A 52,948-nucleotide genomic window follows, 5' to 3' on the forward strand; every position below is an offset into this window, starting at 1 on the left:
GCGATGTGCGAGGCGGTCCGGGAAGCGTTGCGCAACACCGTGAAGCACTCCGGGACCAAGCAGGTCGTGCTGCGCGTGGAGGAACGCGACGGCGGGATCGCGGTGGTCGCGCGGGACCAGGGCCAGGGCTTCGACGTCCAGGACCGCCCGCCCGGCTTCGGCATCACCCAGTCCATCATGGCGCGGCTGGCCGAGGTCGGCGGCCGCGGCACGGTCGACTCGCAGCCCGGCCGCGGCACCCGCGTCACCCTGTGGGTGCCCAGCTAGGCGTCCCGCGACAACGGTCCTGCACTGCGGAACAAGACCGCCGGCCGCCGCGCGGCGCACGATGCCGGGGCATCGGTGCCACAGCGGAGGAGACGTCCATGGCCGGATCGGAAGCGGGCGCCCTGCGCCGGGACGCCCTCGGCACGCCGGGGGTGGTGTTCCTCGTGCTGGCCGCGGTCGCCCCGCTCACCGGCATCATCGTCGTGGCCTCGCTCGGGATCGCCCTCGGCGACGGCGGCGGCATGCCCGGCGCGTTCCTGCTCGCCGCGGTGATCCTGGTGCTCTTCGGCGTCGGCTACGCCCAGATGAGCAAGGTCGTCGTCGGCGCGGGCGGGTTCTACGGCTACGTCACGCGCGGGCTGGGCCGCCCGCTCGGCCTGGTCGCGGCGCTCGTCGCGCTCCTGGGCTACAACTGCTTCGTGGCCGGCGCGGTCGGCACGAGCGGGTTCTTCACCGCCAACGTCGTCGAGCAGGTCTTCGGGTGGCACACGCCGTGGCCGCTGTGGAGCCTCGTGTCGGCCGTCGCGGTGTTCGCGCTCGGGCGGCGCGGGGTCGACGTCAGCGCGAAGGTGCTCGGGGTGTCGCTGGTGCTCGAGGTGTCGATCCTGCTCGTGCTCGACGTCGCGATCGCCGTCCGGACCGGCCTGGACGTCCACGCCTTCCACCCCGGCGTGGTGTTCTCCGGCTCGGCCGGGATCGCCTTCCTGTTCGCCTTCAACGCTTTCGTCGGGTTCGAGGCGACCGGCCTGTTCAGCGAGGAGGCCCGCGACCCGCACCGGACGATCTCCCGCGCGACCTACACCGCGATCGTGCTGATCGGCGTCTTCGCCGCGGTCACGACGTGGGCGGTCGTCAGCGCGACCGGCGTCGAGCAGGCCGGGCAGGCCGCGCGGGACCACCTCTCGGCGGGCGACCTCGTGTTCTCCATCAGCGGCACCTACCTGGGCCCGGTCCTCACCGACGTGATGATGCTGCTGCTGGTCGTCAGCCTGTTCGCCGCGCTGCTGGCCCTGCACAACTCCGCGACGCGGTACCTGTTCGCGCTCGGCCGCGCTCGCGTGCTGCCCGCCGTCCTCGGCCGGACCAACCCCGGGAACGGCGCGCCGTACGTGGCCAGCGGCACGCAGATCCTCTTCGCCACGGCGATCGCGGCGGCCTACGCCCTGGCCGGGCTGGACCCGCTGGCCGACCTCACCGCCAGCATGACCGGCATCGGCACGCTCGGCATCATCACGCTGCAGGCCATGGCCGGGATCGCCGTGGTCGCCTTCTTCCGCCGCCGGCGCGACCCCCGCCTCTGGCGCACGGCGGTGGCACCCGCGCTCGGCGGCCTCGGCCTGATCGCCGTGACGACCCTGGCGATCCTCAACTTCCCCACCCTCGCCGGCTCCGACGCGCCGGCGATCGCCCTGCTGCCGTGGCTGCTGGCGGTGGCCCTGGTCGCCGGCTTGGCCCTGGCGGCCTGGCTGCGACGCCGGCGACCGGACGTCTACGCGGGCCTGGCCGACCTCGACGGCTGACCCGGCAGGGTGTTGGCCGGATCCCGGCGCTATCTGGCATTCCAGCCACTCCCGGTGTCGCGGCCGGGCCGATAACTTCGGCTCGTCCCCGCACGACTGAGGAGTTCCGTGTCGAAGTTCCTGCTCTCGGTGCACGTCCTGGCGGCGATCCTGGCCGTCGGCCCGGTCGCCGTCGCGGCCAGCATGTTCCCCGCGGCCGTGCGCCGCGTCGCCGCCGGTGGCGATCTCACCACGGTGACCGTGCTGCACCGAATCTGCCGCGTCTACGCCTACGTCGCCATCGCCGTGCCGGTGTTCGGGCTCGGCGTCGCCGGCACCATGCACGTCATGGGCGACCCGTGGCTGATCGTGTCCATCGGGCTGACCGCGGTCGCGGCCGCCGTGCTGGCGTTCGTGGTGCTGCCCGGCCAGCGGCGTCAGCTGGCCGCACCCACGCCGGGCACGGTGAGCCGGCTGGGCATGACGACCGGCGTGTTCAACCCGCTCTGGGCCGCGGTCACCGTGCTGATGATCGTCCGGCCCGGCTCGTCGACCGGCGCCTGACTCAGGCCGGCACCCGCACCGCGACGAAGTCCGGCCGGTGCCGCAGCACGAACCCGAGCGACCGGTAGAGCCGGATCGCCGAGGTGTTGCGCGCGGCCGCGTGCATCATCGGCGTCTCACCCCGCTCGCGGATGCCGAACGCGACCGCGTGCACGAGCCGCGTCCCCAGGCCCTGCCCGCGGAACGCCGGGTCGGTGCAGACGGCGCTGATCTCGGTGTAGCCGGGCGGGTGCAGCCGCTCCCCGGCCATCGCCACGAGCGCGCCCTCGCGCCGGATCCCGAGGTAGGTGCCGAGCTCGACGGTCCGCTTCCGGAACGGCCCGGGCTGCGTCCGCGCGACGAGGTCGAGCATCTCCGGCACGTCCGCGGGCCCCAGCCGCACGGCTTCCGGGTCCTCGGCGGCCGCGACCCCCTCGTCGACGAGCTGCACCCCCGGGAGCGCCTCGATCACCTCCCACCCGGCCGGCGGCCGGGCGAAGGTGGAGGCGACGACCACAGTCGCCCCGGGCCCGCCCAGCGTCGCGACGTCGCGCCAGTCCTGCTCACCAGGGTCGTCGGGCAGCCCCAGGAAGGGCGCGACGTCTTCCGGGTATCGCAGCACGCGCCCTTGCCGTTCGGCGAAGCGGGCGTGCGGCCCGGCCAGCGACGTCCACGTCGGGTTGTCCAGCGGAGAAGACATGCGCTACCTCGGGGGTTCCGGCTCGGGGTGATCACCCGCCAGGATGCGTCGAAAACCCCGCCGCGCGCCGCCGCTCCCACATCGTGAGCGCGTGCTCAGCCGACCGTGGTCAGCTCGTCGTCCGAGAGCACCTGGCCGCCGTCCGACACCACGAGCCTGCCGCCGCCGACCTGGTAGCTGTACTGGCCGTTCACCGCGACGAAGCCGTCGCCCGAGGGCTCGGCCGGCAGCGTGATGTGGGTGTCGTCCGACGCCCCCTGCCCGCGGGCCTGGCCGTCGTAGAAGATCCGGCCGTCGGGGGTCTTGCAGACCGTGACGACGGACTTGACCGTCTCCCCCACGAGCAGCGCCGTGCCCGCGCCGCCGGGCAAGTACCGGGCGGCGTCACCCGGGCACGGCTTCCCGGCCGGGGCCGACGACGTCGACGGTGGGGCCGACGTAGAGGACGGAGCGGACAGGGCGGGCGGGGCGAGCGGGGTGACGCCGTTCGCGGTCGTGACGACCGTCTTGGTCGTCGGCAACGCGGGTGTCGTGTACTGCGGGAACGGCCCGGACGCGGCCGGCGACGGCTTCGGGCGCCCAGCGAACAGCAGGACGCCGGTCACCGCGACGGCGGCGACCACCATCAGGGTGAGCAGCACCCACAGCGCCCGCGCGCGGGCCCGGCCGGGGGCCAGGCTCGCGCAGGTGCCGCACCGCTGCGCGGCGGCGTCGTTGACCGCGCCGCACTGCGCGCACGTCCAGGGGGAACCCGCCATCGGGCCTCCTTCGGCCCCGGCGCAGTCTCGGGCACGCCGGTCCTCCATCGTCACCGACGACGGCGCCGGCTGCAACGCCCCGGATCGGGCTAGTGCCCGATGTTCACCATCCACGGGATGCCGAACTTGTCGATGCAGCAACCGAATTCGTCGGCCCACGCCTGCTTTTCGAACGGAACCGTCACGGTGCCGCCCGCGCTCAGCTTGTCCCAGTAGGTCCGCAGGTCGTCGGCGTCGTCCCCGCTGAGGCTGACGGTGATGTTCGTGCCCGGGTGGTATTCCATCCCTTCGGGGGTGTCGGACGCCATCAGCGTGTAGCCGCCGTCGGTGTCCAGCTGGGCGTGCATGACCTTCTCCGCCTCCGGCCCGTCAGGGGCACCGAATGACCCGAACGTGTGCACGGTGAGCTTGCCCCCGAACACCGTCTCGTAGAACTCCATGGCCTGGCGGGCGTTGTCCTCGAAGCTCAGGTACGGGTTCAGGCGAGAAGCCATGGCGCTCTCCTTCGATCGGCCGGAGCAGCATCCTCGCAGAAGCCTGTGACCACGCCAAACGCGAAATTTTCAGACGACGAAGCGGCGGTGCGCGTGCGGTTCCAACGGGAGCGAGCCGTGCAGCGCGGCCCGGGCACGCAGCTCCAGCGCGCGGTCCAGGGTGCCCGTCCCGGGCGCCGCCGCGGCGCGGAAAGTGCCGCGCCCGAACAGGTACACCAGCTGCAGCCGCCCGTCCCGGCGGCCGTCCGGGTCGGCGAATTCGACGCTCGCGAAGCGCAGCGCGCCGCCGTAACCGGCCCGCGCCAGCCGGTCGGCGACGTCCACCAGGTCACCGGTCAGCACGCGCAGGTCGCGGTTGCGGCGCCAGCAGCGGACCGTCGAGCGGCCGTAGAGGTCCTGGGTCACCAGCGGGTGCACCGGCAGCTTGGCCGACGTCGCGGCGAGCAGCTCGGCCTCGGTGCGGTTCAGCGCGTCCCCGTCCACCTTGAAGCTCAGCGTGCCGCCGCCGGTCGGGACCAGGCCGAGCGCGCCGCGCACCCGCGGAGCGGCCGCGGCGAGGCTGTAGAGGGACTGCAGGTTCGGGCGGGAAGTCCAGCAGCGGACGAGTTTGCTGTCCAGCAGGGTCACGGGCGGGGTGTCCATTCTCCGGTCGAGATGACCGCCGGGCCGGGCACGCTGGCAGTGTCCACAGTGGACGTCAAGTGCGGGGTCGCGGGGTCGGAAAGGACAGCATGCCCCCCGGTCCGGCGATTCCGGTCCGGAACCGGCCGATCACGCGGCGAACGGCGCCGGGGTGCCGCCGAACGGTCGACCCCACAGTGGTTCAGCCGATCAGCGGTACCCTTTCACGGGGCCGCGATGACGACCTTCCCGAAGTTCCCCCGGCCCGCGAAGTGCCGGAACGCTGCGTCGGCGTCCCCGAACGGGTGAACGCTGTCGATGACCGGTCCGATCGGGCGGACGGCGAGCCGCCGCACGAGGTCCTCGGTGTCCTCGCGGCTGCCGACCCAGGTCTTCCGGACGGTCGCGCCACTGCGGAACAGGTCCATGAAGCCGATCGGCGCCCCGCCCGCGCCGACGAACCCGACGAGCGCGATCTCGGCGTGGTGCGTCCCGGCCGCGACGAGCGACTGCGCGAACGTGCCGGGCCCGCCCACCTCGACGATCCGGTCCGCGCCGCGGCCACCGGTCGCGTCGAGCACAGCCTGGCCCCACCCGGGCGTCCCGGCGTAGTCGATCACCGTGTCCGCCCCGAGTTCGGTCAGCTTGGCCGTCTTCTCCGCGCTCGACGTCGTCGCGATCACGCGCGCGCCGTGCGCCTTCGCCAGCTGCAGGGCGAACAGCGAGACACCGCCGGTGCCGAGGGTGAGCACGACGTCTTCCGGCCCCAGCGGCGTGCCGCCGTGGAGCGCCGTCCAGGCCGTGACGGCGGCGCACGGCAGCGTCGCGCCCTGCTCGTAGGTGAGCGGCTCCGGCAGCGCGACGAGCGCGTTTTCGGAGACGGCGCGGTACTCCGCGAGCCAGCCGTCCTGGGCGTTCCCGTACCCCCGCAGGGTTTCCGCGGCCGGGAGGCGGCCGCCGATCCAGTTCGCGTGGAAGGTGGTGATCACCCGGTCGCCGACCGCGAAGCGCGTGACACCCTCGCCGACCGCGGCGATCTCGCCGGCGCCGTCGGACACCGGGATCAGGTTCCCGGGCCCGTTGGTGAAGTGGTCGCCGTTCAGGATGAGCAGGTCGCGGTAGTTCAGCGACGTCGCCCGGACCCGGACCAGCACTTCGCCGCGTTGCGGCTCGGGCACGGGTTCTTCCAGCTGGACCAGGCTTCCGGCCGGACCGGGACGGTAGACGAGCACGTGGGCTCTCCTTCATGTTAACCAATCGGCTAACATCGACCATGGCACACGATCCCGCGAACCCGCAACCACGAGGGATACTCGGTCCATGGCCAGCCGCACCGCGACACCGCTCGAGCACCCGGCGCTCGAGGACGTCTCGTTCGGCGAGGCCCTCGATGCCCTGCGCGACCCGCACCGGCTGACCATGATCGCCACGCTCGCCCGCACACCCGGCCAGTCGTGCGGCGCGATCATGCCGCCGGTCAGCAAGCCCGCGGCGTCGCGGCACTTCAAGATCCTCCGCGCGGCCGGCCTGCTGAAGCAGTGGGACAGCGGCACGCAACGGCTGAACGCGCTGCGGCGCGAGGAGTTCGACGCGCGGTTCCCCGGCCTGCTCGACCTGGCCCTCGCCGAGGCCGCCCGCCTCCCCGGCTGATCCGGACCTTCCCCCCGCTTTCTCGCCAACCGGACATTGAGCATTGCTAATAGTTCTGAGTCAGAGCTACTTTGGGGCCATGACCGAACTCGCCGAACGGCTCCTGGGCACCGTCCAGGGCATCCGCCGGGTGGTGCGCCGCCGGGTCCGGGCCGACGTCCCCGGCTTTCCCCTGCCCGGCGCGCAGGTCGAGGTGCTGCGTGTGGTCGCCGACCACCCCGGCGTCGGCGTCGCGGCGGCCGCGCGCGAGCTGCACCTGGCGGCCAACTCGGTCAGCACCCTGGTCAACCAGCTCGTCGAAGCCGGGCTGCTGCGCCGCGAACCCGACCCCCTCGACCGGCGCGCGACCCGGCTGGAGCTCACCGCCGCGGCCACCGACCGGATGGCCGCCTGGCGCCGCGCCCGGACCGGCCTGGTCGCCGACGCCCTCACCGGACTGTCCGAAGAGGACAAAGCTGTCATCGAACAAGCCTTGCCGGCCCTCGAAAAGCTTATGGGCATCCTGAAGGAGCGGCCGTGACCGAACCCGCGGTGCGGTGCACCGACCTCACCCACTCCTTCGGCGCGACGCGCGCGGTGGACGGCGTCGACCTGGAGATCCACCCCGGCGAGGTGTTCGGCCTGCTCGGCCCGAACGGCGCCGGCAAGACCACCACGCTGCGGATGATCACCACGCTGCTGCCCACCGGGCCCGGCCGGATCACGGTGTGCGGTCTCGACGTCGCCCGCCGGAAAATGGCCGTGCGGCGGCTGATCGGCTACGTCCCGCAGCAGCTGTCCGCCGACGGCGCGCTGACCGGCCGCGAGAACGTCGCCCTGTTCGCCCGGCTCTTCGACGTCCCCCGCGCCCAGCGCGCCGAGGAGGTCGGGCGCGCGCTGGACCTGGTCGGCCTGACCGGCGACGCCGACCGCACGGCCAAGGGCTACTCCGGCGGCATGATCCGCCGCCTCGAGCTGGCCCAGGCCCTGGTCAGCTCCCCGCGGCTGCTCATCCTCGACGAGCCGACGATCGGGCTCGACCCGGTCGCCCGCTCGGCGGTGTGGGAGCGGATCGCGCAGATCCGGGCCGAGACCGGGATGACCGTGCTCGTCACCACGCACTACATGGACGAGGCCGAGCAGTACTGCGACCGCGTCGCGCTGATGCACACCGGCAAGATCCGCGCGCTGGGCACCCCCGCCGAGCTCGAGGCCGACCTCGGCCCCGAGTCCACTTTGGACGACGTGTTCCGCGCGGTCACCGGCGACCGGCTCGCGAGCGAAGAAGGAGGGATCCGCAGTGTCCGTGCCACTCGCCGCACCGCCCGCCGTCTCGGCTGACCCCGGCCCGCTGCGCCAGCTGCGCATCCTGGCCGCGCGCGTCGGCGCGATGTGCCTGGTGGAGCTGCAGAAGCTGCGCCGCGACCAGACCGAGCTGCTCACCCGCGCGATCCAGCCAGCACTGTGGCTGCTGATCTTCGGCGAGACGTTCACCCGGCTCAAGGCCATCCCGACCGGCTCGACGCCCTACCTCGACTACCTGGCGCCCGGCATCCTCGCGCAGTCGGCGTTGTTCATCTCGATCTTCTACGGCATCCAGATCATCTGGGAGCGCGACGCGGGCGTGCTCGCCAAGCTCCTGGTGACGCCGACCCCGCGCGCGGCCCTCGTCGCCGGGAAGGCGTTCGCGGCCGGGGTCCGCGCGCTCGTCCAGGCGTTGATGGTGCTGATCCTCGCCGCGATCCTGGGCGTCGGGCTGACCGTGAACCCGCTGAAGCTGCTCGCGATGGCCGTCGTGCTGGTGCTCGGGTCGGCGTTCTTCTGCTGCCTGTCCATCGTCATCGCCGGGGTCGTGCTGTCGCGCGAACGGCTGATGGGCATCGGGCAGGCGATCACGATGCCGCTGTTCTTCGGGTCGAACGCGCTCTACCCGGTGGACCTGATGCCGGGGTGGCTCAAGGTGCTCAGCCACGTCAACCCGCTGAGCTACCAGGTCGACGCGCTGCGCGGGCTGCTGATCGGCACCCCGGCCCACCTCGGGCTCGACTTCGCGGTGCTGATCGTGGCGAGCGTCTGTGCCATCTGGGTCGCTTCGGCCCTGCTCGGCAGGTTGGCCCGGTGAGGCACATGTCTCACCGAACGGAGGCCTTATCCGGAAATGGCTAATCTCGATTCCGTGAATCGTGGCCGGGGCGTGGTCCCCTTTGTCGGTTTTTGTGTGCTCGCCGGAATTCTGGCGGCCGGCACGGTGGCGCCCGCCGCCATCGGCGCCGGCCTGCTGTCGAATGAGGTCAGCGATTCCGTCGACGCCATTTCCGCACAGCTCGCGGCGGCCGATCCGCCGCTGACGACAACGGTGACCGACCGCGCCGGCGCCCCGATCGCGACGCTGTACTCGCAGTACCGGCTGCCGGTGACCGCGGCCGGGATCGCGACGACCATGAAGGCCGCGATCATCGGGGTCGAGGACCGCCGCTTCTACACCGAAGGCGGCGTCGACCTGCAGGGCATGGCGCGGGCGGCGGTCAACGACAGCGCCGGCGGCTCGCTGCAGGGCGCGTCGACGATCACCCAGCAGTACGTCAAGAACTACCTCGTGAACGTCGTCGACCGGACCGACCCGGCGGCCCAGCAGGCCGACCGCGAGGACTCGCTCGCCCGCAAGCTGCGCGAGGCGAAAATGGCCGTCCAGCTCAACGACACGATGAGCAAGGACGACATTCTGGCCAGTTACCTCAACGTGGTCGAATTCAGCGGAACCGTATACGGAGTCGGCGCGGCGGCAAAAGCGTACTTCGGGACGATGGCGGACAAACTGACCGTGCCGCAGGCCGCGTTGCTCGCCGGAATGGTGAACAACCCGAGCATCTACAACCCGTACTCGCACCCGGACAAAGCGACCCAGCGCCGCAACACGGTGATCGACGACATGGTCACCAACGGCTCGCTCCCGGCGTCCTACGCCGCGACGGCCAAGGACGCCCCGCTCGGGCTGCTGCCCGGCGGCCCGGTCACCCCGTCCGGCACGTGCATGGGCGCGGCGCCCGACGCGGGGTTCTTCTGCACCTACGCCGCGACCTACCTCGCGCACGCCGGCTTCACGCCGGACCAGCTCGCGACCGGTGGCTACACGATCAAGACCACATTGGACCCGCGCGTCTCGCAGGTGGCGAAGGACGCCGTCGACGCGAACGTGCCGACGACCCAGGACGGCGTGGCCAACACCTTCGCCGTCGTCCAGCCGGGCCGGAACGTGCACCAGGTCCTCGCCATGGTCGCCAACCGGAACTTCGGCACCGACCCGGCGAAGGGCGAGACGTCCACCGACATCGTCGCCGACGCGAGCAACGAGTTCGGCGCGGGCTCGTCGTTCAAGATCTTCACCTCGGCCGCGGCGATGGTCACCGGCAAGGCGGGCCTGCAGACGCCGTTGCCGAACCCGGACAGCCAGTGCTTCACGCCGCCGGACGCCGACAGTCACACCGCCTGCTACACCGTCCACAACGACGGCCACTACGCCGATCCGATCACCCTCGCCGACGGGCTCGCGACGTCGCCGAACGTCGCGTTCGTCGGGCTCGAGAACGAGGTCGGGATGCCCGCCGTGCTCGACATGGCGCAGAAGCTGGGGCTGCGGAACACCCTCGCGACGAACGACGCGGGTGCGGTGCCCGACCCGAAGTCGGCGAACCCGCAGTACAACGAACCGCAGTCGAAGTACTTCCAGAACCTGCTCTCGTTCACCCTCGGCAACAGCCCGGTCAGCCCGCTGGAGATGGCCAACGTCTCGGCGACGCTGATGAGCGGCGGCGTCTGGTGCCCGCCGAACCCGATCCTGTCGGTCACCGACCGGAACGGCAACGCCGTGTCCGTGCCGCAGCAGGCGTGCGAGCAGGTCATCCCCACCGGCGTCGCGAACACGCTCGAAGCGGGCCTGAGCAAGGACACCACGAGCGGCACGTCGGCCCAGGCCGCGCACGCGGCCGGCTGGACGCGCCCGGACATCGGCAAGACGGGTACGACCCAGCAGAGCGAGTCGGTCGCGTTCGTCGGCGGCGTCGACGACTACGCGGTGTCGTCGATGGTGTTCGCCGACGGTTCGCACCCGCGGGAGATCTGCCCGGGCACGCCCGTGCACCTGGGCAACTGCGGCCACGGCGCGTTCGGCGGCACGGTCGCCGCGCCGCCGTACTTCCACGCCATGAGCCAGCTGCTGGCGGGCGTGCCGGACCAGCAGATACCCGGGCCGGACCCGGCGTACCTGACGGCCCGGTCGTGACCTAGCGCGGTTCGAGGAACACGAGCGGGATCTCCCGCTCGGTCTTCGTCTGGTAGCCCGCGTAGTTCTTGAACTCGGCGGTGATCTTCGGCCACAGCCGGGCCCGCTCCTCGCTGTCGGCGACCCGGGCGAGCATCGGCCGCCGCGGCGCACCCTTGACCGACACCTCGACGTCCGGGTTGTCGCGCAGGTTCAGGAACCACGCCGGGTGCGTGTCGTCGCCCCCGCGCGAGGCGACGACGACCAGCGCGTCACCCTCCTGGTGCGGCGAGGTCAGCATGACCGACCGCGGCTGCCCGCTCTTGCGGCCCACGGTGGTGAGCTCCAGGACGGGCATGGAGACGTTCCATCCCAGCCGCCCGCCGGAGATCTTGATCAGACCGCGGTGGACGGCGTTCATCGCTTTGAGGCTGAAGTCGCTCGGCATGATCGTGAATCTAGTCCCGGCGCCCCGAGCCGACCCTCCAGGTACGCGAACCGACCCCCGGGGTACGCGAACCGACCCTCCGGGTACGCGTATGTCCGCTTTGCCGGGAACCCGTCCGGCCGGTTTGGCGAAACCTCCACGGCCCGGCGCGCCGGTGTGCCAGGCTCCCCGGCGAACGCAGGACCGACAGGAGAGAAGACGATGCTGATCTGGGGCTACCGCACGAGGATCTTCGTGCTGGCGATGACGACGTTCCTCTGCGGCCGCTGCGGCAACCCCGCCTCGCACGCCGTCCGCAAGTCGGTCACGAAGTTCACGCTCTTCTTCATCCCGCTGTTCCCGATCCACGTCAAGTACACGGCGCAGTGCACGTTCTGCGGGATCGAGAACCGGATCCCGAAGGAGGACGCCGTCCGGCTGCAGGCGCAGGAGGAGCAGGCGCAGCAGCAGGCGTCGCAGCCCTACCCGCAGCACCCGTCCCAGGGGTTCCAGCAGCAGGGGTTCCAGCCGCCGCACCCGTCGCAGCCGCAGGGCTTCCAGCAGCCGGGCCCGAACCCCCAGCAGGGCGAGTTCCCGCAGCAGGGCCGCTAGGCACTAGGCACTGACCGCCGGGAGCCGCGCGAACCCGCCGGCCCGGCGGGCGATCCGGGCGGCCGTCCCGGCGAACCGGACGTGGGCCGCGGCGAGCAGCACGACGTCGACCGCGCCGTGCGGCCGCTCAGGCGACCCGGCCCACTCGCGCAGCTCCCGCTCGGCCGCTTCGGCGCCTTCGACGGCGCCGGCGAGCCCGGCTTCCGCTCCGGTCAGGATCTGCTGCAGGTCCCGCGCGGCGGCGACCGCGTGCGCGGCCAGCCGCGTGAACGCGGGCCGCGCGTCCACCGGCACCCGCCGCACCCGGTCCGCGACCTCGCCCGCGAGACCACCCATCCGAGTGAGATCCGCGGCCGTGTGCACGGCGGCGACGACCGCCTTGACGTCCTCCTCGCGCGGGGCGTGCAGGGCCAGCAGCGCGCACGCCTGGTCCTCGCAGGCGGCCCCCAGCGCGGCCACCGCCGCGGCCTGTTCCCGCACGCTTCCGCCCAGCGTGAGGTCACTTTCGAGCAGGGCGCGCGTGGCCACTTCGAGCGTGCCCGCGACCAGCCCGCACAGGTCCGCGAGCCGGTGGGCCAGGGTGACGAGCTCCTTCTGAAACGCCGTCGGCATGGCGGCATGCAACCACCTCGGCCGGGGGACGGCGACTCGTCGCCCGGCCCGGAATTGTCGGTCCCCCGTGCTCTGCTCGTCGGCGAGAGCGGTGCACCCCGCACCCGAGGAGAAGGAGGATCCGATGGCAGGCGAAACGCTGGTCACGGTGGTCGGCAACCTGACGACGGACCCGGAGCTGCGGTTCACCCCGGCCGGCGCCGCGGTCGCGAACTTCACGGTCGCGTCCACGCCGCGCACGCTGGACCGAGAGTCCGGCCAATGGCGCGACGGTGACGCGATGTTCCTGCGCTGCAGCGTGTGGCGGCAGTACGCGGAGAACGTCGCGGAGTCGCTCGGGCGCGGCGCGCGCGTGGTCGTCCACGGCCGGCTGAGACAGCGGTCGTACGACACGAAGGAGGGCGAGAAGCGCACCGTGCTGGAACTGGACGTCGACGAGATCGGCCCGTCGCTGCGGTACGCCACGGCGAAGGTGACCAAGGCCGTCCGGGTCGGCGACGGCGCGGGAGGTGGCGCCTGGATGCCGGAACCGGTGGCCGCCGGCGTGGGGGAACCGCCCTTCTGAGGCCGGCCGAACCCATCCGCTCCCGACTCCCTTCCGAACGACTGTCGACGGGAAGTCGAGCCCGGCTGGACCGGCCGGAGCGACGATGAGGCACACGCTCTGGCCGGGCCGGTACCGGATGTGATGTCGAAGTCCCGTCATCTGGTTCGACGCATGAGTAGGACGATGCCGAACCACGAGCGGGAGGGGCCGGGATGGACGGGGACGGACAGCCACGGACGACGGTGCACCCCTTGGTGAACCACCGCATGCTGGCGATGCTGCGGGCCGTCGGGGCCGGGAGGGGCCTGGTGTCGTGCAGCAGCGAACCCGACCTCTTCATCGACGGCCTGTCGTGCGGCGACCAGTTCGCCGCGCACGCGCTGGCCCACCTGGGGCTGATCAGCGCGACCTGCACCGGGCGGCCGGGCGAGCTCGTGCCGGCGGTGCTGACGCCCGCCGGCGAGGCGATCGTCACCGGAGAGCAGCGGCCCGCCGCCTGAGCGGCCGAGGTGTTTGACAACTCCAGAACGCAAGTACCGTGGCGGCATGAGCAACATCGAGGCCGACCCTGCCGAGCTCGCCTGCGGCGACCGGCCCGAGGCGGCCGACCCGCTGCGCCCGGCCGTGGAAGTGCTCACCCCGCGCGAAGTACCGCTGGGCGGCCCGCGGGCGATGCGCGTGCGGCGGACGTTCCCCCAGCGGTCCCGCTCGCTGATCGGCGCCTGGTGCTTCGCCGACCACTACGGCCCGGAAGACGTCGCCATGGACGTCGCGCCGCACCCGCACACCGGCCTGCAGACGGTGAGCTGGCTGTTCGCGGGCGAGGTCGAACACCGCGACAGCATGGGCACGCACGCGATGGTCCGGCCCGGCGAGCTCAACCTGATGACCGGCGGCCACGGCATCTGCCACTCGGAGGTCTCGACCCCGGCCACGAAGACGTTGCACGGCGTCCAGCTCTGGGTGGCGCTGCCCGAGCGGCACCGGCACACGGCCCGCGGCTTCCACCACTACGTGCCGTCGGTGAACCGGATCGAGGGCGCGGAGATCCGGGTGTTCCTCGGGTCGCTGGCCGGGCGCACGTCGCCGATCCCGACGTTCACCCCGTTGCTGGGCGCGGAACTGGTGCTGCACCCGGACGCCCACATGTCCCTCGGTGTCGACCCGGATTTCGAGCACGGCGTCCTCGTGGACTCCGGCGCGGTGACCGTCGCCGGCACCGCCGTCCGCGCGGCGGAGCTGGGTTACGTCGGCACCGGCCTGCGCCGCCTGACGTTGAGCAACAACGGGTCCACGCCCGCGCGCTTCCTGGTGCTCGGCGGGACGCCGTTCGACGAAGAGATCCTGATGTGGTGGAACTTCGTCGGCCGGACGCACGAGGAGATCGCGGACTTCCGCGAGGCGTGGCAAGCGGAGTCCGACCAGTTCGGCAGCGTCACCGGCTACACCGGCACCCCGCAGCGGCTGCCGGCCCCGGAACTGCCGGCGGTCCGCATCAAGCCACGCCACAACACGGCTCGCTGAAACACCGGCCTCCGCCAGGCGCGCGACGCACCTGACCGAGGCCCGCGCGTACGGGCGGCTTCAGCGCTCCCGGGCCTGGTAGGCCGCCAGCGTCGCCAGCCGATGCTCCCGCGCGTACTGCTCGACCTCCGCCGGGTCACTCCCGCCCTCGATCAGGTCGAGCAGCCGGTCGTGCTCCGCCACCGAGCGCGGTGCCCGCCCTGGCACGGAGGCGAACGTGCTGTCGCGGACCGCGGCGAGCCGGGTCCAGCAGCGCTGGACCAGGTCGACCAGGTTGGGGTTCGGGCAGGCGCTGAAGAGCACCTCGTGGAACTCCGCGTTCAGCGCGGTGAACGCGAGCGGGTCGAACTCGGCGAGGCTGCGGCGCATCCGGTCGTTGAGGGCGCGGGCCCGCGCGAGCGTCTTCGGCGTGAGCAGCGGCGCGGCGAGCCCGGTGGCCGCGCCTTCGACGACCGCCACCGTCTGCATGGCGTGCTGGTAGGCGGTGGGGTCGATGGCGATCACCCGGGCCCCGACGTTCCGCTCGAACTCGATCAGTTCCTCGGCCTCGAGCCGGCGCAGGGCCTCGCGCACCGGCACCGCGCTGACGGCCAGCTCACGGCCGATCCGGTCGAGCACCAGCCGGTACCCCGGCCCGTAGCGGCCGTCGACGATCCTGGCCTTGATCGTCTCGTAGGCCAGCTGGGACTTGGTGACCGCCGGTCTTCCCGAGGAGGCGCTGATCATGTAGGAAACCATATATGGTCCCGCCGACGGACGACGCCCAGGAGGCCGCGCCGATGCCGAAGTCCCCGCCTTCCCCCACCGCGGCCGACCTGATCGTCGGCGGGCTGCGCGCCCACGGCGTCGACACCGTGTTCGGCCTGCCCGGTGTGCAGACCTACGACCTGTTCGACAGCCTGGCCCGCACCGGCGGCATCCGGGTGATCGGCGCGCGGCACGAGCAGACCGTGGCCTACATGGCGTTCGGGTACGCGCAGGCGACGGGCCGGACCGGCGTCTACACGGTGGTGCCGGGGCCCGGCGTCCTCAACGCCTCGGCCGCCATGCTCTCGGCGCACGGGGCCAGCGCGCCGGTGCTGTGCCTGACGAGCGAGATCCCGCGCGCCTACCTCGGCCGCGGGCTCGGGCACCTTCACGAGATGCCCGACCAGCTCGCCACCCTGCGGACGATCACCAAGTGGTCGGCACTGGTCGAGCACCCGGCCGAAGTCCCGGACGCACTGGCGACGGCGTTCCGGGAGGCCGCGGGCGGGCGGCCGCGGCCGGTCTCGCTGGCCGTCCCGTGGGACGTGCTGGGCCTGCGCGCCCCCGCCGAGGTGGCCGGACCGCTGCCGCTGCCCCGCCCGGCCGTCGACCCGGACGCCGTCGCGGCGGCCGCGGAGCTCCTGGCCGGCGCGAAGCACCCGATGATCATGGTGGGCGGCGGCGCCCGGCACGCGGCCGCCGCGGTCCGGGCGCTGGCCGAGCGGCTGCAGGCGCCGGTGGTGCCGTTCCGCGGCGGCCGCGGGGTCGTCGGCGACGACCACCCGCTCGGCTTCACCTGCGTGTCCGGGTTCGAGCGGTGGCCCGAGACCGACGTCGTGATCGGCATCGGCTCGCGGATGGAGCTGTCCTGGTTCCGCTGGCCGGAGAAACCCGCGGGGCTGAAGACGATCCTGCTCGACATCGACCCGCGGCAGGCGACCCGGCTGGAGGCGGACGTCGCGATCGTCGCCGACGCGGGTGACGCCGCGGCGGCGCTGGATGCCGCCGTCGGTCCACAACGGACGGACCGGACCGGGGAGTTCACCGCGCTGAAAGCGAACGCCGCCGAGCGGTTCTCCGACGTCGGCCCGGAACTGGAGTACCTGCGCGCGATCCGGGACGTGCTGCCCCGCGACGGCTTCTTCGTCGAGGAGATCTGCCAGGTCGGGTTCGCGTCCTACTTCGGGTTCGAGGTCTACACCCCGCGCACCTTCGTCACCTGCGGCCACCAGGGCACGCTCGGCTTCGGCTACCCGACGGCGCTGGGCGTGCAGGCCGCGTTCCCCGGCCGGCCGGTGGTGTCGGTGGCCGGCGACGGCGGCTTCATGTTCGCCGCGCAGGAGCTGGCCACAGCCGTCCAATACGGGCTGAACGTGGTGGCCGTGGTGTTCGACAACGGCTACTACGGCAACGTCCACCTCGACCAGGAGCGGCTGTTCGAGGGCCGGGCCCTGGGCGGGCGGCTGCGCAACCCGGACTTCGCCCGGCTGGCCGAGACGTTCGGCGCGCTCGGCCTCATCGCCCGCACCCCGGACGACCTGCGCGGCGCCCTGGACAAGGCGTTCGCCTCGGGCCGCCCGGCGCTGGTGCACGTGCCGTGCGAGCTGGGCACCGGCGCGTCGCCGTGGAAGTACCTGATGCCGAAGTCGGACCGGAGCTAGGCGCTGCCGACCCGCTCCAGGGCGGCGAAGACCCGTTCGACGTCGGCCGCGGTCGTCCGCCAGTTGCTGAAGGCGGCCCGCAGCGCCGGGCGGCCGTCGTGGACCGTCGGGGTCAGGAACGTGGTGCCCTCCGCGGCGATCCCGTCGACGAGGGCGTCGATCCGCGCCGGGGTCACGTCCCCGGCCGCGGTGAAGCAGACGACGTTGAGCCGCACCGGCGCGAGCAGCCGCCAGTGCGGCGAGCCGTCGAGGCGCTGCCCGAGGTCCCGGGCCAGCGCGACACAGCGCTCGACGATCTCGCGATGGCCATCCCGGCCGTAGGCCACCAGCGAGAACCAGGCGGGCAGGGCGCGCAGCCGCCGGGAGTTCTCCGGCGTCAGGTGCAGGAAGTCCGGGGTCTCGCCGATCTCGCCGAGGTAGGCGGCGTTGTTGCTGAACACCCGCAGCTGCAGGTCGCGGCGGCGGGTGAACTGGACGGCCGAGTCGTAGGGCACGTTGAGCCACTTGTGCAGGTCGACGACGACGGAGTCGGCCTGGTCGAGGCCCGCGGTCAGCTCGGCGTGGCCCGGTGACAGGGCGGCGAACCCGCCGAACGCGGCGTCGACGTGCAGCCAGAAGTCGTGCCGCCGCTTGAGCTCCGCGATGGCGCGCAGGTCGTCGAAGTCGACGGTGTTCACCGTGCCCGCGTTGGCGACGACGACGGCCGGGCCGTCGAGCGCTTCGAGCATCTCGTCGAGCTTCGCGACGTCGACGGCTTCACGCCCCGGCAGCACGGGCACCTTCCGCAGCGCGGACCGGCCCATCCCGAGGAACGACAACGCTTTCGGGATGCTCGAGTGCGGCGAGCCGGACAGCACGGTGACCGGACCGAGCGCGGCGGCGCCGTCGTCGGTGACGGACACGCCGGCCCGCTCGCCGAGCCATTCACGCGCGATGGCGAGCCCGGTCACGGTGGACATCGTGGCACCGGTGACGAAGGCGCCGGAGAACTCCGCGCCGAGCCCGAACAGCTCGGCGAGCCAGCCGACGGTCTCGCGCTCCAGGTCCTGCGCCGAGGAGTCCATGCCGCTGGCGGGGTTCTGGTCGTAGGCGGAGGTGAGCCAGTCCCCGGCCAGCGACGCCGGCGTGGCCCCACCGGTCACGAACCCGAGGTAACGAGGCCCGGCACTGGCGGCGAACCCCGGTTCCCACCGCTGCGCGAACTCCGCCAACGCCTCGAGGCCCCCGACCCCCTCGACCGGCAGCGGAGCCCGGGCCATCACCCCGGGCGGCACGGCGGCGGCCCGCCCGTCCAGCCCGGCAAGCGCCTCCCCGGCCAGCTTCCTGGTGGCATCAAGAAGATGGGGCAGGGCGTTCAGGTCATGAGCCAGCCTCGGGTGCACGTCCCCGACGCTAAGCCCCGCGAGAACGCCTGTCGCGGGCCAATCCCCAGAAACTGGCCCGCCCACCCACGCGCCGTGTCGACCCTCCAATCACGCGAGTCGACCCCAGGATCACGCGAGCCGACCCTCCAATCACGCGTGATACCCCTCCAGACACGCGTGATGCCCCGCCAGACACACGTAATGCCCCGCCAATCACGCGCGACACCTCCCCGATCACGCGCGATGCCCCGCGAATCACGCGTGACGCCCGCAACCGCGGCGGCAACCCCGTCGGCAGCCGGACGAAACCGGCCGGGGTCCTTGGACGTCCGGCCCTTCCCCGTTCGACCGGACAGCCCGCCGGAGAACCCGAGCACCGGACGCCGGATCAACGGCGCCGGAGCCGCCGGATCCGGCTCTCGGCCGGGTCGAACGCGACGCGGCGCAGCGGTCCCGTCAGCAGCAGCACGACCGCCATCGCGGACAGCGCGGCCAGCACCAGCGCGGCGACGAACTGGGCCGCGCCGGACGTCGCTGTGGCGAGGACCGCGAAGCCGGCGAGCACCAGCGCCGGCGGGGCCAGCAGGCCGCAGAGCACCGGGACCAGCGGCACGCGGTCACCGTCGGGGCGGCGGGCGGACACCACCGCCGCCCCGGCGCAGGTGACCGCGGCGACCAGGAGGCAGCCGCCGACGGTGTCGCTCAACCGGTGCCAGCCCAGCGCCACGGCCGCGGCCGCGACCCAGGCGACGCCGATCCCGCCGGCCACCAGGACCTGCAGGCGGAAGCGGCGGGGCAGGACGATCGCGAGCGCCAGCAGCACGGCCATCGCCGCGCTGACGTGCCCGCTGGGGAAGCTGTTGTGGGCGGCCACGCCCAGCCGGTCGCCGGTACTGGGGCGGTCCAGGACGTACAGCTTGAGCAGCTGCGCCACCACCAGCGGGGCAGCGAGCAGGATCAGGGCCGTCACGCCGAGCGCGAACCGGCGCCGCAGCAGGGAGATCACCACGAGGAGCACCGCGACGCCGCCGAGCACGACTACCAGGTCCAGGTCCGCCAGCGGCTGGGCCCAGGTCACGGTCGCCCCCGCGGACTGGGCGCTGCGGACGACGCCGTTCTCGACGCTCCGCCCGGCCTCGGTGCGGACGAAGAGCAGGTAGGCCGCGACGAAGGCGAGGGCGAACCCGGCCGTGCCCGCGAGGAGCACCGCGGTGCGGGACGCGGCCCGGGTCACCAGGGCGTGCCGCGCGGGGCGGGTGGTGGGGGGTGCCTCGAAAAGGATCACTGCCATGTCCCCGAGTCTGGAGCCGGCATTTCGAGATCCCGTCAGAACGATGTCATGGTTTTGCTACAAGATCGCCCTGAGTCGCCACGACGTGCGGTTTTCCGAATAATGGCGCCGTGGCCGAGGTACTGGTGGTAGAGGACGACGCGGCGGTGCGGGAGGGACTGGAACTGGCCCTGCGCCGGCAGGGACACGTGGTGCACACCGCGGAGTCGGGCGAGGCCGGCATCGAGCTGCTCGTGCTCCGCAGACCCGACATCGTCGTGCTCGATCTGATGCTGCCCGGCATGGACGGCTTCGAGACCTGCCGCCGGATGCGGGCGTCGGGGCCGATCCCGATCGTGATGCTGACCGCGCGCAGCGACGACTTCGACATCGTCGCCGGGCTGGAAGCGGGCGCGGACGACTACGTGGCCAAGCCGGTCGAACCGCGGGTGCTGGACGCGCGGATCCGCGCCGTGCTGCGCCGCGCGGTCGGCGAACGGCCCAGCGGACAGCCCGCACCCGAGGAACGGCACGGCGACCTGGTGATCGACCGGGCCGGGCTCGAGGTGACGAAGCGGGGCACCCCGGTTTCGCTGACGCCGACCGAGCTCAAGCTGCTGCTGGAGCTCTCGCGCACCCCCGGGCAGGTGTACAGCCGCCGGCAGATCCTCTCGTCGGTCTGGGACCACGACTACCTCGGCGACTCCCGTCTGGTCGACGCCTGCGTGCAGCGGCTGCGCGCGAAGATCGAGGACGTGCCCGCGAGGCCGGAGTACGTGCAGACCGTCCGCGGCTTCGGCTACCGGTTCGGCCGGTCGTGACCTCGCGGATCCGGTCGTGGCTCGCCGGGCTGAGACCCCGGCTGGTCGCGGCGTTCGCGGTGATCATGATCATCGGCGCCACCGCCGCGGCGGGCGCCAGCTACGTCTCCGCCCGCAACGCCATCCTCGGCGGCTTCCAGGACCAGACGATGCTGAAGCTGCGCGACCAGATCGTCGCGTACCTGCCGACGGTGTCCCTGCCGCCGACCCAGGCGAGCCTCGACGCGTTCGGCACGGCGCTCAAGTCCAGCAACGCCGTCGTCGTCTACCACGGCCTGCGCTCGGGTTCGGGCATCAGCGTGGACAGCGTGCCCGCCGACCTGCGCCATGCCGTGTCCGTCAGCACGAACATCCAGTTCCAGCGGGTCGACACCGAGGGCTTCCCCCAGTTCTTCGTCGGGGTGCCGGTGCAGACCGGGACGAGCGGCCGGACCAGCGGCATCGAGGTCTACACGATGGTGTCGCTGGTCCAGCAGCAGGCCGCGATCGACGAGCTGTCCCGCACGGCCTGGCAGACCTCGGCGCTCGCGCTCCCGTTCGCGGTGGTGCTGGCGCTGCTGGCCGCGCGCCAGGTGCTGCGGCCCGTGCGGGCGCTGAACACCGCGGCGAGCCAGCTCGGCCGGGGCAAGCTGGACGTCCGGCTGCGGGTGAAGGGCTCCGACGAGCTGGCGCAGCTGGTCACGACGTTCAACAACACCGCGGCGGAACTGGAGCGCACGGTCGGCACGCTGCGCACGATGGAGTCCGAGGCGCGCCGGTTCGTCGCCGACGTCTCGCACGAGCTGCGCACCCCGCTGGCGGCGATGAACGCGGTCACCGACGTCCTCGACGAGGACGCCGACCAGCTGCCGCCGGACACGGCGGTCGCGGCGCGGCTGGTGTCGGCCGAGACCCGGCGGCTGACCCGGCTGGTGCAGGACCTGATCGAGATCTCCCGGTTCGACGCCGGCCGCGCGGAGCTGCGGCGGGAAGACCTGGACGTCGCCGCCGCGGTCACCGACAGCCTCGCCGCGCGGGGCTGGGAGCCCGGTGCCGACGTGGTCGCCGACCTGCCGCCCGGCATCACGGCGCGGCTCGACCGGCGACGGCTCGACATCGTCGTGGCGAACCTGGTCGGCAACGCGCTGCGGCACGGGGCGCCGCCGGTCGAGGTGTCCGTGCGGGCGGCGGGCGGCGACATCGTGCTCACCGTCACCGACCACGGGCCGGGCATCCCGGAGGCGGTGCTCCCCCGGGTGTTCGACCGCTTCACCAAGGCCGACACGGCCCGGGCCCGGTCCGAGGGCAGCGGGCTGGGACTGTCCATCGCGCGCGAGAACGCCCGCCTGCACGGCGGCGACATCGTCGCGGTCAACACCGGCACCGGCGCCCGGTTCGAGCTGCGCCTGCCCCGGGAGGCGTGGTGAAGAAGCTCTTCGTCCTGGCCGCGCTGCTCCTGGTGAGCGCGTGCGGGGTCAAGCCGACGCCGGTCGTCCCCGCCGGGCCCGCGCCGACGCTGCGGAACCCGGCGACGAACGGGCTCGGCACCGACCTGATCCTGTACTTCGTCCTCGACGGGCGGGTGACGCCGGTGACCCGGTCGACCGGTGACGCGGTCGGCGTCTCCGAAGCGTTGGCGACGTTGCTGGGCGGCCCGTCCTACGCCGAGACGGCCGACGGCTACGCGACGATGCTCCCGGCCGAAACCGGCCCGATCACGCTGAGCTCCGGCTCACCCACGACGATCACCTTTTCGTTCCCGCTGAAGCGGCTCACGCAGATCGCGGTCAACCAGCTGGTCTGCACCGCGGTCGCCGCCCTGGTCGCCGACGGCGGCTACGTGGCCGATGGCGCCATCACCCTCGCCGGCTCCGACTTCCAGTTCCCGTCGCAGACCTGCCAGGCGTTCTGAGCGACCCCGGTGCCCGCGCAGCTCAGCCGACCGTGGGCTGGAAACCGTTGTCCGGCAAGCGAAACAGCGAGGAGCGGTTCGGGTATACCGCGCTTCCGCGCGGCGGTGGCCCAGCCGGGACGAGGCGCCGGTCACCGTCGTCAGCCGGGGTAGGACCGGGCCGCGCGGGCCTCGGACAGCGAGCGCGCCCACCACCGCAGCTGGTCCAGCAGCGCCTTCGCCGCGACACCCGCGCTGTCGTCGGTCGGGACGCCGTCGGCGCCGAACCGGGTGTGCGCGCCGTGGAAGCTGACCGTCTCGCGGATGGTCACCGAGTGCAGCTCGGCGAAGACCGCGCGCAGGTGCTCGACCGCGCGCAGGCCACCGGACATGCCGCCGTAGGAGACGAACGCGACCGGCTTCGCCATCCACTCGGTGCGGTGCCAGTCGATGACGTTCTTGAGCGACGCCGGGTAGCTGTGGTTGTACTCCGGGGTGACCACGACGAACGCGTCCGCGGCCGCCAGCCGCGGCGTCACCTTGGCGGCCTCGGCGAGCACCGCGGGCGACGGCGTGCTCCCGAACGCCGGCATCGCCAGCGGCAGGTCCGGTTCGGCGAGGTCGACCACGTCGACGTCGAACCCGCCGTGCTCGCCCGCGACGGCGGCCAGCCAGTCCGCGACCACCGGGCCGAACCGTCCTTCCCGGACACTTCCCACGATCACAGCGACCCGTACCGGGACTTCGGACACGCTTCCTCCTTGACACAGCGGCGTTGTTGCCGTCCGGGTCAGGATGAGACTTCAAGCTCGCTTGAAGTCAAGCGCGTGGCTGTGGTTGGCTGGGAGCATGGTGAACGCCACAGCCCGGAGGCTGCCCGACCTCACCGTCGGCGAACTGTCGCGACGCAGCGGGGTGCCCGCCTCGGCCCTGCGCTTCTACGAGGACGAAGGGCTCATCCGCAGCCGGCGCACGGCCGGCAACCAGCGCCGGTACTGCCGCGACACGCTGCGGCGGGTGACGTTCGTCCGGATGTCGCAACGGGTCGGGATGCCGCTGTCGGCGATCCGCGAGGTGCTCGCGCTGCTGCCCGACGACCGCACCCCCACGCGCACCGACTGGGCGCGGATCTCCCGCTGCTGGCAGGAAGACCTGGACGCGCGGATCCGGCAGCTGGCCCAGCTGCGCGACCAGCTGGGCGACTGCATCGGCTGCGGCTGCATGTCGCTGTCGAAGTGCCGGCTCGCCAACCCGGGCGACCGGCTCGGCGCCGCCGGTCCGGGGCCGCAACGGCTCCCGGACCACCGCGGCGACGGCTACGAGGACTGACTAGCGGCGTTCGAGGACACCGCGGACGAACAGGGCCTGCCCGGCGTGCTGGATGTCGTCGTCGACGACGCTCACCAGCCGCACGCCGAGGGTGACCGGCGGGTCCCAGGCCTCGTCGACGACCCGGTCGAGAGCCTGGCCGTCGAGCCCCTGGACGTACTTGAGGGTCTGCTCGTGCACCGCGTCGTAGTACCCGGTGAGCAGCTCGGCCTCGACCCGGACCGCTTCGACGTCGGCCGGGCGGTGCCCGTAGCCGGTGTCGCCGGCCGGGAAGGGGAGGCCGAACCGGGTCAGCCAGTCCTGGCTCGTCCACACCTGCTCGGTCCCGGCCACGCCGGCGACGTGGTCGTCCTGGACGCGGGTCAGGTGCCAGACCAGCCAGGCGATCGAGTTGGCCTCGTCGTCAAGGCGGGCCCCGAGCTGCTCGGCGGTGAGACCTTCCACCGCCGCGTGCACGGAGCCCTGGACCCTGCTGAAGCCGTCTGTGAGCAGATCGGCCACGTTCATCGGCTTGCCCTCCCCGTTCGCGGACACCGGTGTGCCGGCGTGCGTCGATCATGCACGCCGGCACCGGTGGTGGCTAGCGGGGCAGCAGCTGGTCGAAGAACGACCGGTAGCGCCGCAGCGCGAGACGCAGGTCCTCGGTGGCCGGCTCGCCGTGCTGCCACTGGCCTTCCAGCTCGCTCTTGTGCTCGGCGAACGTCGTGGCCAGCGCGCTGATGACGCCCGCGACCAGCTCGTCGGCCTCGCGGACCGCCTTCTGCGGGTCGTCGACGAAGCCCGTCTGGACGCCCTGCCAGCGGTCGCGGAAGCCCGTGACCTTCTCCTCGTCGATCAACGGCTGCTGGTCGGCGCCGTCATCGGCCGACGGCCGCGCCGAGTCGGCGCGAGTGTCCGATGTGTCAGCAGTGGTGCCGGCAGTGGTGTCAGCGGTGTCGGTGGCCGTGTCGGCACTGGCGTCCGCCGTGGCGTCCGTGGCGGTGTCGTGCCGGCCCGTCGCCGACGCCAGGTCGGCGGTGCTCAGGGCCTGGTCGTCCCCGTGGTCTTCGGCGACCGGCTCGCGGAAGTCCGTCCCGCCGTGCTCGGCGAGCCCGCCGGCGCCGGTCTCGCGCACGTCACCCTCGCGGGCGAAGTCGTCGTCCTGTTCGGCGCTGTGCCGGGTGAGGTGGTCGGTCATGGTCAGCGTCCTCCGTTCCACTCGGTCCGCGGCTGTGCGGACGCTTCCCGCTCGGGCTGTACGCCGTCGCGGTCTCGTACCTTTTCGTTGGGGTCGTGCTCGGTGCGGTCCGGCGCACCGGCAGTGCGATCGGCCGCGACTGCGGTGCCGTCCTGGGCGGTGCGGTCGTGCTCGCGCTCGCTGTGGTCGTGACCGTTGTGGTCGTGGCCGTTGCGGCGCTCGTGGTGGTCGTCGGCCGCGGCGTCCGCGCCGTCCGAACCATCGGTCAGCAGGTCCTCGAACACGGTGCGGTAGTGCACCATCGCGTCGCGGAGGTCCTCAGTGGACGCGCCGCTGCGCTCGTGCTGCGTCGCGTGGGCGGCGCGGTAGTGCTCGAGGGTCTTGGCGTGCCGGACCGACAGGTCGGCCAGCTGCTGCTCGTAACCTTCGGTCGGGTACCCGCGGTCGGACATCAGCGAGACCAGGACGCGGTCGGCTTCGGCCACCGCGGCGGCCGGGTGGTCGACGAAGTTTTCCTGGGCCTGCGCCCATTCCCGGGTGTAGCGCTCGCGCGCCGACGCCGACAGGGGGCGGATGTCGAGCTCCTTGTGGCGGCGCTCCCGCTCGGCCAGTTCACGCTGCGCGGCCCGCGGGCTGTCCTTCTCCTCGACCGTCCGGTCGTACTCCGGACCGAACCGCTGCTGCAGGCGTTTCCGCTGCATCTCCTGCGTCACCAGCCAGATCACGGCGCCGAGCACCGCGACGGCCACGACGACGATCACGACGATCAGCCATGTGGGCATCGCACAAAACTCCTTAAAGGATGTCGAGCTCCCCGATATGCCAAGGGTTCCCGCGCCACCGGCTCCGAAACCCGTTGGCGCGCCCGGACTTCCGATTCGGCCGTCCGGCGGATGCCGGTACCGCCGGATGCCCACACCCCGGGAAGGCGCCCACGGTGTAACGACGATAACAGTTCACGACTAGCGTCGTTAACGTTCGAGTGCTATCGTCGATAACAACAAGACGGAAGCGGCGCTACCGGCGCCACCCGAGAGGAAGCAGGCACCGATGAACACCACCGAACCCCGCGTCGCGATCGTCACCGGCGGCTCCCGCGGCATCGGTCGCCAGGTCGCCGAGCGCCTGGCCGCCGACGGCATGGCCGTCGTCGTCAACTACGCGGGCAACCAGACCGAGGCCGACGCCGCCGTCGCGGCCATCACCGAGCGCGGCGGCCGGGCGATCGCGGTCAAGGCCGACGTCGCCGACCTCGACGCGGTCGCGGAACTGTTCGACACGGCGGAGCGCACTTACGGCGGCGTCGACGTCGTCGCCCACCTGGCCGGTGTGATGACCGCGCCGACGCCGATCGCGGACACCGACTTCGACGTGCTGGACCGGGTGCACCGCACCAACATCCGCGGCACGTTCGCCGTGGCCCAGCAGGCCGCGAAGCGGGTGCGCGACGGCGGCGCGGTCGTCCTGACCTCGACGTCCGTGCTCGGGCTGAACCTGCCCGGCTACGGCGTCTACAACGCCACCAAGGGCGCGGTCGAGGCGATCACCATGATCCTGGCGCGCGAGCTGCGCGGGCGCGACATCACCGTGAACACCGTCGCCCCCGGGCCGACCGCGACCGCCCTGTTCCTGGACGGCAAGGACCAGGAGACCATCGACCGGATGGCCAAGCAGCCGCCGCTCGAGCGCCTCGGGCAGCCCGGGGACATCGCCGAGGTCGTCGCGTTCCTCGCCGGGCCGGCCCGCTGGGTCAACGGCCAGGTGCTGCGCGCCAACGGCGGGATCGTCTGAGAAACCCTTACCCGGAAAGGAAAAGAGTCATGATCATCGTCGTCACCGGCGCCTCCAGCGGGATCGGCGCCCTCTCCGCCCGGGCGCTGGCCCGCGCCGGCCACACCGTCTACGCGGGCATGCGCGACACCGGCGGCCGCAACGCGCCGCAGGTCGACGCCGCCGCCGTGTTCGCCCGCGAGCACGAGGCGGACCTGCGTTCGGTCGAGCTGGACGTCTCCAGCCAGGAGTCGGCCGACGCCGCGATCGCGTCGATCGTCGCCGAGCACGGCCGGCTGGACGTCGTGGTGCACAACGCCGGGCACATGGTGCTCGGCCCGGCCGAGGCGTTCACCGCCGAGCAGCTCGCGCAGCTGTACGACACCAACGCGATCGGCACCCAGCGCGTCAACCGCGCCGCCCTCCCCCACCTGCGCGCGCAGCGCGACGGGCTGCTGGTGTGGGTGTCGAGCAGCAGCGTCCGCGGCGGCACCCCGCCCTACCTCGCGCCGTACTTCGCGGCGAAGGCGGCGATGGACAGCCTCGCCGTCTCCTACGCCGCCGAGGTGGCCCGCTTCGGCGTCGACACCGCGATCATCGTGCCCGGCGCGTTCACCTCGGGCACCAACCACTTCCCGAACTCCGGGCACCCGGCCGACACGGACGTCGCGGCCGCCTACGAAGAGCGCTACGCGGGCCTGACCGACCACGTCGCGGCGAAGCTGGCCGAGATCACCCCGGCCGGTGCCGACGTCGCGACGGTCGCCGAAGAGCTCGCGCGCGTGGTGGACCTCCCCAAGGGGCAGCGGCCGTTCCGGACGCACATCGACCCGGCCGACGACGGCGGGTGGCTGGTCGCGGAGGTCGGCGACCGGATCCGGAGCGAGTTCCTGCGCCGGATCGACCTGGCCGACCTGCTCAGCCCGGCGGCCGGCTGAACCGGGTGAGGATCACGTGGTCCTTGGCCGGCCCGCGGACCGCCCACTCCTGCCGCCAGCGGCCGGGGTCGAGCACGCGGTAGCTGCCGCGGTACAGGTCGTCGCGGCAGGGGTGGTCGGTCCGCCAGTGCCCTTCACGCAGGTCGAGCTCGTGGAAGAAGCCGCCGTGGTCGAAGTGGACGTCGGCCCGGCCGGGCGCGGTGGGCCGGTAGTGCAGCGTGCGCGTCACCGGGCCGGTGTAGCCGTTGAGCCGCATTTCGCCGGCTTCGCGGTAAACGAGCACACCGCTCTCTTCAGTGAAGGTGGCGGTACCGGTGACCTCGCCCGCCGGCTCGCCGCCGGCGGTGCGGATCTCGCGGTCGAGCCGCCACACGCCGCCGAAGTGCGCGGCCAGGTCGGTCACCGGGAAGTACTCGTCCATCGGCGCCAGTGTGTCACCCGGCCGTGACGGGGAGAGTTCAGGTTTCGGATCACGCGGCTTCCGCGGGGGACAGCCCGCCCGACCGCCTGTTCCGGCACGCCGGAGAGGGCGCACGGAAGTTGTCGTACCCCGGCTCTAGACTCGGCCGGGTGGCAGCCACCGAGACCCACCTCGAAGCCGGAACGGACTCCGAAGCCCTCGACACCCTGCGCCGGGTGTTCGGCTACGACAGCTTCCGCGGCGAACAAGCGGCGATCGTCGAGCACGTGATCGCCGGCGGCGACGCGCTCGTGCTGATGCCCACCGGCGGCGGGAAGTCGCTGTGCTACCAGATCCCGGCGCTGGTGCGGCCGGGCGTGGGCGTGGTGGTCTCGCCGCTGATCGCGCTGATGCAGGACCAGGTCGACGCGCTGCGCAACGCCGGCGTCCGGGCGGGTTTCCTCAACTCCACCCAGGACTACGCGGCCCGCCAGGAGGTCGAGTCGGCGTTCCTGTCCGGCGAGCTCGACCTGCTCTACCTTGCGCCGGAACGGCTTTCGGTGGAAGCCACCGTGCGGCTGCTCGACCGCGGCAAGATCTCGCTGTTCGCGATCGACGAGGCGCACTGCGTCGCCCAGTGGGGCCACGACTTCCGGCCCGACTACCTGCAGCTCTCGGCGCTGCACGAGCGCTGGCCGGACGTGCCGCGGATCGCGCTCACCGCGACCGCCACCGAGGCCACGCACAAGGAGATCGCGACCCGGCTGAACCTCGACGAGGCCCGCCACTTCGTCGCGAGCTTCGACCGGCCGAACATCCAGTACCGGATCGTCGGCAAGAACTCGCCGCAGCGGCAGCTGCTGGAGCTGCTGCGCACCGAGCATCAGGGTGACGCCGGGATCGTCTACTGCCTGTCCCGGAACTCGGTGGAGAAGACCGCGGAGTTCCTGGTGCAGAACGGGATCCCGGCCGTGCCGTACCACGCGGGGCTGGACTCGCGCGTCCGCGCGAAGCACCAGTCGCGCTTCCTGCGGGAAGACGGGCTGATCGTGGTCGCCACGATCGCGTTCGGGATGGGCATCGACAAACCGGACGTCCGGTTCGTCGCGCACCTCGACCTGCCCAAGTCCGTGGAGGGCTACTACCAGGAGACCGGCCGCGCGGGCCGTGACGGGCTGCCGTCGACGGCCTGGCTGGCCTACGGGCTGCAGGACGTGGTGCAGCAACGCAAGATGATCGACACGTCCGAGGGCGACGACGCGCACCGGCGCCGGCTCGGCGCGCACCTCAACGCGATGCTGGCGCTGTGCGAGACGGTCGAATGCCGCCGCGTGCAGATCCTCAACTACTTCGGGCAGAAGGCCGAGCCCTGCGGCAACTGCGACACGTGCCTGAACCCGCCGGAGAAGTGGGACGGCACGATCCCCGCGCAGAAGCTGCTGTCCACGATCGTGCGGCTGCGCAACGAACGCCGCCAGAAGTTCGGCGCCGGGCAGGTCATCGACATCCTCCTCGGCAAGTCCACGCCGAAGGTCACGCAGTTCCAGCACGACACGCTGAAGACGTTCGGCATCGGCACCGAGCTGCGCGAGCCGGAGTGGCGCGCGGTGGTGCGGCAGCTGCTTGCCCAGGGCTGGCTCGCCGTCGAGGGCGACTACGGCTCGCTGGTGCTGACCGAGGCGAGCGCCGAGGTGCTGGGCGGCGACCGTGAGGTCATGCTGCGCCGCGAGCCCGAGCGGTCCGCCCCGCCGAAAGCGCGTGGCGGCAGCAAGAAAGCCGCCCCCGCGGTCGACATGCCCGCGGAGGCGGCCCCGCTGTTCGAACGGCTGCGGGCCTGGCGGGCCGGCGTCGCGAAGGAGCAGGGCGTACCCGCCTACGTCATCTTCCACGACGCGACCCTGCGCCAGATCGCCACACAGCGGCCGTCGTCGCTGGCGGACCTGGGCACGGTCAGCGGGGTCGGCGAGAACAAGCTCGCCAAGTACGGCGAAGGCGTGCTCGAAACCCTGACCGCCGAGTGACCCGGGTCTAGCGGGCGGCCGGCCCCGGCCGGCCGTCCGGCCCGGTCACCGTGCTGACCTTGCGGACGACGCCGGCGATCTGCTGGTGGTACTTGCCCTTGGTCTTGTCGTCGGCGAACTTGGCGGCCTTGCCGACGACCTGGTTCACCTTCTCGGGGTTCTTCTTGGCGTAGGCGCGGGCGGCGCCGGCGGCTCCGGCCAGCACGGTGAGCTTGCGCATGAAAGCCACGGTGGTCCTCCCTCATCGGTAACGGTCATCCTGACAACGCGGACGAACCCCCCAGAGGTTCCCCGTGTGACCTCCGCCAAACCTCCGGCCCGCCGGACCACCCGGTCTCCCCGCACCCCGATCTCGCGTGCCCGAAGCCGGAACCACCGTGTCCGAAGCCGTAACTCACGTGATCGAAGCCGGAACCGGCGTGATCGGGGCCGGAACTCGCGTGATCGAAGCCGTGACTCGCGAGTTCCGGCCCCGATCACGCGAGTCACGGGCCCGATCACGAGAGTGACGGGCCCAGTCACGCGGGTGACGGGCCCGATCACGCGAGTTACGGGCCGGGCGGGCGGCGTCAGCCTTGCTCGGCCTGCTCTGCCAGGCGCTTGATCGCCGACAGCCGGGACGACCACCGAGCGGCCACCTCGTTCATCCAGTGCGCGGTGGCCGCCAGTCCGGCCGGCCGGACCTGGTAGCGGCGCTCGCGGCCGTCGCGGCGGCCCGTCACCAGGCCGACCTGATCCAGGACCGCGAGGTGCTTGACCACGGCCTGCCGGGTGACGGGGAGGTCCGCCGCCAGCTCCGTCGCCGTCGCGTCGCCGCGCCCGGACAACAGCTCCAGCAGGCGGCGCCGGGTCGGGTCGGCCAGGGCCGCGAAGACCTCTTCGGCCGCGATGGGCTCCGTCGTCATACCGCCAGTTTCTCGGACAGCTCCCCGAGCTTGGCGATCACCGCCGTCCAGCCCTGCTCGTGGCTCTCGCGGGTGTCGTCCGGCGACGGGTCCGGCGCCGGCGCGCGGGTGGTGAAGCCGCTTTCGACCACCTTCAACCGCGTACTGCCACCCTCCGCCGTCAGCGTGAACTCGACCAGCGTCGAGTTGTCCTCGTCGGCGACCACGCCCGGGAACCCGCTGGCCCAGCGGTACGACAGCACGCGCGGCGGGTCCAGGGCGACGATCTTGGTCGGGAAGGTGCCGTGGTCGCCGTGGTCGAGGCGGATGATCCCGCCCGGCCGCAGGTCCACCGGCGCCGGCGTGCCGTCGCCGAACCACCGGCCGACGTGCTCCGGCTCGGTGAGCACCGCCCACACCCGCTCGACCGGCGCGTCGATCACGATCTCCTGCTCGACCTGGTCCTGGTTCATCTTCATCCCCTTGAGTCGGTTTCTCGTGCAACCACAGAGTTGCACGAGAAGACGCCAGACGCAACCCGCGAGTTGCGTCTCGGCCGGAAAATCGCGCGCGCATCACGGCCCCGGCCCCCTACGCTCGCGATCATGCGCGACCTGGCCGCCCTGCCGAAGGCTCACCTGCACGTCCACCTGGAGAGCACGATCCGGCCGGGCACCCTCCGCGAGCTCGGCGCGGCCAACGGCGTCGACGTCCCGGCCGAGCAACCGGTGTTCGACGGCTTCCGCGCCTTCGCCGACTACAACGCGCTCATCCGGTCGTGCCTGCGGCGGCCCGAGGACTTCGAGCGGATCGCCCGCGAGTACTGCGCGGACGAAGCCGCACAGGGCACCCGCTACGCCGAGATCACGTTCACCGCCGCCGCCCACGGGGAACGCCTGGGCGACCCGGAGATGCCGCTCGCGTCCGTCCTCAAAGGACTCAAGGACAGCGGCGCCATCGAGTGGCGGCTGCTGCTGGACCACTCTCGCCGCCGCTCGGTCGACCGCGCCGAGCGCACCCTCGAACTCGCCCTGAAGTACGACGACGTGTTCGCGATCGGCATGGCCGGCGAGGAGAACCACTCGCTCCGGCCGTTCGCGACGCTCTTCGAGAAGGCCCGCGCGGCCGGGATCCACCTGCTGCACCACACCGGCGAGGACGCCGGGCCGGACAGCATCCGCGAAGCCCTCGAAATCGGCCGGACCGAACGGCTCGGCCACGGCATCCGGGTCCTCGACGACGCCGAGCTGACCGCGGAGGTCCGCGCCCGCGGGCTCGCCCTCGAGGTCTGCCCGTCGTCGAACGTCACGCTCGGCCTGGTGCCGTCACTGCCCGAGCACCCGCTTCCCCGGCTGCTCGACGCGGGCCTGCGGGTCACCCTGAACACCGACGTCCCGTCGGTCACCGGCGCGCAGCTGGCCGGCGAATACACCCGCGTCCAAGAGGCTTTCGGCTACGACGACGCCGCGATGGCCGACTTCGCGCGGGCGAGCGTGCACGCGTCGTTCGCGCCCGAGACGACGAAAGCCGGGATGCTGCGCGACATCGACGCGTGGCTCACACCGGCAGCAGGCGGGTGACCAGCGTCGAAAGCTGGTGCACCGTGCGGCATTCGTGCATCTCCACGACGTCGGCGTACTCCAGCGCCGCCGAGTCGCCGGTCGACCACAGCGATCGCCGCTCGGGGTTCAGCCAGTAGACGTGGCGGGCGCGCGACTTGATCGCGCGGACGGCGTCGAGGTTCGGGTCGCCGCCGTTGGTGCGGGCGTCGCCGAGGATGAGCACCGACGTCCGCGGGCCGACCGCGTCGAGCCAGTTCGCCGTGAACTGCGCGAGCGAGCCGCCGTAGTCGCTGTGGCCGTCCCAGCGCACCAGCGCGGCTTCGGCGAGCATGCGCGCGCCCAGTTTCTCCGGGTCGGCGACGCCGGTGGTGACCAGGTGCGTGACCTCGTCCGCGCTGTCGACGAACGCGAACACGCGGATCTTGCTGAACTGGTCGCGCAGTGCCTGCACGAGCAGCATGGTGAAGTTCGCGAACCCCGCCACCGAACCGGAAAGGTCGCACAGCAGCACGATTTCCGGCCGTCCGGGCCGGCGGTGGCGGTAGGCCGGGCGCAGCGGCACACCGCCGGTTGAGAGCGAGCGCCGCAGCGTGCGGCGCAGGTCGATCTGCCCGCGCGTGGTGCGCTTGCGGCGGGCCGCGAGGCGGGTCGCCAGCTTGCGGGACAACGGCTGGATCGTGCGCCGCAGCTCGGCGAGCTGGCTGCGGCTGGCGATGAGGAAGTCGACGCGGTCGGCCGCGGGCGCGATGGCGTGCTTGGCGACACGCTCGCGGCCGCGGACCTCGGCCGCACGGCGGCGGGCCTCGGTGCGGACCTGCCCGCGGAAGCCCTCGACGCGACGGCGGATCTCGTCGCGGTCGAGCCGGTCGGTGAACTCGCCGCGCGCCCCGCCACCGCGCATCGCCGCGAGCACGCGCGCGATGAGCGTCTGCGGCTGCAGCCGGTCGAGGGTCTGGTGAGCCGAGAAACTTCCACTCCCCAGGCCGGACGACGAGCCGTACTGGCCCAGCATGTCGACCGCGAGCCCGGCCAGCTGCGCCAGTGCCTGCTCGTCGCCGGCGGTCAACGCCGCCGCGAGCTGCTCCCGCAGCTGTTCGACGGTCGTGTCCGACCGGGCCCGTTCGGGCGTGCCGATCCCGGCCGGGAAGTACAGGTCGAACGCGGCGTCGAACACCGCGCGCTGCCCGCCGCGGCGGACCAGGGCCGCGGCCAGGCCCTCCCGGACCAGCTCGCGGTCGTCGAACCCGAGGACCTCCAGCGCCGCGGCGGCGTCGACCGTCTCGGCCGGGCCCGCCGGGATGCCCTGGACCCGCAATGCCTTGACGAACGACGCGAGCCGCTCCGGCACGCCGCCGGTCACGACGCGTCCAGGACCTGTTCGAGCTGCAGCCCGGCGCCGGCCTTGGTGATGTCGTCCTGGTGCTTGAGCACGACGCCGAGGCTCTCCCGCACCACCTGCTCGCTCAGCGTCGTCGCACCCAGCGCGAGCAGCGTGCGCGCCCAGTCGATGGTCTCGGCGACCGACGGCAGCTTCCGCAGGTCCATCGCCCGCAGCGCGGCGATCACCCGGACGACCGAATCCGCCAGCGCGTCGTCGATGCCGGGCACCTTGAGCCGGACGATCTCGCGCTCCAGGTCCTCGTCCGGGAAGTCGATGTGCAGGAACAGGCAACGGCGGCGCAGCGCCTCGGACAGCTCGCGCGTCGCGTTGGACGTCAGCACGGCGAACGGCGCGCGCGTGGCGGTGATCGTGCCCAGCTCCGGCACGGTCACCTGGAAGTCGCCGAGCACCTCCAGCAGCAGGCCCTCGACCTCCATGTCGGCCTTGTCGGTCTCGTCGATGAGCAGCACGGTCGGCTCGTCCGACGAGATCGCCGTGAGCAGCGGGCGGCGCAGCAGGAACTCCTCGCCGAAGATGTCGGTGCGGGCGTCCTCCCACGTCTCGTCGCGGCCGGCGGTGATCCGCAGCAACTGCTTCGCGTGGTTCCACTCGTACAGCGCGCGGGCCTCGTCGATGCCCTCGTAGCACTGCAGGCGCACCAGCCGCGAGCCGCTGACCTGGGCGACGGCCTTGGCCAGCTCGGTCTTGCCGACGCCGGCCGGGCCTTCGACCAGCAACGGCTTGCCGAGCCGGTCGGCGAGGAACACCGTGGTCGCCACCGCCGTCGACGCCAGGTAGCCGGCCTCGGCCAGTTTCGCCGACACGTCGTCGACGGAGGTGAAGAATCCGGTGCCCACCGATGGCCTCCTAAGCGCTCGCTCACCCCGGACTCTACCGGACTGGCGGGCGCGTCCCGGACGGTTAGCATCGGCCGCGTGACCTATGTTGCGGCTTCCGGCCGATACGACTCGATCCCCTACCGGCGCTGCGGGCGGTCCGGGCTGAAGCTGCCCGCGATCTCGCTCGGGCTGTGGCACAACTTCGGCCACGACAAGCCCCTGCAGACCCAGCGCGACATCACCCGCCGCGCCTTCGACCTCGGCATCACGCACTTCGACCTGGCCAACAACTACGGCCCGCCCTTCGGCTCGGCCGAGGAGAACTTCGGGCGGCTGCTGGCCACCGACTTCAAGCCCTACCGCGACGAGCTGGTGATCTCCACCAAGGCCGGCTACGACATGTGGCCCGGGCCGTACGGCGAGTGGGGCTCCCGCAAGTACCTGCTGTCCTCCTTGGACCAGTCGCTGGGCCGGATGGGCCTGGACTACGTCGACATCTTCTACTCGCACCGGTTCGACCCCGAGACGCCGCTGGAGGAGACGGTCGGCGCGCTCGACAGCGCCGTCCGCGCCGGGAAAGCGCTTTACGTCGGCATCTCGTCGTACAACTCGGAGCGGACGGCCGAAGCGGCGCGGCTGCTGCGGGAGCTCGGCACGCCGTTGCTGATCCACCAGCCGTCGTACTCGATGCTGAACCGCTGGATCGAGGAGGACCACCTGCTCGACACGCTGGCGGACGTGGGCGCGGGCTGCATCGCGTTCTCCCCGCTCGCGCAGGGCCTGCTGACGGACAAGTACCTGACCGGTGTTCCGGCGGACTCCCGGGCCGCGCAGGGCAAGTCGCTCGACCCGGACACCCTCGACGACGACCGGCTGGGCCGCGTCCGCGCGCTCAACGGGATCGCCGGGCGCCGCGGGCAGTCGCTGGCCCAGCTCGCGCTGGCCTGGGCGCTGCGCGACGCCCGCGTGACGTCGGTGCTGATCGGCGCGAGCAGCGTCAAGCAGCTGGAGGACAATGTCGGCGCGCTCGGCAACCTCGACTTCAGCTCCGAGGAGCTGACCGAGATCGACGGCCACGCGACCGACGCGGACATCAACCTCTGGAAGCGGTCGTCGGACGGCTGACGACCACCGACCGGGACGGCGGGGTGCCCTGCGCCTCGCCGTTTTCCCGGTCTGACGTTTGACCAGATTTCGTATTTGGTCATACGATGGCAGCATGCCTCCTGCCGAAGACCGCGCCGAACGGGCCGAGCGGATCCTCGACGCCGCCGCCGAGCTGCTGCTGCGCGCCGGCTACCGGCGCACCACGATCGAGGACGTCGCCGAGCGCGCGGGCGTCGGCAAGGGGACCGTCTACCTGCACTGGAAGAACCGCGAGGAGCTGTTCCTCGCCGTCCTGCTGCGGGAGTCCGTCCGCAGCATCGAAGACCTCGTGCGGGCACTCGAAGCCGACCCGCTCGCCGCGCGGCTCGCCACGCTGACCGAGGTCCAGTACACGAACGTGCTGGCCCGCCCGCTGCTGCGCGCCGGGTACGTCGACGACACCGAAACGCTCGGCAAGCTCCTGCCGAAGCTGCACGACAAGCTCGACCCGCGCCACGACGAGGCGTTCGTCGAGTACCTCGAACTGCTGGCGGAAAACGACCTGCTCCGCACCGACCGGCCGGCCCGCGAGCTCGCCGTCGCCTACCGCGCGGTGCTGCACGGCTTCCTCGTCGGCGCTCCCCCGGCGGAGCCCGCGCTGATCGCCGACACCGTCTCCCACGCCTTCGAACCCGTGGCCGTCTCGACGACGCAGCTGCGGGCGGTCGCGCCGCGGGCCATCGCCCTGTTCACCGAATCCGTCGCGCTCGACCGGAAACGGCTCGAACGCGCGTACTGAAACACTGGGAGAACACACATGCGCACCGGAATCCTGATCGACGAGCTCGGCGTCGGCTTCGACGCCATGACCGCGCAAGCACGCGAAGCCGCGAAGCTCGGCTACCAGACCCTGTGGCTGGCGCAACGCGGCGGCTGGGACGCCCTCACCGCGCTGCCCGCGCTCGGCGCCGCCGCGCCCGGGATCGAGCTGGGCACCTGCGTCGTGCCGACCTACCCGCGGCACCCGATCACCATGGCCGCGCAGGCGCTGACCGTGCAGGCCGCCACCGGCGTGCCGGTCCACCTCGGCGTCGGGCTGAGCCACCGGTACATCGTCGAGCACGAGTTCGGCTACTCCTACGACCGCCCGATCCGCCACCTGCGCGAGTACCTCCAGGCGCTGAACCCGGTGCTGCGCGGGGAAAAGGCGGACGTCCACGGTGAGACGCTCACCGCGGCGGGCGGCGTGAACGCCCCCGGCGCCGCGCGGCCCGCGGTGCTGGTGGGCTCGGTGAGCCCGAAGTCGACGCGGCTGGCCGGCGAACTCGCCGACGGCGTGATCACGACCTGGGCCGGCCCGCGGGCCATCGGCGAGTTCGTGGTGCCGGCGCTGGGGACCGCGTCGCGCGTGGTCTCCGGGCAGCTGATCTGCGTCACGTCCGAAGTGGACGAACGCCGGGCCTGGGTCGAGGAGACCTACGGCGCCGCCGCGAGCGTCCCGGCGTACCGCGCGGTCCTGGACCGCGACGGCTACGCGAAAGCGTCCGACAGCGCGATCATCGGCGACGAGGAAACCGTGCGGCGCCAGGTGAAAGCCCTCGAAGACGCGGGCGCGACGGAACTGCTGGTGATGCCCTTCGGCTCGGCGGCGGACCAGGCCCGCACCCGCGAACTGCTGGCGTCGTGAGCCGCCTCTGGGTCGACGACCTCCGCCCGGCGCCGGCCGGCTGGACCTGGGCGAAGTCGAGCGCGGAGGCGATCGAGCTGCTCGCGGCGGCCGAGTTCGCCGCGATCTCGCTGGACCACGACCTCGGCGGCGACGACACGACCCGCCCGGTCGTGCGCTGGCTGTGCGAACACGACCGCTGGCCGGCGGTGGTGCACGTCCACACCGCGAACCCGGTCGGCCGCGAGTGGCTCACCGGCATGGCGCGCCGCTACGGCCCCGGCGTCCGCCCCGTAAGGCCGCGCCGGCAAAGTCCGTGAAGGACTCCTTACCGGCTCTTAGCGCCGGGAAGGAGGCCTTCACGGCTTTCGGGCCAGCGGCGCGGGGAGGTGGGTCGCTTCCGGGAAGAGGTTCAGCGCCGCGCCCAGCTCGGCGATGTCCGCCGGATCGGCCAGGGAGCGGCCCAGCTCTGGACGACGCAAGCGAGTGCGCCGGGTGGGTCAGCCGACGTCGGAGCCGTGCTCGCGGTCGCCGCGCGGCTTGATCGCCGGTCCGAACAGGTCGGTTCACGTATCAGAGGGTCGGCTCGCGTATCCAGGGAGTCGGTTCACGTACCCAGAGGGTCGGCTCGCGTACCCAGAGGGTCGGCCCGCGTGCCTGGAGGGTCGGCTCGCGTGATTGCGGGGTCGACACGGTTGCGGGGTGCCGTGTAGGGCGTTATACGCGGGTCACTCGATCTGCTTGACGGCCCATTCGGACCACTCGCGGCTCATCGCCGAGAAGCGCTTGCCCCACTCCAGGACCAGGCGGCCGTACTGGGCCTCGTTGTCGTCGCCCCAGTCGATCGACGCTTCCAGCTCCGTGAGGCGTTCTTCGCGCCGGCGGCTGTTCTCGCCCATGTACTCGATGAACTCCTTCGCCTTCTCCGGCGACACCGAGCCCAGGAAGTAGACGCGCAGCAGGACCTCGTTGCGCGGGGACCGGTTGGGCTTCACCTCGACCAGCCAGTGCCGCAGCTCGACGCGGCCGTCCTCGGTGATCTCGTACTCTTTGCGCCCGCGCGGGCCCTCGGCGAGGACCCGGATGAGGCCCGCCTTCTCGAGCTTGCCGAGTTCGCCGTACAGCTGGCTCTGCGTCGCCGCCCACACGTTGGACATCGCCTGCTCGAAGCGTTTCAGCAGGTCGTAACCACTGGCCGGCGCTTCGTCCAGCATGCCGAGCACCGCGTGTCGAAGGCTCATGTCCTCATCTTACCTTCCACTCTTGACATGTTCAATGATGACCCTCTAACTTCGACATGTCATAGTTGGAACGTCATGGGGAGACCGGCCATGAACTACCTCAAGAGCTTCATCCCGTGGATCGCCTTCGCGGTCGTCGCGACCCGGTTCGACTGGCGCTGGTCGGCCCTCACCGGGCTCGTCCTGGCCGCCGTCCTGCTCGCCGTGGCCCGCCGCGAAGGACGCAAGGCGGCCACGCTGATCATCGAGCTGAGCGCGCTCGCCTTCTTCGCGCTGCTCACCGTCGTCGCGTTCGGCTTCCCGGCGTCGCCGCTGAAGACCTACACCGGCGCGCTCACCGACGCCTGGCTGGCGCTCACCGCCTGGGGTTCGATCCTCCTGCGCCGCCCGTTCACCCTCGGCATCGCCAAGACGATGACGCCGCCGGAGCTGTGGGACAACCCGGGCTTCAAGCGCGTCAACCTGATCATCACGCTCGTGTGGGCCGTGAGCTTCACCGTCACCGGCCTCGCCGGCATCGCGCTGCTGAACTACGCCCCGCACGCGACGGCGGCGCTGATCGTGCTCAAGGTCCTCGGCTTCGCCGTCCCCGTCGCCTTCACCGTCCGCTACCCGCGCATCGTCCGCGCCCGCGCGCAGAAAGCCGCGTGACCCGATGACCACCACCGACTTCCACCTCACCGGGGCGTACGCGCCCGTCCACGACGAGCTGACCGCGTTCGACCTGCCGGTGACCGGCGCGCTGCCGCCCGAGCTGACCGGCTGGTACCTGCGCAACGGCCCCAACCCGCGCACCGACAGCAAGCACTGGTTCACCGGCGACGGCATGCTCCACGGAGTCCGCCTCGAGCACGGCCGCGCCGCCTGGTACCGCAACCGCTGGGTCCGCACTGAAAGCTTCGGCGACGACGACTCGGCGCTCTACAACGCCGACGGCTCCCGGAACCTGCGCACCAGCACGGCCAACACGCACGTCGTCAACCACGCCGGCCGGACGCTCGCGCTCGTCGAGTCGTCGCTGCCGTACGAGATCACGACCGAGCTGGACACCGTGGGCGCGTACGACTTCGGCGGCGAACTGGCCGACTCGATGACCGCGCACCCGAAGATCTGCCCCACCACCGGGGAACTGCACTTCTTCGGCTACGGCAGCATCACCGCGCCGCACGTGAGCTACTACCGCGCCGACGCGAGCGGGAAGCTCGTCCTCAAGCAGCCGATCGACGTGCCGGGCCTGACGATGATGCACGACTTCGCGCTCACCGCGTCGCACGCCGTGTTCTACGACCTGCCGGTGGTGTTCGACCCGGCGTCGGTCGGCCAGGGCATGCCCTACCGCTGGGACGCCGGCTACGGCGCGCGCCTCGGCGTGCTGCGCCGCGACGACCCGGCCGGCGGCGTCCGCTGGTTCGACGTCGAGCCGTGCTACGTCTTCCACACGCTCAACGCGCACGACACCGCCGACGGCCGGATCGTGGTGCACGTCGTCCGCTACGACCACCTGTGGTGGGCGGGGCACGACCCGGCGCGCGGCGTGCTGTGGCGCTGGACGCTCGACCCGGCGACCGGCCGCGTCACTGAAGAACGCCTCGACGAGCGGCCCGCCGAGTTCCCCCGCATCGACGACCGGTTCGCCGGCTCCGACGTCCGGTTCGGGCACGTCACGCAGGGCGGCCGCGACGGCGAGCAGAGCTTCCTGCGCCGCCACGACCTGCACACCGGCGCCGTCGAGCAGCACGTCTTCGCGCCCGGGCACACCCCCGGCGAGGCCGTGTTCGTCCCGGCCGCGGGCGGCGACGGCTGGCTGCTCACCTACGTCTACGACGCCGCCGAAGACCGCAGCGACCTCGTGGTCTTCGACGCCGGGGACGTCGCCGCCGCGCCGGTCGCCGTCGTCCACCTGCCGCAGCGGGTGCCCGCCGGGTTCCACGGGAACTGGCTGCCGGACGCGTGAGCGGTCAGGCGAACTTGGTCTTGGGCCGCTCCTGCAGGACGTCGTCCACGTAGACGTCGACCTTCTCGTCGAGGAACGCGACCAGCCCGGCGACGCGGGTGCTCTCCGGCAACGGCGTCGGGTAGCTCCAGGCGAGGTCCTCGTGCCCGGTCACCGAGAAGTACTCCGTCGCCCCCTTGTACGGGCAGTGCGTCACGGTTCCGGTCTTCTCGAGCAGGTCCATCCGGACGTCCACGCGCGGCAGGTAGTACCGGGTGGGCAGGTTGGTCTCGAACAGCAGGTGCGCGCGGACGGTGTCCGCGACGGTCACGCCGTCGACCTCGATCCGGACGTGCCGGGAGCTGGGCAGGATGTCGACGCGCACCCCGGGATCGCGGGGGTGGGTGAAGATCTGCTCGTCCTCCTCGAACCAGTCGAACGCGGCGAAGTCGAACCGCACGTGGCCGCGCAGCTCCTCGATGGGCGAATCCGGGTACTCCAGCGCGCCGTCCACCGCCTCGGACCCGGCAACCTTTATCGTCGACAGAACACCTTCTCCCCGGCTGGGCGAGTGCGACGTCCGCCCGGAGGGAGTGAGGAGGCCGCTCTCCACGTCCGCGCGTGGGAAGTAGTACGTGGGGTAGTACGGAACTTCCCACACCAGGAGGGGGTGCACCGTGTCCGCGACGTTCTGCCCGCCGAGGAACACCCGTACCCGCTTCGCGCCTTGTGCCACGCGGACCCGCCCGCGTACCGGAGTGCTCATGGTCGGCTCAACGGACGGCCTTCCGGCGGAATTCCCGTCCCCGGCGGCGGCGCGGCGGTTAGGTTGGCAGTGAGCACGAGGACAACAGGAGGCGGGCACCGGTGGCCGGCGTAGAAATCCCCACGGTCGGCACCCCCGCCGGGATGCGGAAGATCAACCAGCGCGCGGTGCTGGACCTGCTGCGGCGCAGCGGCCCGGCGACGCGGCCGCAGGTCGCGAAGGACACCGGGCTCTCGAAGCCGACGGTCAGCCAGGCGCTGCTCGCGCTCGAGGCGGCCGGGCTGGCGCGCCCGACCGGGCACACCTCCACCGGCACCGGGCGGTCAGCCGTGCTGTACGAAGCCGACCCGACCGCGGGGTACGTGCTGGGCGTCGACATCGGCCGCGAGCACATCCGCGTCGCCGTGTCGGACCTCGGCCGGACGCTCGTGGCGCGCCGCGACGAACGCAACTCCGCCCGCTCCGGCGCGACGCTGGTCGCCACGGTCGGCCGGATCGCGGCCGACGCCGTCGCCGAGGCGGGCCTGACGGCGGCCGACATCGTTGTCCGCGTCGTCGGCTCCCCCGGCGTCGCCGACCCGGACAAGCGCTGCTTCCGGCACGCGCCGAACCTGCCGGGCTGGGGCCGGGCCGGGCTGATCGACGACCTCGAGGCCGCGCTGGGCCCGGGCCTGGTGGTGGAGAACGACGCGAACCTCACCGCCGTCGGCGAGGGCGAAAGCGGCGCCGCGCGGGGTGTGTCGGTGTTCGGCTGCATCACGATCGGCACCGGCGTCGGCATGGGCATCATGGTCGACGGCCGGGTGTTCCGCGGCGCCACCGGCGCGGCGGGCGAGATCGGCTACCTCCCGTACGGCCGCACCCGCGCGGCCGACTCCCCGGGTCTGCCGCCCACCCGCGGCCACCTCGAAGAGGCGACGGCGGCCCAGTCGGTCGTCCGCGGCGCGCGCGAACTCGGCCTGGGCACCGCGAAATCGGCCCGCGAGGTGTTCCGCCTGGCCCGCGAAGGCGACGAGCTCGCCCGCCGCGCGGTGGAGACGGAAGCGGATCGCCTGGCGTACACGGTGGCCTCGGTGGCGGCGGTGATCGACCCGGAACTGATCGTCCTGGGCGGCGGCATGGGCACGGCGGCCGACCTCCTGCTGGAGCCGATCGACCGGGCCCTGCGCGCGTTCACGCCGCTGGTGCCGAAGGTGGTCCAGGGCGAGCTGGGCGAAGACGCGGTCCTGACGGGCGCCATCAGCGTGGGCCTGCGGGCGGCCGAAGGCCTGGTCTTCGAGCGCCGTGTCGGGGCTGCCTGACGTTCAAAGCCGTGAGGGGCACCCTCAGGGATGTATAAGCCGTGAGGGGCACCTTCAGGACTTACAAGCCGTGAGGGGCACCTTCACGGCTATGCGGCGATCTCGCAGTCGCGGGCTCGGCCGGCGCGACACCCGCTCCGCGACACCCGGTCCGCGGTGCCCGGGATGGCGGTAGCCGATCGGCGGGACCGCCTGCGACCGTGGACTCCATGGATCCGGAGGCCGATCCGCCCGCCCTGTTCACGCTGTCCCCGCGACGCGAACCCCTGGCCGCGTTCCGAAACCGGCTCACCCACCACCGCCCGGCCGAAACTCCCCCGGGGCCGCCGCCGACGTGGCGTCGCGCCCACGCCGGGGATCGGGGCCGGACCACGGCGGGCACGGTGCACCTCGTCACCGGCGACTGGCTGCCCGCCTGCGGCACGGGCCTCAACAGCTGGGACTACCGTGGGCTGCGGCCGACGGACGACGAAGTGACCTGCGGGCGCTGCGCCGCACGCGACGCCCGCCGGCGCCCGCCGCCCGGGCAGTTGACGCTGTTCTAAGCCGCGCGCCAAGCTTCGCCGCCCGTCGAGACCCGCCACGGTGTCAAGCGCAGCACCGTGATCTTCGGGTCCCGGTGGTCCTCGCCGCCCAGGATCTTCGGGTCGTAGCCCAGCGGCTCCGGCGTCGAGGCGAACAGGTCCCACAGGTACTCGCGGGTCGCCTCGTCGTCGGCGAAGTCCGCGCGGCACTCCGCCACCGCCACTTCGTGCTGCGGGTCCCAGTACGAGCACGACACGTACGGCGACGCCGTCAGGTGCGCGACCTTCAACGGCGTCGGGCGGGTGAACAGCCAGCCGGCCAGGCCTTCCGGCGCCCGTTCCCAGATCGGGTGGACGACCCGGGACCGCGGCCGGCCGCGGCGGTCGACCGTCACCATCGTGCACCAGACGATCCGGTGCGCCACGCGGACGAACTCCCCGGCCAGCTCGGCCGGAACTCTGCTAGATTTCACAACCATGGTTGTGCATCCTACGGCAGACAGCCTCGATCTGTCACTCACCGCCCTCTTCGCCGGCTGGGCGCTGACCGACGAGGTCCAGCGGCGGCTGGCCGGGCAGGGCTTCGGGGACCTGCGCTTCAACGACGGCGTCGTCATCCAGCACGTGCTGGCCGCGCCGCTGTCCATCACCGCGCTGGCCGAGCGGATGGGGGTGACGCAGCAGGCCGCGTCGAAGGCCGTCGCCGACCTCGAACGCCGGGGGCTGGTCCGCCGCGAGCCCGATCCGGCCGATGCGCGCACAAAACTGCTGCACCTCACCGAACACGCCCACAACGCCGTCGAAGCGACCCGGGTAGTGCGCGGCGACCTCCAGGAGGAACTGGTCGCCGGCTACGGCGCCGACCGCGTCGAGGACACCCGGAAGCTCCTGGCCGCGATCATCGGCCGCTACGGCGGCGACGACGCGATCCGCGGCCGCCGGGTCCGGCCCCCGAGGTGATTACCTCCGGCGTAATCGACGGCCGCCCACGGAAAGCCGACCATGAACGCCATGAGCGAAACCCGCGAGATCGTCGTGACCTGTATGGAGAACCTGTTCGTGCACAAGGACATCGACGCCGCGAAAGCCGTACTGCACCCCGGCTTCGTCACCCACAGCCCCGGCCTACCCTCCGGCCGTGACGCGTTCGCCGAAGCCGTGGCGAACTCGCCGCTGATGGGCGGGACCACGACGATCGAGCACGTCGTCGCCGAGCACGACCTGGTCGCGGTGCACCTGCGCGTCCGGCTGCCGGGGAGCACCTACGCCGTCGTCGACATCCTGCGCGTCGAAGACGGCCTGCTCGTGGAGCACTGGGACGTCAAGGAAGCCCGCTAGCGCGTGATGACGCAGGTCCCCGACGCCGTCGCGAGCAGCTTGCCCTCGGCGTCGCGGATCTCGCCCTCGGCGAAGGCGATCCGCGAGCCCTCCTTCACGACGCGGCCGGTCGCGCGGATCTCGCCGCGGCCCGCGTGGATCGCGCGCAGGTAGCTGACCTTGAGCTCCACCGACGAGTAGCCGACGCCCGCCGGCAGCGTCGAGTGCACGGCGCAGCCGACCACCGAGTCCAGCATCGTGGCCGCGACGCCGCCGTGGACCATGCCGATCGGGTTGTACATCGACTCGTCCGGCTCCAGGACCGCGACGACCTCGCCGTGGCCGATGCTTTCCCAGCGCAGCCCGAAGTGCGCGGCGATCGGCGGGCCGGGGATGCGGCCCTCGGCGATGGCCGTCAGGTACTCGAAACCCGTCATCGTCAGGCCGAGCCGGGCCGTCGCCAGCGGGTCCTGCCAGGTGATCGTCTTCGAGCGGGTCTCGGCGGCGACATCGGTCATCTGGACTCCTCGGGCGAGCGGACTATGACAAGCGTCTTAATCCGACAGCGTCGTCCGAACCCCCCGGCAGCGTCAAGCGGCACGTGACCCAGGCCACCGGTGGTCCGCCCGGACCCCAGGTGGAATCATCCGGGGGTGAGCACCGACCCCGGCCGCAAGCTGATCGACCCGGAGCGGGTGGCCGCGGCGGCCGACGGGCTCGGCGACCGCGCCGTCATCGCCGAATGGGCCCAGCGCTTCTCCGTCGTCGCCGACCCCTCGCGGCTCGCGCTGCTCGTCTCGATCCACTACGCGCGTGAGATCAGCGTCACCGACCTGGCCGCGGTCACGGGCATGACGGACACGGCGGTTTCGCAGGCCCTGCGGCTGCTGCGGGCGCACGGGCTGGTCACCACGCAGCGCACCGGCCGGGTGGTGCGCTACCGGCTCGCCGACGCCACCGTGCACGAACTCATCCATCGGGTGCGACCGCACCCCGAAGAGCCCGCGAACCCCGGCGATGACCGGTAGCGTGCGGGCATGACGGGATTGCCGGAAACCATCACCGCGTGCCTTTTCGACCTCGACGGGGTGCTGACCGGAACTGCGGTTCTCCACCGTGAGGCCTGGAAACGGACATTCGACGAATATCTGCGCGCCCGCGACGGCGCCGGGTTCCAGGAGTTCACGGACAAGGACTACGCGACCTATGTGGACGGCCGCCCCCGCGCCGACGGGGTGCGTGAATTCCTGAGGTCGCGCGGGATCGAGCTGCCGGACGGCGACCCGGACGACGCGGTCGACGCCCCGACCGTCAACGGCGTGGGCAACCGCAAGAACGAGCTGGTGCTGAAGATCATCGACGAACGCGGCGTGAGCCCCTACCCCGGCTCGATCCGCTACCTCGAAGCGGTCAAGGCCGCCGGGCTCCGGATCGCCGTCGTGACGTCGTCGGCGAACGGCGCCAAGGTGCTCGACGCGGGTGACCTGAGCAAGTACGTCGAAGCCCGCGTCGACGGCCTCACCATCCGGGAGCAGCACCTCAAGGGCAAGCCCGCGCCGGACTCGTTCCTGGCCGGCGCCGAAGCCCTCGGGGTCAAGCCCGAACACGCCGCCGTGTTCGAGGACGCCCAGTCCGGCGTCCAGGCCGGCAAGGCGGGCGGGTTCGGGTACGTCGTCGGCGTCAACCGGGCCGACCAGGCCGAAGAACTGCGCGCGCGCGGCGCCGACGTCGTCGTCGACGACCTCGCCGAACTGCTGGAGGACTGAATGAGCGACGAACCACGCGGGTACGAGTGCTCGCCGTGGGAACTGCGGTGGCGCGGCATGGACGTCGACGCCCTGCAGCGCACCGAATCGGCGTTCGCGGTGTCGAACGGCCACATCGGGCTGCGCGGCACGCTCGAGGAAGCCGAGCCGCGCGGCCTGCCCGGCACCTACCTCAACGGCTTCTACGAGGAGCACGGGCTCCCGTACGCCGAGGCGGGCTACGGCTACCCCGAAGAGGGCCAGACCGTCGTCAACGTGACCGACGGCAAGATCATCCGGCTGCTGGTCGAGGACGAGCCGCTCGACATGCGCTACGGCGCGGCGACCGCGCACGACCGGGTGCTCGACTTCCGCCGCGGCACGCTGACCCGGACGACGGAGTGGTCCTCGCCCACCGGGCGCCGGGTCCGGGTGCGCACCGAGCGGATGGTGTCGTTCACCCAGCGCGCGATCGCCGCGATCCGCTACGAGGTCGAGCCGCTCGACGAGGACCTGCAGCTGGTCGTGCAGTCCGACCTGCTGGCCAACGAGCCGATCGAGTCCGACACCCGGGACCCGCGGGTGGCCGCGGCGCTGGAGTCGCCGCTGGTGGGCGAGTTCCACCGCGCCACCGACTACAACGCCGTGCTGGTGCACCAGACCCGCCGCTCCGGGCTGCGGATGGCCGCGGCGATGGACCACAAGATCGAGGTGGACGACGGGATCCGCGCCCGGATCCACTCCGAAGAGGACCTCGCGCGGCTCACCGTCGCGGTCGACGTCCCCAAGGGCGGGCGGCTGCGGATCACGAAGTTCCTCGCCTACGGCTGGTCGGCGAAGCGCTCGGTGCCGGCGCTGCGCTCGCAGGTCGAGGCCGCGCTGGCCGGGGCCCGGCAGACCACCTGGAAGGGCCTGCTCACCGAGCAGCGCGAGTTCCTGGACGAGTTCTGGGCCACCTCGGACATCGAGATCGACGGCGACCCCGAGCTGCAGCAGGCCGTCCGGTTCGCGCTGTTCCACCTGCTGCAGGCCGGTGCCCGCGGGGAAAGCCGCGCGGTCGCGGGCAAGGGCCTCACCGGCCCGGGTTACGACGGCCACGCGTTCTGGGACACCGAGTCGTTCGTGCTGCCGGTGCTCACCTACACGATGCCGGACGCCGCCCGCGACGCGCTGCGCTGGCGGCACTCCACAATGGACAAAGCCCGGGAACGGGCGCACCAGCTGGGCTTGCGCGGCGCGGCGTTCCCCTGGCGCTCGATCAACGGCGCCGAGTGCTCGGCCTACTGGCCGGCCGGCACGGCGGCGTTCCACGTCAGCGCGGACATCGCCGACGCCGTGCTGCGCTACCTCAACGCGACCGGCGACGAGGAGTTCGAGCGCGACTACGGCGTCGAGCTGCTGCTGGAAACCGCGCGGCTGTGGGCATCGCTCGGGCACCACGACCGGCACGGCGCGTTCCGCATCGACGGCGTCACCGGGCCGGACGAGTACTCGGCGGTGGCGGACAACAACGTCTACACGAACCTGATGGCGCGCCGGAACCTGCTGGCGGCCGCGGCGTCGTGCGAGCGGCACCCCGACATCGCGGCCCACTTCGAGGTCGACACCGTCGAGCTCGACACGTGGCGCGCCGCCGCCGCGGCGATGTACCTGCCCTACGACCAGGAACTCGGCGTGCACCCGCAGTCGGAGGGGTTCCTCGACCACGACGAGTGGGACTACGAGGGCACCGACATCGCGCACTACCCGCTGCTGCTGCACTTCCCGTACTTCGACCTCTACCGCAAGCAGGTCGTGAAGCAGGCGGACCTCGTGCTGGCGCTGCACATGTGCGGGGACTCGTTCAGCATGGAGGAGAAGGCGCGCAACTTCGCCTACTACGAGGCCCGCACGGTGCGGGACTCCTCGCTGTCGGCGGGCACGCAGGCCGTGGTGGCGGCCGAGGTGGGCCACCTGGAGCTGGCCTACGACTACCTCGCCGAGGCCGCGCTGACCGACCTGCACGACGTGCACAACAACGTCCGCAACGGCCTGCACATGGCGTCGCTGGCCGGGGCGTGGCAGGGCGCGGTGGCCGGGTTCGGCGGGCTGCGCGACCACGGCGGCGCGCTGGCGTTCGCGCCGCGGCTGCCGCCGCAGCTGGACCGGATCACCTTCCGGCTGATGTTCCGCGGCACGCGGTTCCAGGTCGAGATCGATCCCGACCAGGCCACCTACCACGTGCTGGCCGGCGAGCCGCTGCAGGTGCTGCACCACGGCGAGCGCGTCACGGTCACCGTCGAACCCCAGCGGTTCGCGATCCCGAAGATCGACGCGGGCGACCCGCCGCACCAGCCACCGGGCCGCGCTCCGATGCGGCGCGACACGTCGAAGCTGCGTCAGTTCGAGGAGCCGTCCAACCCGATCACCGCCGAAGGCCGCTGACCTCGCAAGCCCGTGAATGGCCCAGTGAGGGACTCTGAGTCCCTCACTGGGCCATTCACGGATCCGGGGACGTCACTGCGGGAGGTCGCTCACCGCGTCCCGGCCGGGTGGGTCCGGGATCTCCTCGGTGCCGGCCGGCTTGACGTCCGGGTCCGGCGTGGTGGGCACGTCGTGCGTCAGCTGCCCGGCCGTGGGCAGCTGGGGAAGCTCGTCGTCTTCGTCGTCCTTGCCGTGGGACCGCTGCGTTTGGCTCATACCTTCCGGGATACCCGGTTTTCCCGGCCACGACCAGGGGACGGCGGGATTCAGGCGACCTGCACCCGGCCGCGGCGGTGGCCCTTGGCGGCGTCGTCGCGCAGGGAGAGCAGCAGGCCGTCACGCGTGGACCAGGGGCAGATCGTCACCTGGCCGCCGGCGACGCTCAGCAGGGCCTCGGCCACGATCGCGCCCGCCAGGGCCTGGTGGGCGCGGTTGCGGGAGATGCCCGGCAGCTCGGCCCGCTTCGACGTCGGCATCGCGGCCAGCCGCGGGATGCAGGCGCGCAGGTCGTCGAGCCGCAGGTCGCGGGACTTGCCCGGCCGGGCGCCCGCGAGCCGTGCGAGCTGCTGCAGGACCTTCGAGCAGCCGACCGTGCGGTGGCCCGCGATGTCCGCGGCCCCCAGCACGGCGGTGGCCTGGTCCAGCGCGTACGCGCGCAGCGCCTTCACCTGCTTGCCCGAGACGCGCTCGGTCGGCAGCCAGTCGCGGGTCAGGGAGCGCGCGCCCATCGGCAGCGACTTAGCGAACGTCGCCTGCTCGCCGCAGCCCGCCGCGAGCTCCACCGTGCCGCCGCCGATGTCGAGGATCAGCAGCGGCCCGGCCTTCGGGCCGTACCAGCGGCGCGCGGCCAGGTAGGCCAGCTCGGCTTCGCGGCGGCCGGACAGGAACTGCAGCTCGACGCCGGTCTCGCCGGCGACGTGCCGGACGACGTCGGCGGAGTTGACCGCGTCGCGAATGGACGACGTCGCCAGTGGGTACACACTGCTGACACCGTGGCGGTAGGCGGTGGTCATGCCGGCCGCGACGGCGGCGGTCACCGAGGCGATACCGCGGGCGGTCAGCCGGCCGCGGGCGTCGAGCTCGCGGTCCAGGCGCAGGCGTGTCTGGTGGTTGAGCACCGGCGCGAGGGACGCGCCGGCGACCGGCACCACCACCAGCCGGGCGCTGAACGATCCGACGTCCAGCACGCCCACTGTGCCCGCTTCCGGCTCTTCGATTTTCCGCACAGCTCGGCGCACCTCACTTCCGCCTGGTGAATATCCCCAGTCCGACCGGTCGAAACCAGTTATTTTGGCGGATCTCCCCTCACGGTGCCGGACATTGACGCATTTTGCCGCTCTCAACGGGCCTTTCTGACGCGCGGATCACAGGCAGATAACCCAATCGAGTGAACCTCGCCACCACTGGACACGATTCGGTAACGCCACTCAGCGGATCGCGACTGTTGAGACATCGAACAGGTGTGGAGCAGGCGAACGTGAGCGAACGGCCCGAGCGGCGATCCGAGCTCGTGCGGCCGGCCGGCGTGGTGCTCGCCGTGGTGGCCGGGCTCGTCGGCGTCCTCGTCGGCGTCACCTTCGTGCTCACCCCGGACACCTCGCTGCCCGCCGGCGCCCCGGACCCGGGCCGCCCCGCCGCGGTGCCCGCCGGCGCCCCGCCGGCCGGGCTGCGGATCCCCGACCTGCACCAGACGCTCGACCACATCGTCGACCTCGGCCGGGCTGCCGGCGGCCGCCGCGAGCAGCCGGGCACGGCGTACGGCGTCGGCTGGTTCGCCGACGGTCCGGCGCCGGGCAGCCCGGGCGTCGCGGTGCTGTCCGGGCACTCCGCCTTCGGCTACGCGAACGGCGCGTTCGCCGGCCTCGGCACCCTGATGCCCGGCGCGGAGATCGTGGTGCGCGACGAAACCGGCCACGACGCCCGCTTCGCCGTCCGCCACACGGAGGTCTTCCCGCCCGACGAGCCGGACAGCACGCTCATCGCCCCGGAGGGCGCTGGGCCCGAGCTGCGCCTGATCACCAGCGACGGGATGTTCGACAGCGCCGGCGTCACCAGCCAGCGCGTCGCCGTCTACGCCGTGCCCAGCTGAGCACGCGGGGTCAGCCGATCAGCTCGCGCAGCTGCGACACCGCCGCCACCCGGCCCTCGCGGCCCGGCTGCAGCGGGTTGACGATCACCGTCGTCGCGCCCGCCTCGGCGAGCGCGGCCAGCCGCTCCTTCACGTAGCCCGCCGGGCCGACCAGGGAGATCGCGCGCAGCAGCTCCAGCGGGACCGCGGCCGCGGCCTCCTCCTTCTTGCCGTCGAGGTAGAGGTCCTGGATCAGCTTCGCCTCGGCCTCGTAGCCGTAGCGGCAGGCGAGGTCGTTGTAGAAGTTCTTGCCCCGCGCGCCCATTCCGCCGACGTAGAGGGCCACCACCGGGCGCACGTGGTCCAGCAGCGCCTCGACGTCGTCGCCGATCGCCAGCGCGACCGTGACGTAGGTGTCCAGCTCGCCCAGCGCCGGGTCGCGCTTCGCCTGGCCCTCGGCCAGGGACGCGCCCCAGACGTCGGCGGCCTTCTCCGGGTGGAAGAAGATCGGCTGCCAGCCCTCGGCGATCTCGGCCGTGAGCGCGACGTTCTTCGGCCCGATCGAGGCCAGCAGCACCGGGATCCGCTCCCGCACAGGGTGGTTGATCAGCTTGAGCGGCTTGCCGAGGCCGGAGCCCTGCTCGGGCGGCAGCGGGATCGTGTAGTGCTTGCCCTCGTGCACGACGCGCTCGCGGCGCCACACCTGGCGGCAGACCTCGACGATCTCGCGGGTGCGGCCCAGCGGCGCGTCGTACTTCACGCCGTGGAAGCCCTCGATGACCTGCGGGCCGGAGGCGCCGAGGCCGAGGATGAAGCGGCCGTCGGAGACGAAGTCGAGCCCGGCGGCGGTCATCGCGGTCAGGGTCGGCGTGCGCGTGTAGATCTGGAAGATGCCGGACGCGAGCTGCACGCGGTCGGTCTTCGCGGCGAGGTAGCCGAGCTGGCTGACGGCGTCGAAGGAGTACGCCTCCGGCACGAAGACGATGTCGAGGCCGGCCTTCTCCAGTTCGACGACGTCGGCGACGCTGTCGGCGAAGCCTCCGGAGTAGCTGACCGCGGTCCCGATCTTCATGGACGTCCTCCTGTGGTGAGCAAGCGCTTAGTGCGGATGTTACCGGCCGGTCAGCGTGCGGACCACCAGCTCCGCCGACGCGCCGGCCCCGAGCGTCGTGCCGGCGTACCGGACGTCGGCGCCGAGCGTGCCCGCCGGCGGGTCGTCCCGGACGGTGATCCACACCGTGACCATCAGCAGCCAGCGCACGATCAGGTAACCGAACAGCAGGACGCCGACGAGCGTGCCGAACGTCGCGACGGCCGGTGAGCGCCCCAGCAGGTGCAGGTAGAGGCCGCCGGCCTGCTGGATCGCGCCGAGCCCGACGGCGGCGGCCCCGGCCGGGCGCAGCGTCGAGCGCAGCGGCAGCGCCCGGCGCGGCAGCCGGGCGAGGCACCAGGCGATGACCAGCCAGTTCGCCGCCAGCCCGAGCAGGAGTGAACCCGCGACGAGCACGACGTGCGCGAAGCCGCCGGTCAGGCCGATCAGGTCGAGCAGCCACGCGCCGGCCGCACCGGTGAGCGACGCGAGGCCGAAGGAGACGGCCATCGCGATCCCGACCCCGGCGAGCGCCACGACGTCGGCGGCGATGCCGCGCAGCAGCGGCCGCGGGGTGCGTTCCTGGCCGAGCATCGCGGTGACGGCGTCACGGACGTTGCTGATCCAGCTCCAGCCCGAGTAGACCGCGACGGCCAGCGCGAGGATGCCGATCCGCCCGCGTTCGCCGACGACGGTGTGCACGACGTTCGTGACCTGCCCGCCGAGCTCGGGCGGCAGCGAGGCGGCGATGACCCGGTCCAGCTCGGCGGCCAGCAGCCGGTCGCCGGCCAGCACGAACCCGGCCACCGAGACGGCCACCATGATCAGCGGCACCAGCGCCAGGAGGCTGAAGAAGGTCATCGCGGCGGCGTAGTGGTCACCGTCGCGTTCCCGGTACCGCGCCAGGGTCGCCCCGGCCCGCCGGAACGGCCTGCTCACGACGGCCTTCACCGCTCCACGTTGCACGCGCCGACCCTCTCATCCGCCGGTGTCCCCCGCAGTCCGGACACCACTGCGGGGGAATCCTCACGGCCCAGGCCACACGTGCCCCAACCCGAATCTCGCTTCACCCGGCCCGTAACCCGCGTGATCCAGCCCGGATCTCGCGTGATCAGGCCCGTAACCCGCGTGATCGGGACCGTGACTCGCGAGTTCCGGGTTCGATCACGCGAGTCACGTCTCTGATCACGCGAGATCCGGGTTCGGACACGCGGGTGACGGGT

The 52,948-nt window shown here is 72.2% G+C and carries 64 protein-coding genes (1 of these 64 running past the window's edge); 35 read left to right on the forward strand and 29 right to left on the reverse strand.

Annotated features, from left to right (window positions below):
* From ACLJQZ_RS09760 to ACLJQZ_RS09770, 3 genes are all read left to right on the forward strand, one after another.
* A protein-coding gene (locus ACLJQZ_RS09760) for a sensor histidine kinase (protein WP_410619698.1) crosses the window boundary here: on the forward strand, positions 1-267 show its end. 1,011 nt of this gene lie to the left of the window's left edge; 267 of the gene's 1,278 nt are visible here — the last part of the coding sequence; the start codon falls outside the window, past its left edge; it ends in the stop codon at positions 265-267.
* Positions 268-365: 98 nt separating this feature from the next.
* On the forward strand, positions 366-1,787 hold the full coding sequence (locus ACLJQZ_RS09765) for an APC family permease (RefSeq protein ID WP_410619699.1): 1,422 nt from the start codon (positions 366-368) through the stop codon (positions 1,785-1,787).
* Positions 1,788-1,895: 108 nt separating this feature from the next.
* Positions 1,896-2,330, forward strand: coding sequence for a hypothetical protein (locus ACLJQZ_RS09770; RefSeq protein WP_410619700.1), 435 nt, complete (start codon positions 1,896-1,898; stop codon positions 2,328-2,330).
* A 1-nt stretch (position 2,331) separates the two neighbouring features.
* Here ACLJQZ_RS09770 and ACLJQZ_RS09775 read toward each other — a convergent pair whose 3' ends face one another.
* The 5 genes from ACLJQZ_RS09775 to ACLJQZ_RS09795 all read right to left on the reverse strand — a co-directional run bounded on the left by ACLJQZ_RS09775 (position 2,332) and on the right by ACLJQZ_RS09795 (position 6,114).
* Positions 2,332-3,009 carry a GNAT family N-acetyltransferase gene (locus ACLJQZ_RS09775; RefSeq protein WP_326951913.1) on the reverse strand — a complete coding sequence of 226 codons (678 nt, stop codon included), beginning with the start codon at positions 3,007-3,009 and terminating at the stop codon, positions 2,332-2,334.
* Positions 3,010-3,104: 95 nt separating this feature from the next.
* A complete protein-coding gene (locus ACLJQZ_RS09780) occupies positions 3,105-3,767 on the reverse strand; it encodes a hypothetical protein (RefSeq protein WP_410619701.1) in 663 nt (220 codons plus the stop codon).
* A gap of 89 nt (positions 3,768-3,856) precedes the next feature.
* Positions 3,857-4,261, reverse strand: a complete 405-nt coding sequence (locus ACLJQZ_RS09785) for a VOC family protein (protein ID WP_247054401.1) — start codon at positions 4,259-4,261, stop codon at positions 3,857-3,859.
* A gap of 69 nt (positions 4,262-4,330) precedes the next feature.
* On the reverse strand, positions 4,331-4,888 hold the full coding sequence (gene pspAB, locus ACLJQZ_RS09790; RefSeq protein ID WP_410619702.1) for a PspA-associated protein PspAB: 558 nt from the start codon (positions 4,886-4,888) through the stop codon (positions 4,331-4,333).
* A 218-nt stretch (positions 4,889-5,106) separates the two neighbouring features.
* Positions 5,107-6,114, reverse strand: a complete 1,008-nt coding sequence (locus ACLJQZ_RS09795; protein ID WP_410619703.1) for a zinc-dependent alcohol dehydrogenase family protein — start codon at positions 6,112-6,114, stop codon at positions 5,107-5,109.
* A gap of 88 nt (positions 6,115-6,202) precedes the next feature.
* Between ACLJQZ_RS09795 and ACLJQZ_RS09800 the strand changes: the two genes are divergently transcribed.
* The 5 genes from ACLJQZ_RS09800 (at position 6,203) to ACLJQZ_RS09820 (ending at position 10,790) form a co-directional block, all read left to right on the forward strand.
* Positions 6,203-6,532 (forward strand): ArsR/SmtB family transcription factor, encoded by a 330-nt coding sequence (locus ACLJQZ_RS09800; protein ID WP_410619704.1) that lies wholly within the window; start codon positions 6,203-6,205, stop codon positions 6,530-6,532.
* Between the two features lie 79 nt (positions 6,533-6,611).
* Positions 6,612-7,052 (forward strand): MarR family winged helix-turn-helix transcriptional regulator, encoded by a 441-nt coding sequence (locus ACLJQZ_RS09805; RefSeq protein ID WP_410619705.1) that lies wholly within the window; start codon positions 6,612-6,614, stop codon positions 7,050-7,052.
* Complete coding sequence (locus tag ACLJQZ_RS09810; protein ID WP_410619706.1) at positions 7,049-7,852, forward strand: ABC transporter ATP-binding protein; 804 nt, start codon at positions 7,049-7,051, stop codon at positions 7,850-7,852. The genes ACLJQZ_RS09805 and ACLJQZ_RS09810 overlap by 4 nt, the downstream gene beginning before the upstream one ends.
* Positions 7,812-8,633: an ABC transporter permease gene (locus tag ACLJQZ_RS09815; RefSeq protein ID WP_410619707.1), complete on the forward strand. Its 822-nt coding sequence runs from the start codon at positions 7,812-7,814 to the stop codon at positions 8,631-8,633. The genes ACLJQZ_RS09810 and ACLJQZ_RS09815 overlap by 41 nt, the downstream gene beginning before the upstream one ends.
* A gap of 36 nt (positions 8,634-8,669) precedes the next feature.
* Positions 8,670-10,790, forward strand: coding sequence for a transglycosylase domain-containing protein (locus ACLJQZ_RS09820; protein ID WP_410619708.1), 2,121 nt, complete (start codon positions 8,670-8,672; stop codon positions 10,788-10,790).
* A 1-nt stretch (position 10,791) separates the two neighbouring features.
* On the opposite strand, the gene ACLJQZ_RS09825 is transcribed toward ACLJQZ_RS09820, so the two are convergent.
* Entirely contained in the window at positions 10,792-11,217 is a 426-nt protein-coding gene (locus tag ACLJQZ_RS09825; protein WP_410619709.1) for a nitroreductase/quinone reductase family protein, read from the reverse strand.
* Positions 11,218-11,418: 201 nt separating this feature from the next.
* Here ACLJQZ_RS09825 and ACLJQZ_RS09830 point away from each other — a divergent pair, with 201 nt between their 5' ends.
* A complete protein-coding gene (locus ACLJQZ_RS09830) occupies positions 11,419-11,808 on the forward strand; it encodes a zinc-ribbon domain-containing protein (RefSeq protein ID WP_410619710.1) in 390 nt (129 codons plus the stop codon).
* 3 nt (positions 11,809-11,811) lie between these two features.
* Here ACLJQZ_RS09830 and ACLJQZ_RS09835 read toward each other — a convergent pair whose 3' ends face one another.
* The gene (locus tag ACLJQZ_RS09835) at positions 11,812-12,420 is read right to left on the reverse strand and encodes a PhoU domain-containing protein (protein WP_410619711.1); all 609 of its coding nucleotides are present in this window, start codon (positions 12,418-12,420) and stop codon (positions 11,812-11,814) included.
* A 124-nt stretch (positions 12,421-12,544) separates the two neighbouring features.
* Here ACLJQZ_RS09835 and ACLJQZ_RS09840 point away from each other — a divergent pair, with 124 nt between their 5' ends.
* The 3 genes from ACLJQZ_RS09840 to ACLJQZ_RS09850 all read left to right on the forward strand — a co-directional run bounded on the left by ACLJQZ_RS09840 (position 12,545) and on the right by ACLJQZ_RS09850 (position 14,491).
* Positions 12,545-12,985, forward strand: coding sequence for a single-stranded DNA-binding protein (locus ACLJQZ_RS09840; RefSeq protein WP_410619712.1), 441 nt, complete (start codon positions 12,545-12,547; stop codon positions 12,983-12,985).
* A gap of 194 nt (positions 12,986-13,179) precedes the next feature.
* On the forward strand, positions 13,180-13,467 hold the full coding sequence (locus ACLJQZ_RS09845; protein ID WP_410619713.1) for a hypothetical protein: 288 nt from the start codon (positions 13,180-13,182) through the stop codon (positions 13,465-13,467).
* 46 nt (positions 13,468-13,513) lie between these two features.
* Positions 13,514-14,491, forward strand: coding sequence for a pirin family protein (locus ACLJQZ_RS09850; protein ID WP_410619714.1), 978 nt, complete (start codon positions 13,514-13,516; stop codon positions 14,489-14,491).
* A gap of 60 nt (positions 14,492-14,551) precedes the next feature.
* On the opposite strand, the gene ACLJQZ_RS09855 is transcribed toward ACLJQZ_RS09850, so the two are convergent.
* Positions 14,552-15,229, reverse strand: coding sequence for a GntR family transcriptional regulator (locus ACLJQZ_RS09855; protein WP_410619715.1), 678 nt, complete (start codon positions 15,227-15,229; stop codon positions 14,552-14,554).
* A 2-nt stretch (positions 15,230-15,231) separates the two neighbouring features.
* Here ACLJQZ_RS09855 and ACLJQZ_RS09860 point away from each other — a divergent pair, with 2 nt between their 5' ends.
* Positions 15,232-16,899, forward strand: a complete 1,668-nt coding sequence (locus ACLJQZ_RS09860) for a thiamine pyrophosphate-dependent enzyme (RefSeq protein ID WP_410619716.1) — start codon at positions 15,232-15,234, stop codon at positions 16,897-16,899.
* Here the strand turns inward: ACLJQZ_RS09860 and ACLJQZ_RS09865 are convergent.
* Both ACLJQZ_RS09865 and ACLJQZ_RS09870 read right to left on the reverse strand, forming a co-directional pair.
* Positions 16,896-18,281 carry a pyridoxal phosphate-dependent decarboxylase family protein gene (locus ACLJQZ_RS09865; RefSeq protein WP_410619717.1) on the reverse strand — a complete coding sequence of 462 codons (1,386 nt, stop codon included), beginning with the start codon at positions 18,279-18,281 and terminating at the stop codon, positions 16,896-16,898. The genes ACLJQZ_RS09860 and ACLJQZ_RS09865 overlap by 4 nt on opposite strands.
* A 370-nt stretch (positions 18,282-18,651) precedes the next feature.
* Positions 18,652-19,554, reverse strand: a complete 903-nt coding sequence (locus ACLJQZ_RS09870) for a phosphatase PAP2 family protein (protein WP_410619718.1) — start codon at positions 19,552-19,554, stop codon at positions 18,652-18,654.
* Positions 19,555-19,664: 110 nt separating this feature from the next.
* Between ACLJQZ_RS09870 and ACLJQZ_RS09875 the strand changes: the two genes are divergently transcribed.
* From ACLJQZ_RS09875 to ACLJQZ_RS09885, 3 genes are all read left to right on the forward strand, one after another.
* The gene (locus tag ACLJQZ_RS09875; protein WP_410619719.1) at positions 19,665-20,354 is read left to right on the forward strand and encodes a response regulator; all 690 of its coding nucleotides are present in this window, start codon (positions 19,665-19,667) and stop codon (positions 20,352-20,354) included.
* Between the two features lie 65 nt (positions 20,355-20,419).
* Positions 20,420-21,760: an ATP-binding protein gene (locus ACLJQZ_RS09880; protein WP_410620000.1), complete on the forward strand. Its 1,341-nt coding sequence runs from the start codon at positions 20,420-20,422 to the stop codon at positions 21,758-21,760.
* On the forward strand, positions 21,757-22,245 hold the full coding sequence (locus tag ACLJQZ_RS09885; protein ID WP_410619720.1) for a hypothetical protein: 489 nt from the start codon (positions 21,757-21,759) through the stop codon (positions 22,243-22,245). The genes ACLJQZ_RS09880 and ACLJQZ_RS09885 overlap by 4 nt, the downstream gene beginning before the upstream one ends.
* A 140-nt stretch (positions 22,246-22,385) precedes the next feature.
* Here the strand turns inward: ACLJQZ_RS09885 and ACLJQZ_RS09890 are convergent, their stop codons facing one another.
* The gene (locus ACLJQZ_RS09890) at positions 22,386-22,976 is read right to left on the reverse strand and encodes an NADPH-dependent FMN reductase (protein WP_410619721.1); all 591 of its coding nucleotides are present in this window, start codon (positions 22,974-22,976) and stop codon (positions 22,386-22,388) included.
* Positions 22,977-23,073: 97 nt separating this feature from the next.
* On the opposite strand from ACLJQZ_RS09890, the gene soxR reads away from it, so the two are divergent.
* Entirely contained in the window at positions 23,074-23,553 is a 480-nt protein-coding gene (gene soxR / locus ACLJQZ_RS09895) for a redox-sensitive transcriptional activator SoxR (protein ID WP_410619722.1), read from the forward strand.
* Here soxR and ACLJQZ_RS09900 read toward each other — a convergent pair whose 3' ends face one another.
* From ACLJQZ_RS09900 to ACLJQZ_RS09910, 3 genes are all read right to left on the reverse strand, one after another.
* On the reverse strand, positions 23,554-24,060 hold the full coding sequence (locus tag ACLJQZ_RS09900) for a mycothiol transferase (RefSeq protein ID WP_410619723.1): 507 nt from the start codon (positions 24,058-24,060) through the stop codon (positions 23,554-23,556).
* Positions 24,061-24,133: 73 nt separating this feature from the next.
* A complete protein-coding gene (locus tag ACLJQZ_RS09905) occupies positions 24,134-24,730 on the reverse strand; it encodes a hypothetical protein (RefSeq protein ID WP_410619724.1) in 597 nt (198 codons plus the stop codon).
* 2 nt (positions 24,731-24,732) lie between these two features.
* Complete coding sequence (locus tag ACLJQZ_RS09910; RefSeq protein WP_410619725.1) at positions 24,733-25,512, reverse strand: hypothetical protein; 780 nt, start codon at positions 25,510-25,512, stop codon at positions 24,733-24,735.
* 268 nt (positions 25,513-25,780) lie between these two features.
* Between ACLJQZ_RS09910 and ACLJQZ_RS09915 the strand changes: the two genes are divergently transcribed.
* Together ACLJQZ_RS09915 and ACLJQZ_RS09920 are read left to right on the forward strand one after the other, a co-directional pair.
* Positions 25,781-26,521: an SDR family oxidoreductase gene (locus ACLJQZ_RS09915; protein WP_410619726.1), complete on the forward strand. Its 741-nt coding sequence runs from the start codon at positions 25,781-25,783 to the stop codon at positions 26,519-26,521.
* Positions 26,522-26,550: 29 nt separating this feature from the next.
* Positions 26,551-27,438 carry an SDR family oxidoreductase gene (locus tag ACLJQZ_RS09920; RefSeq protein WP_410619727.1) on the forward strand — a complete coding sequence of 296 codons (888 nt, stop codon included), beginning with the start codon at positions 26,551-26,553 and terminating at the stop codon, positions 27,436-27,438.
* Here the strand turns inward: ACLJQZ_RS09920 and ACLJQZ_RS09925 are convergent.
* Complete coding sequence (locus ACLJQZ_RS09925; RefSeq protein ID WP_410619728.1) at positions 27,419-27,859, reverse strand: DUF6314 family protein; 441 nt, start codon at positions 27,857-27,859, stop codon at positions 27,419-27,421. The two genes, ACLJQZ_RS09920 and ACLJQZ_RS09925, sit on opposite strands and share 20 nt — an antisense overlap.
* A gap of 149 nt (positions 27,860-28,008) precedes the next feature.
* On the opposite strand from ACLJQZ_RS09925, the gene recQ reads away from it, so the two are divergent.
* Positions 28,009-29,859 carry a DNA helicase RecQ gene (gene recQ / locus ACLJQZ_RS09930; RefSeq protein ID WP_410619729.1) on the forward strand — a complete coding sequence of 617 codons (1,851 nt, stop codon included), beginning with the start codon at positions 28,009-28,011 and terminating at the stop codon, positions 29,857-29,859.
* Positions 29,860-29,866: 7 nt separating this feature from the next.
* Here recQ and ACLJQZ_RS09935 read toward each other — a convergent pair whose 3' ends face one another.
* The 3 genes from ACLJQZ_RS09935 to ACLJQZ_RS09945 all read right to left on the reverse strand — a co-directional run bounded on the left by ACLJQZ_RS09935 (position 29,867) and on the right by ACLJQZ_RS09945 (position 31,216).
* Complete coding sequence (locus ACLJQZ_RS09935) at positions 29,867-30,079, reverse strand: antitoxin (RefSeq protein ID WP_410619730.1); 213 nt, start codon at positions 30,077-30,079, stop codon at positions 29,867-29,869.
* 349 nt (positions 30,080-30,428) lie between these two features.
* Entirely contained in the window at positions 30,429-30,764 is a 336-nt protein-coding gene (locus ACLJQZ_RS09940; protein ID WP_410619731.1) for an ArsR/SmtB family transcription factor, read from the reverse strand.
* A complete protein-coding gene (locus ACLJQZ_RS09945; RefSeq protein ID WP_410619732.1) occupies positions 30,761-31,216 on the reverse strand; it encodes an SRPBCC family protein in 456 nt (151 codons plus the stop codon). Before ACLJQZ_RS09945 ends, ACLJQZ_RS09940 begins: the two co-directional genes overlap by 4 nt.
* 132 nt (positions 31,217-31,348) lie before the next feature.
* Here ACLJQZ_RS09945 and add point away from each other — a divergent pair, with 132 nt between their 5' ends.
* A complete protein-coding gene (gene add, locus ACLJQZ_RS09950; protein WP_410619733.1) occupies positions 31,349-32,323 on the forward strand; it encodes an adenosine deaminase in 975 nt (324 codons plus the stop codon).
* Here the strand turns inward: add and ACLJQZ_RS09955 are convergent.
* Positions 32,301-33,665, reverse strand: a complete 1,365-nt coding sequence (locus ACLJQZ_RS09955; protein ID WP_410619734.1) for a vWA domain-containing protein — start codon at positions 33,663-33,665, stop codon at positions 32,301-32,303. The two genes, add and ACLJQZ_RS09955, sit on opposite strands and share 23 nt — an antisense overlap.
* Positions 33,662-34,543: an AAA family ATPase gene (locus ACLJQZ_RS09960; RefSeq protein ID WP_247054467.1), complete on the reverse strand. Its 882-nt coding sequence runs from the start codon at positions 34,541-34,543 to the stop codon at positions 33,662-33,664. Before ACLJQZ_RS09960 ends, ACLJQZ_RS09955 begins: the two co-directional genes overlap by 4 nt.
* A 78-nt stretch (positions 34,544-34,621) precedes the next feature.
* Here ACLJQZ_RS09960 and mgrA point away from each other — a divergent pair, with 78 nt between their 5' ends.
* The 4 genes from mgrA (at position 34,622) to ACLJQZ_RS09980 (ending at position 37,597) form a co-directional block, all read left to right on the forward strand.
* The gene (gene mgrA / locus ACLJQZ_RS09965) at positions 34,622-35,650 is read left to right on the forward strand and encodes an L-glyceraldehyde 3-phosphate reductase (protein WP_410619735.1); all 1,029 of its coding nucleotides are present in this window, start codon (positions 34,622-34,624) and stop codon (positions 35,648-35,650) included.
* A 94-nt stretch (positions 35,651-35,744) separates the two neighbouring features.
* A complete protein-coding gene (locus ACLJQZ_RS09970) occupies positions 35,745-36,410 on the forward strand; it encodes a TetR/AcrR family transcriptional regulator (RefSeq protein WP_410619736.1) in 666 nt (221 codons plus the stop codon).
* A gap of 18 nt (positions 36,411-36,428) precedes the next feature.
* Entirely contained in the window at positions 36,429-37,298 is an 870-nt protein-coding gene (locus tag ACLJQZ_RS09975) for a TIGR03564 family F420-dependent LLM class oxidoreductase (RefSeq protein WP_410619737.1), read from the forward strand.
* Positions 37,295-37,597, forward strand: a complete 303-nt coding sequence (locus tag ACLJQZ_RS09980; RefSeq protein WP_410619738.1) for a cyclic-phosphate processing receiver domain-containing protein — start codon at positions 37,295-37,297, stop codon at positions 37,595-37,597. The genes ACLJQZ_RS09975 and ACLJQZ_RS09980 overlap by 4 nt, the downstream gene beginning before the upstream one ends.
* A gap of 39 nt (positions 37,598-37,636) precedes the next feature.
* On the opposite strand, the gene ACLJQZ_RS09985 is transcribed toward ACLJQZ_RS09980, so the two are convergent.
* Together ACLJQZ_RS09985 and ACLJQZ_RS09990 are read right to left on the reverse strand one after the other, a co-directional pair.
* A complete protein-coding gene (locus tag ACLJQZ_RS09985; RefSeq protein ID WP_410619739.1) occupies positions 37,637-37,759 on the reverse strand; it encodes a hypothetical protein in 123 nt (40 codons plus the stop codon).
* 246 nt (positions 37,760-38,005) lie between these two features.
* Positions 38,006-38,518 carry a PadR family transcriptional regulator gene (locus tag ACLJQZ_RS09990; protein ID WP_410619740.1) on the reverse strand — a complete coding sequence of 171 codons (513 nt, stop codon included), beginning with the start codon at positions 38,516-38,518 and terminating at the stop codon, positions 38,006-38,008.
* Between the two features lie 90 nt (positions 38,519-38,608).
* On the opposite strand from ACLJQZ_RS09990, the gene ACLJQZ_RS09995 reads away from it, so the two are divergent.
* On the forward strand, positions 38,609-39,169 hold the full coding sequence (locus ACLJQZ_RS09995; RefSeq protein WP_410619741.1) for a hypothetical protein: 561 nt from the start codon (positions 38,609-38,611) through the stop codon (positions 39,167-39,169).
* A 4-nt stretch (positions 39,170-39,173) separates the two neighbouring features.
* The gene (locus ACLJQZ_RS10000; RefSeq protein WP_410619742.1) at positions 39,174-40,472 is read left to right on the forward strand and encodes a carotenoid oxygenase family protein; all 1,299 of its coding nucleotides are present in this window, start codon (positions 39,174-39,176) and stop codon (positions 40,470-40,472) included.
* A 4-nt stretch (positions 40,473-40,476) separates the two neighbouring features.
* Here the strand turns inward: ACLJQZ_RS10000 and ACLJQZ_RS10005 are convergent, their stop codons facing one another.
* Positions 40,477-41,217, reverse strand: a complete 741-nt coding sequence (locus ACLJQZ_RS10005) for a DUF427 domain-containing protein (RefSeq protein ID WP_410619743.1) — start codon at positions 41,215-41,217, stop codon at positions 40,477-40,479.
* A 101-nt stretch (positions 41,218-41,318) separates the two neighbouring features.
* Here ACLJQZ_RS10005 and ACLJQZ_RS10010 point away from each other — a divergent pair, with 101 nt between their 5' ends.
* On the forward strand, positions 41,319-42,518 hold the full coding sequence (locus tag ACLJQZ_RS10010; protein WP_410619744.1) for an ROK family protein: 1,200 nt from the start codon (positions 41,319-41,321) through the stop codon (positions 42,516-42,518).
* Between the two features lie 209 nt (positions 42,519-42,727).
* Positions 42,728-43,063 carry a hypothetical protein gene (locus tag ACLJQZ_RS10015; RefSeq protein ID WP_410619745.1) on the forward strand — a complete coding sequence of 112 codons (336 nt, stop codon included), beginning with the start codon at positions 42,728-42,730 and terminating at the stop codon, positions 43,061-43,063.
* Here the strand turns inward: ACLJQZ_RS10015 and ACLJQZ_RS10020 are convergent.
* Entirely contained in the window at positions 43,060-43,521 is a 462-nt protein-coding gene (locus ACLJQZ_RS10020; RefSeq protein ID WP_410619746.1) for a pyridoxamine 5'-phosphate oxidase family protein, read from the reverse strand. The genes ACLJQZ_RS10015 and ACLJQZ_RS10020 overlap by 4 nt on opposite strands.
* Between ACLJQZ_RS10020 and ACLJQZ_RS10025 the strand changes: the two genes are divergently transcribed.
* A complete protein-coding gene (locus tag ACLJQZ_RS10025; protein ID WP_410619747.1) occupies positions 43,520-44,002 on the forward strand; it encodes a MarR family winged helix-turn-helix transcriptional regulator in 483 nt (160 codons plus the stop codon). The genes ACLJQZ_RS10020 and ACLJQZ_RS10025 overlap by 2 nt on opposite strands.
* A gap of 51 nt (positions 44,003-44,053) precedes the next feature.
* The gene (locus tag ACLJQZ_RS10030) at positions 44,054-44,380 is read left to right on the forward strand and encodes a nuclear transport factor 2 family protein (RefSeq protein ID WP_410619748.1); all 327 of its coding nucleotides are present in this window, start codon (positions 44,054-44,056) and stop codon (positions 44,378-44,380) included.
* On the opposite strand, the gene ACLJQZ_RS10035 is transcribed toward ACLJQZ_RS10030, so the two are convergent.
* Positions 44,377-44,877 (reverse strand): PaaI family thioesterase, encoded by a 501-nt coding sequence (locus tag ACLJQZ_RS10035; protein ID WP_410619749.1) that lies wholly within the window; start codon positions 44,875-44,877, stop codon positions 44,377-44,379. The genes ACLJQZ_RS10030 and ACLJQZ_RS10035 overlap by 4 nt on opposite strands.
* A gap of 135 nt (positions 44,878-45,012) precedes the next feature.
* On the opposite strand from ACLJQZ_RS10035, the gene ACLJQZ_RS10040 reads away from it, so the two are divergent.
* Genes ACLJQZ_RS10040 through ACLJQZ_RS10050 form a run of 3 tightly spaced genes read left to right on the forward strand, consistent with a single transcriptional unit; the run spans position 45,013 to position 48,528 of the window.
* Entirely contained in the window at positions 45,013-45,387 is a 375-nt protein-coding gene (locus tag ACLJQZ_RS10040; RefSeq protein WP_247054496.1) for an ArsR/SmtB family transcription factor, read from the forward strand.
* Between the two features lie 9 nt (positions 45,388-45,396).
* Positions 45,397-46,125, forward strand: coding sequence for an HAD family hydrolase (locus tag ACLJQZ_RS10045; RefSeq protein WP_410619750.1), 729 nt, complete (start codon positions 45,397-45,399; stop codon positions 46,123-46,125).
* Positions 46,126-48,528, forward strand: coding sequence for a glycoside hydrolase family 65 protein (locus ACLJQZ_RS10050; RefSeq protein ID WP_410619751.1), 2,403 nt, complete (start codon positions 46,126-46,128; stop codon positions 48,526-48,528).
* Positions 48,529-48,600: 72 nt separating this feature from the next.
* Here ACLJQZ_RS10050 and ACLJQZ_RS10055 read toward each other — a convergent pair whose 3' ends face one another.
* Together ACLJQZ_RS10055 and ACLJQZ_RS10060 are read right to left on the reverse strand one after the other, a co-directional pair.
* A complete protein-coding gene (locus ACLJQZ_RS10055; protein ID WP_410619752.1) occupies positions 48,601-48,783 on the reverse strand; it encodes a hypothetical protein in 183 nt (60 codons plus the stop codon).
* A 50-nt stretch (positions 48,784-48,833) separates the two neighbouring features.
* Positions 48,834-49,793 (reverse strand): Ppx/GppA phosphatase family protein, encoded by a 960-nt coding sequence (locus ACLJQZ_RS10060; protein WP_410619753.1) that lies wholly within the window; start codon positions 49,791-49,793, stop codon positions 48,834-48,836.
* 251 nt (positions 49,794-50,044) lie between these two features.
* Here ACLJQZ_RS10060 and ACLJQZ_RS10065 point away from each other — a divergent pair, with 251 nt between their 5' ends.
* Positions 50,045-50,656, forward strand: coding sequence for a class F sortase (locus ACLJQZ_RS10065; RefSeq protein WP_410619754.1), 612 nt, complete (start codon positions 50,045-50,047; stop codon positions 50,654-50,656).
* 10 nt (positions 50,657-50,666) lie between these two features.
* On the opposite strand, the gene ACLJQZ_RS10070 is transcribed toward ACLJQZ_RS10065, so the two are convergent.
* Together ACLJQZ_RS10070 and ACLJQZ_RS10075 are read right to left on the reverse strand one after the other, a co-directional pair.
* Complete coding sequence (locus ACLJQZ_RS10070; RefSeq protein ID WP_410619755.1) at positions 50,667-51,707, reverse strand: LLM class F420-dependent oxidoreductase; 1,041 nt, start codon at positions 51,705-51,707, stop codon at positions 50,667-50,669.
* Positions 51,708-51,746: 39 nt separating this feature from the next.
* Entirely contained in the window at positions 51,747-52,676 is a 930-nt protein-coding gene (locus ACLJQZ_RS10075) for a YihY/virulence factor BrkB family protein (protein ID WP_326951417.1), read from the reverse strand.
* Positions 52,677-52,948 lie beyond the last annotated feature (272 nt).

This window comes from Amycolatopsis sp. cmx-8-4 (assembly GCF_046548675.1).
GTDB lineage: Bacteria > Actinomycetota > Actinomycetes > Mycobacteriales > Pseudonocardiaceae > Amycolatopsis.

Coding starts and splice junctions, on each gene's coding strand:
- ACLJQZ_RS09765 (WP_410619699.1), top strand. CDS start 366: ATGGCCGGATCGGAAGCGGGCGCCCTGCGCCGGGACGCCCTCGGCACG.
- ACLJQZ_RS09775 (WP_326951913.1), bottom strand. CDS start 3,009: ATGTCTTCTCCGCTGGACAACCCGACGTGGACGTCGCTGGCCGGGCCG.
- ACLJQZ_RS09780 (WP_410619701.1), bottom strand. CDS start 3,767: ATGGCGGGTTCCCCCTGGACGTGCGCGCAGTGCGGCGCGGTCAACGAC.
- ACLJQZ_RS09785 (WP_247054401.1), bottom strand. CDS start 4,261: ATGGCTTCTCGCCTGAACCCGTACCTGAGCTTCGAGGACAACGCCCGC.
- ACLJQZ_RS09800 (WP_410619704.1), top strand. CDS start 6,203: ATGGCCAGCCGCACCGCGACACCGCTCGAGCACCCGGCGCTCGAGGAC.
- ACLJQZ_RS09805 (WP_410619705.1), top strand. CDS start 6,612: ATGACCGAACTCGCCGAACGGCTCCTGGGCACCGTCCAGGGCATCCGC.
- ACLJQZ_RS09820 (WP_410619708.1), top strand. CDS start 8,670: ATGGCTAATCTCGATTCCGTGAATCGTGGCCGGGGCGTGGTCCCCTTT.
- ACLJQZ_RS09825 (WP_410619709.1), bottom strand. CDS start 11,217: ATGCCGAGCGACTTCAGCCTCAAAGCGATGAACGCCGTCCACCGCGGT.
- ACLJQZ_RS09830 (WP_410619710.1), top strand. CDS start 11,419: ATGCTGATCTGGGGCTACCGCACGAGGATCTTCGTGCTGGCGATGACG.
- ACLJQZ_RS09835 (WP_410619711.1), bottom strand. CDS start 12,420: ATGCCGACGGCGTTTCAGAAGGAGCTCGTCACCCTGGCCCACCGGCTC.
- ACLJQZ_RS09840 (WP_410619712.1), top strand. CDS start 12,545: ATGGCAGGCGAAACGCTGGTCACGGTGGTCGGCAACCTGACGACGGAC.
- ACLJQZ_RS09845 (WP_410619713.1), top strand. CDS start 13,180: ATGGACGGGGACGGACAGCCACGGACGACGGTGCACCCCTTGGTGAAC.
- ACLJQZ_RS09850 (WP_410619714.1), top strand. CDS start 13,514: ATGAGCAACATCGAGGCCGACCCTGCCGAGCTCGCCTGCGGCGACCGG.
- ACLJQZ_RS09855 (WP_410619715.1), bottom strand. CDS start 15,229: ATGGTTTCCTACATGATCAGCGCCTCCTCGGGAAGACCGGCGGTCACC.
- ACLJQZ_RS09860 (WP_410619716.1), top strand. CDS start 15,232: ATGGTCCCGCCGACGGACGACGCCCAGGAGGCCGCGCCGATGCCGAAG.
- ACLJQZ_RS09870 (WP_410619718.1), bottom strand. CDS start 19,554: ATGGCAGTGATCCTTTTCGAGGCACCCCCCACCACCCGCCCCGCGCGG.
- ACLJQZ_RS09880 (WP_410620000.1), top strand. CDS start 20,420: ATGATCATCGGCGCCACCGCCGCGGCGGGCGCCAGCTACGTCTCCGCC.
- soxR (WP_410619722.1), top strand. CDS start 23,074: ATGGTGAACGCCACAGCCCGGAGGCTGCCCGACCTCACCGTCGGCGAA.
- ACLJQZ_RS09900 (WP_410619723.1), bottom strand. CDS start 24,060: ATGAACGTGGCCGATCTGCTCACAGACGGCTTCAGCAGGGTCCAGGGC.
- ACLJQZ_RS09905 (WP_410619724.1), bottom strand. CDS start 24,730: ATGACCGACCACCTCACCCGGCACAGCGCCGAACAGGACGACGACTTC.
- ACLJQZ_RS09910 (WP_410619725.1), bottom strand. CDS start 25,512: ATGCCCACATGGCTGATCGTCGTGATCGTCGTCGTGGCCGTCGCGGTG.
- ACLJQZ_RS09915 (WP_410619726.1), top strand. CDS start 25,781: ATGAACACCACCGAACCCCGCGTCGCGATCGTCACCGGCGGCTCCCGC.
- ACLJQZ_RS09920 (WP_410619727.1), top strand. CDS start 26,551: ATGATCATCGTCGTCACCGGCGCCTCCAGCGGGATCGGCGCCCTCTCC.
- ACLJQZ_RS09925 (WP_410619728.1), bottom strand. CDS start 27,859: ATGGACGAGTACTTCCCGGTGACCGACCTGGCCGCGCACTTCGGCGGC.
- ACLJQZ_RS09935 (WP_410619730.1), bottom strand. CDS start 30,079: ATGCGCAAGCTCACCGTGCTGGCCGGAGCCGCCGGCGCCGCCCGCGCC.
- ACLJQZ_RS09940 (WP_410619731.1), bottom strand. CDS start 30,764: ATGACGACGGAGCCCATCGCGGCCGAAGAGGTCTTCGCGGCCCTGGCC.
- ACLJQZ_RS09945 (WP_410619732.1), bottom strand. CDS start 31,216: ATGAACCAGGACCAGGTCGAGCAGGAGATCGTGATCGACGCGCCGGTC.
- add (WP_410619733.1), top strand. CDS start 31,349: ATGCGCGACCTGGCCGCCCTGCCGAAGGCTCACCTGCACGTCCACCTG.
- ACLJQZ_RS09970 (WP_410619736.1), top strand. CDS start 35,745: ATGCCTCCTGCCGAAGACCGCGCCGAACGGGCCGAGCGGATCCTCGAC.
- ACLJQZ_RS09975 (WP_410619737.1), top strand. CDS start 36,429: ATGCGCACCGGAATCCTGATCGACGAGCTCGGCGTCGGCTTCGACGCC.
- ACLJQZ_RS09990 (WP_410619740.1), bottom strand. CDS start 38,518: ATGAGCCTTCGACACGCGGTGCTCGGCATGCTGGACGAAGCGCCGGCC.
- ACLJQZ_RS09995 (WP_410619741.1), top strand. CDS start 38,609: ATGAACTACCTCAAGAGCTTCATCCCGTGGATCGCCTTCGCGGTCGTC.
- ACLJQZ_RS10000 (WP_410619742.1), top strand. CDS start 39,174: ATGACCACCACCGACTTCCACCTCACCGGGGCGTACGCGCCCGTCCAC.
- ACLJQZ_RS10005 (WP_410619743.1), bottom strand. CDS start 41,217: ATGAGCACTCCGGTACGCGGGCGGGTCCGCGTGGCACAAGGCGCGAAG.
- ACLJQZ_RS10015 (WP_410619745.1), top strand. CDS start 42,728: ATGGATCCGGAGGCCGATCCGCCCGCCCTGTTCACGCTGTCCCCGCGA.
- ACLJQZ_RS10025 (WP_410619747.1), top strand. CDS start 43,520: ATGGTTGTGCATCCTACGGCAGACAGCCTCGATCTGTCACTCACCGCC.
- ACLJQZ_RS10020 (WP_410619746.1), bottom strand. CDS start 43,521: ATGGTTGTGAAATCTAGCAGAGTTCCGGCCGAGCTGGCCGGGGAGTTC.
- ACLJQZ_RS10030 (WP_410619748.1), top strand. CDS start 44,054: ATGAGCGAAACCCGCGAGATCGTCGTGACCTGTATGGAGAACCTGTTC.
- ACLJQZ_RS10035 (WP_410619749.1), bottom strand. CDS start 44,877: ATGACCGATGTCGCCGCCGAGACCCGCTCGAAGACGATCACCTGGCAG.
- ACLJQZ_RS10045 (WP_410619750.1), top strand. CDS start 45,397: ATGACGGGATTGCCGGAAACCATCACCGCGTGCCTTTTCGACCTCGAC.
- ACLJQZ_RS10050 (WP_410619751.1), top strand. CDS start 46,126: ATGAGCGACGAACCACGCGGGTACGAGTGCTCGCCGTGGGAACTGCGG.
- ACLJQZ_RS10055 (WP_410619752.1), bottom strand. CDS start 48,783: ATGAGCCAAACGCAGCGGTCCCACGGCAAGGACGACGAAGACGACGAG.
- ACLJQZ_RS10070 (WP_410619755.1), bottom strand. CDS start 51,707: ATGAAGATCGGGACCGCGGTCAGCTACTCCGGAGGCTTCGCCGACAGC.